This is a genomic window from Erythrobacter mangrovi (assembly GCF_013260645.1).
Lineage (GTDB): Bacteria > Pseudomonadota > Alphaproteobacteria > Sphingomonadales > Sphingomonadaceae > Qipengyuania > Qipengyuania mangrovi.
On record NZ_CP053921.1, the window covers coordinates 1,010,350 to 1,064,236 of the forward strand.

The window sequence follows — 53,887 nt, forward strand, 5'->3', positions numbered from 1 at the left end:
TCATCTTCGTATTCCTCTACTACCTCCTCGCCACCACCGGCGAACTGTGCCTTTCGCCCGTTGGGCTCTCGGCCATGAACCGGCTGGCACCGCCCTTCCTCGCGTCGCTGATCATGGGCGCGTGGTTCTACATGACTGCGGTCGGCAATTTCGTGGCAGGCAAGATCGGTGAAGCCACCGGTGGCCACGGCGGCGAGCTGAGCAAGGCCAAGCTGCTCGAGATCTACGAGATGTTCGGTTGGGTGGCGATTGGCGCGGCGGTAGCCGTCCTGCTGGTCAGCCCAATCGTCAAGCGGTGGATGCATCTCGACACTCTCGAGGACCGCACCGACGGCCTGCTCGGTGCGAAAGAAGGTCCGGGCGAAGCACAGGGCGCGGGAACTCATCCCGAAACGCGCCCGGCGGGCTGACCGCCGACCGTTCTGCGAAAGGCGGGATCGACCCGACAAGCGCATTTGACCGTACCGGCCGGGGCAGCAATGCTCTGGCCGGACTGCATCTGGGGGAACCATGAAAATACGTGCCTTGCTTGCCTGTGCCACCGCACTGGCCCTGGTAGGATGTTCAGCCGCAGGCGAGGCAGGGCGGCCAAAGTCCGCTTCCTCGGAAGACTGGACCGCGCCTGTCGGTGAAGACGGAAAAGCGCCCTTCCCGTCGACCTATAAGCCTTACCCGGGCCGACCCACCGCGCTGGTCGGCGCCACCGTCTATGACGGCAAAGGCGGGCGGATCGACAATGGCACGGTGCTGTTCCGCAATGGCAAGGTGGTGGAGATCGGCGACGCATCGCTTTCAATCGAAGGGTATGACCGGATCGATGGAACCGGCAAGTTCGTCACCCCGGGCGTGATCGACATTCATTCGCACCTCGGCGACTACCCGACGCCGGCAGTCGATGCGCACTCGGACGGCAATGAGGCCACCAGCCCGACCACCCCCGAAGTCTGGGCCGAGCACTCGGTCTGGCCGCAGGACCCGGGTTTCACCCGCGCTCTGGCCAATGGCGGGGTCACCTCGCTGCAGATCCTGCCTGGGTCCGCCAATCTGATGGGCGGGCGAGCCGTCACGCTCAAGAATGTGCCCAGTCGCACTGTGCAGGGGATGAAGTTTCCCGGCGCGCCCTACAGCCTCAAGATGGCCTGCGGCGAGAACCCCAAGCGCGTCTATGGCGGGAAGGGCCGCATGCCTTCGACCCGGATGGGCAATTTCGCGGTCAATCGGCAGACCTGGCTCGATGCCAAGGCCTATGACGGCAAGAAACGCGATCTTGCCAAGGAGACGCTGAAGGGCGTGCTCGACGGCGCGATCCTGATCCAGAACCACTGCTACCGCGCGGATGAAATGGCGCTGGTGATCGATATGGCCAATGAGATGGGCTATAAGGTCGCCGCCTTCCACCACGCGGTCGAAGCCTACAAGATCGGCGACCTGCTCAAGGAAAACGACATCTGCTCGGCGATCTGGGCCGACTGGTATGGCTTCAAGATGGAAAGCTATGACGGCATCCTCGAGAACGCCTCGCTCCTGTTCAAGGAGGGGGCGTGCGTGGTGATCCATTCGGACGATGCTAATGGCATCCAGCGCCTCAACCAGGAGGCGGCCAAGGCGCAGGCAGCCGGACATAGGATCGGGATCGATATCCCCGATGCCGAGGTGGTCCGCTGGTTCACCTATAACGCCGCCAAGGCGATGGGCATCGACGAGCGGACGGGCAGCCTGGAGCCGGGCAAGATGGCCGATGTCGTGCTGTGGAACGGCGACCCCCTGTCGGTCTACTCCCGCCCGGAAAAGGTCTGGGTCGACGGCGCACTTCTGTTTGACGCACTCGATCGCAAGCGTCGCCCGGTGACCGATTTCGAGCTCGGCCAACCCGGTGAAGGAGACGTGAAATGATCCGCGCAACCCTTCTCGCGGCGAGCGCTCTGGCGCTCGCCACCCCCGCCGCTGCAGAGGATTTCGTGATCGTCAATGCCACCCTCGCCAAGGGGGATGGCGGCGATCCGATCCAGCAAGGCGTGGTCATCGTCGATGACAACCGCGTAGTCTATGCCGGACCGCAATCGGGCGCCGGGTCATTCGAGACCGCAACGGTCTATGACGTAGCAGGGCGTTGGGTAACACCTGGCCTCGTCGCCACGCTGACGCAGCTCGGTCTGTCCGACGTCGCGGGAGTAAGCGAATCGAACGATACACGGGCTGGGGGCTCGCGCTTCGGGGCCGCGCTCGATGTTTCGCCGGCGATCAATCCCTCATCCGAGCACATCACGGTCCACCGCGCAGCCGGTATCACCCGCGCGGCAACCGACACCCTGCCGAGCGCGGGCATCTTCGGCGGACAGGGCGCGATCATCGACCTTGGCGTCGATGGCAGCCCCATAACCACGCCGCGCGCGTTCCAGCTTGTCGCCCTGGGCGAAACGGGTGCGCGGATTTCGGGTGGCAGCCGGGTGGCCAGCTTCGTCGACCTCGCCAATGCGCTGCATGAGGCCGATGCCTATGCCAAGGGCAAGTGGGACGGGGCAGACGCGGTCTTGCCACGCGCCGACGCCGAGGCCCTGGGGCCGGTGCTGAACGGTTCGCAGAAACTCTACGTGGGTGTCGAGCGCGCATCCGATATCCGCGCCGTTCTCGGCCTCAAGGCAAGCTATCCCAAGCTCGACCTAGTGCTACTCGGCGCTAGCGAGGGTTGGATCGTCGCCTCCGAGATCGCCACCTCAGGCGTTCCGGTCATCGCCGATGGGCTAGACGATCTGCCGGCGGCTTTCGAGGAACTGGCCGCTACGCAGAGCAATATCGGTCGCATGGTCAAGGCGGGTGTACGCGTCGCGATCAACGCGGCTGCCATGGAGAACCCGCGCAATCTCAATCAATATGCCGGCAACCTCGTCGCGCTTGCAAAGGTGCCCGGAGCCAGTGGGTTGAGTTGGGGCCAGGCGCTGGCGACGATCACTTCGGTCCCCGCGGAGATCAGTGGGCTGAAGGGCCTGGCGGGCGTACTTGCGCCTGGAGCGCTGGCAGACGTGGTGGTGTGGGACAATGACCCGCTGGAACTGGGATCGGTCCCGACCATGGTCTTCATCGAGGGCGTGAAGCAACCACTCGACAGCCACCAGACGCGACTGCGCGATCGCTACAAGGACCTCGACGAGACCGCCCTGCCCGAGGCCTATGACTGGTAAGGATACGCGCGACATGCGAATGACTTTGCTCGCCTTGGGCGCGGCTGCCGCGGCAATCGGCTTCCATGCTGTTGCGGCAGAGGAGTCTCCGCCGGACCGATCGCAGGACCTGGCCTGGATGAGTGCGCAGCAGGCCTATCTTGGCGGACTGAAACCGGTCGATGGCTGGCGCTACATCGATGGCGGGCTGCGCTGGCGGTACGTCGAGTACAAGGGCAGCCAGGACAAGCCCCGCGTCGCTGACACGGTGACGGTGCACTACGCTGGGACCTTCATCGACGGGCAGACCTTCGACAGTAGTTTCGATCGCGGCGAACCCGCGACCTTTCCCTTGGGGCGGCTGATCAAGGGTTGGCAGCTGGCCATCCCGCAGATGGGCGTGGGGGATACCATCGAAATCGCGATCCCGGCCGAGCTGGCCTATGGGACGAGTGGCAAGGGGCCAATTCCCGGAGGAGCGACTCTGCTGTTCAAGGTCCAATTGCTGGGGTTCGAGCGCGCCGAATAAGGCACGAATTCGGGGCCTTGCGTCCGTCACCGCACCTGTTATCATGTTTACGGCGTGAACATGGGGGCGATTCATGGACCAGGCACTAGTTTCTCTGATTGCAGCTTCGATTGCATTCGTCGGTACGCATTTCGCTTTGTCGCATCCGTTGCGTGCCGGTTTGGTGGCTCGGCTCGGGGACAAGGGCTTCATGGGCCTGTATTCGCTCGTCGCGCTGGGCACATTTGCATGGGCGGTGATGGCGTTCCGCACGGTCGGTCCGGGCGGTGCGCAGCTGTGGGATGGCATGGGCGATGTGCCCTGGGTGATCGCGACGGTTGTCATGCTGGTGGCATCGGTGCTGTTCGCCGGTTCCTTCGCCGGTAATCCCGCGTTGCCCGATCCGCGCGCCGCGCGCCTCGCCGCAGCGGGACCGCACGGCGTCTTTCATGTGACCCGCCACCCGATGATGTGGTCCTTCGCGCTGTGGGCCGCGGTGCACATCGTGCTGAGCCCGACCGCGCGCCAGATCGTTCTGGCCGGCGCGCTCGGTTTCCTGGCACTGGTCGGCGCACGCATGCAGGACCGCAAGAAGGAATTGCTGATGGGCACGGCCTGGGCGGACTGGGAAAGCCAGACCAGCTATTGGCCGCGCCTCGGCAAGCTAGGCAAGGCGGGTGCTATGCCATGGATCGCAGGTGCTATCGGCTGGCTGCTGTTCACCTACGCCCATATTCACGCAAACGGCATTCCTGCCGGAATCTGGAAGTGGTTCGGCTGAGCGTCCGAGTCTAGCGCGCCAAGGCAGCGAGTCGGCTAGCTGCCCTTGAATACCGCCGCGCGTTTTTCCAGCAGGGCGTCGATCCCTTCCATATGGTCGTCGGTCAGGTGCATCAGTGCCTGCGTATTCGCCGCCATTTCCAGCGCCGTGTCGTAGGAGGTCGAGCGGCCCTGCCGCATCAGGTTCTTGGCATGGCGCAGCGCATGCGGCGGCATGGCCGCCACCTTGTCAGCCAGCGCATTGGCTTCGTCGAGCAAGGCGTCCCCAGTGACAACACGGCTGACCAGGCCCCAGTCGAGCGCAGTCTGCGCATCGATCACGTCGCCGGTGTAGAACAGCTCTGCCGCCCGGGCTTCGCCAATGATGCGCGGGAGGATCCATGTACCGCCGTCACCCGGGATGATGCCGAGCTTGAGGAAGGTGACGCCGAACTTGGCCCGGTCGCTCGCAAGACGCATGTCCGCGAGACAGGCGAGGTCGCAGCCCAGCCCGATCGCCGGGCCGTTGACCGCTGCGATCAGCGGCACCCGCAAGCCATAGAGCGCACGCAGCACCTTATGGATGTTGTCACGATAGCCATCCGAGATACCCGGCGGCGTACCCCCGAAGGTGCCCGTCCGCTCTTTCATCGCCTTGATGTCGCCGCCGGCGCTGAATGCCCGGCCCGCACCCGTCAGGACCACGCAGCGCACGCCTAGGTCGAGGTTGATTGCATCGCAGGCGGCGGCAAAGGCATCGCCATCGCCTTTTGCTCCCAAGGGGTTCATCGTTTCGGGGCGGTTGATCGTCAGCGTGGTGACGTGGTCGCGGCGAGTGATCTCAAGCAGGCTCATGCGCCGATGCTAGGATGGCCAGCCCGACCCGTCGAGTAGCCATTTGCTGCCCCAGTCGCGAATTTCGGCCATCATTGGATGGAGCGCGCGCCCGGCTTCGGTGAGGCGATACTCGGCCCGATGCCCTTCCGGCGGGACCCGTTCCATGATCCCGAACTCGACCAGCGCAGCGAGGCGGGACGTTAGGGCTGCGCGGTTGATCCCGGTGTTGGGCAGGAACTCCTCGAACCTTGTGGCGCCAAGGAAGGCCTCGCGCAGGATCAGCATGACCCAACGGTCACCCAGGATCCGCGAGGCGCGGCCAACCGGGCATGGCGAGCGCGAGGATTCGAACTGCTTCATGGTCTGGAATTTAGACTTGACCGAGGCGAAGGCAAGTCCGATGGGATAGTCTGCAATCCAGACTTTGGGGAGTTCCACATGGCGCGGGCCGGTTTCGACAATGAAGAACAACTCATCGACTACATGCGCAAGGTCGCCATCGGCCGGTCGGGCTTCAACAGCTTCCTGCAGCTCGACCCCGTGCGTTGCTGGGACGGTGAGGCCGAGATCGTGATGGAGATTCGCCCCGAGATGACCCAGCACCACGGCTTCGCTCACGGAGCGCTGGTGGGGATGATGGCGGACAATGCCTGCGCCTGGGCTGCCGGCTCGGCCGTCGGCGACGTGGTGACCGGGAGCTACACGATCAACCTTCTGGCTCCCGCCAAGGGAGCGCGGCTGCGGTCGAAGGGCACTGTGATCAAGGCCGGCAAGCGCCAGGTCGTTGTTCGCGCCGATGTTTGGGCGGAAGACGACGGGGTCGATCCCGTCCTGGTCGCCGTCGCCCAGGCAACGATCGTGCCCACCGGGATTGCTACCTCGAAGGAAACCGCCGCCAGCGCGGCCTAGGCGCGCGCCTCCGCCACGCCAGCGCTATTGTGCCGAAGCGCCGTGAGCACGGTATCGACGATATGCGGGGCGTTGAGGCCCGCTTCGTCATACTGCTTCGCCGGATCGTCGTGATCCTGGAAGACATCGGGCAAGCGCATCGTGCGAACCTTCAGGCCGTTGTCGGTCAGCCCACTGTCGCTGGCAAAGGTCAACACATGCGCGCCCAGGCCGCCAATGGCAGCTTCCTCGACGGTGACCACGACTTCGTGGCTGCGCATCAGCTGCTCGATCAGTGCAGTGTCGAGCGGCTTGGCAAAGCGCATGTCGGCGACCGTGGTTGAAAGGCCCTTGGCCTCGAGCTGGTCGGCCGCCTTGAGCGCTTCGGCCAGGCGTGCGCCAAGCGACAGGATCGCTACCTTCGAACCCTCGCGCACGATGCGCCCCTTGCCGATCTCGAGCTTCTGCGGAGTCTGAGGAAGCTCGACGCCGACGCCATTGCCACGCGGATAGCGGAACGCGATCGGGCCCGCATCATGCTCGGCAGCGGTATAGGTCATATGGACCAGCTCCGCTTCGTCCGCTGCAGCCATCACCACCATGTTGGGCAGCGTCGCAAGATAGGTGACGTCGAAGCTGCCGGCATGGGTGCAGCCGTCGGCGCCGACCAGGCCCGCGCGATCGATGGCAAAGCGCACCGGCAGGTTCTGGATCGCCACGTCATGCACCACCTGGTCGTAGGCGCGCTGGAGGAAGGTCGAATAAATCGCACAGAACGGACGCATGCCCTCGGCGGCAAGGCCGGCGGCGAAGGTCACGGCGTGCTGTTCGGCGATGCCAACGTCAAATGCTCTGGCAGGATGGGCCTTGGCGAAGCGATCGACGCCGGTCCCGCTGGGCATCGCCGCGGTAATGGCGCAGATACGCGGATCGCCATCGGCCAGCTTCGCGAGCGTATCGCCGAAGACATTCTGGTACGCCGGGGGGCCGCCGCTCGCCTTCTTCTGCTCGCCGGTAACGACGTCGAACTTAGCCACGCCATGATACTTGTCGGCGCTGTTCTCGGCCGGGGCATAGCCCTTGCCCTTCTGCGTCACGACATGGATCAGCACTGGCCCCTGCTCGCTGTCGCGGACATTCTCAAGCACCGGGATGAGATGGTCGAGATTGTGCCCGTCGATCGGGCCAACGTAGTAGAAGCCGAGTTCCTCGAACAAGGTCCCGCCGGTCGCCATCCCACGGGCATATTCCTCCGCCTTCTCGAGCCCGCCCCAAACCCGGCGGCCAAGCTTCTTGGCGATCTTGGAGGCCATCGAACGCAGGCCGAGATACTCGCTGCTCGACACCATGCGGGCGAGATAGGCCGAGAGTCCGCCCACCGGCGGCGCGATCGACATGTCATTGTCGTTGAGGATAACGATCAGGCGATTGCCCGCCTGTTCGGCGTTGTTCATCGCCTCATAGGCCATGCCTGCGCTCATCGCGCCATCGCCGATCACCGCAATGCCGCGACCAGGGCGATCCTGCAGCTTGTTGGCCACCGCAAAGCCCAGTGCGGCCGAAATCGAGGTCGAGGAATGCGCCGCGCCGAACGGATCGTATTCGCTCTCGGTCCGCTTGGTGAAGCCCGACAGACCGCCACCCTGGCGCAGCGTGCGGATGCGGTCGCGCCGGCCGGTGATGATTTTGTGCGGATAGCACTGGTGGCCCACGTCCCACACCAGCTTGTCGGTGGGGGTGTCGAAGACATAGTGGATCGCCACTGTAAGTTCGACCACGCCGAGCCCTGAACCCAGGTGTCCGCCGGTCGTGCCCACAGCATCGATCATCTCGGCGCGCAATTCGTCAGACAGCTGGCGCAACTCGCTCTTGTCGAGTTTGCGCAGGTCGCCAGGCGTGTCGACTGTATCGAGGAGCGGCGTGTGGGGTCGCGTCGTCATGGGGTGCCGCTCTACACGTTGAATTCATGCCTGTCGATGAACGGCTCATCGACGAAAGGGAACGACTCGGCGTTGGCCCTCACGCGGCGCAATCGTCGCACAAACCGCGCAGTTCGACCACCGGGCGAACATCGGTGAAGCCGGCGTCCTTGCCCGCGGCGCGCAATGCTCCCGTCACCCGTTCATCGTCGAGGTGAGAGGCCTTGCCGCAGTCATCGCAAATCAGGAAGATGCAATCGTGGCGGCAACCGGGGTGGGTGTTGACGAGATAGGCGTTGGCGCTCTCGATCCGGTTGGCCAGATTCGTCCGCACGAACAGGTCGAGAATGCGATAGACGCTGTTGGGCGCGACCCGCTTGCCGCGTGATGCGGAGAGATTGTCGGCGATGTCATAGGCTGAAACAGGCCTGTCATGCGCCGCCAGTTCCTCGAACACCGACTGGCGCATGCCCGTCCATTGTTCGCCATGATCGGTCAGCGTGAGACGCGCCGCTTCAACCAGCGCCTCACCCTTGTGTTCCTTGTGCGTATGCCCTGCCATGCGCGAGAGTTAAGCCCCCCGCGCGACGGGTTCAAGCTAGGGCGTGCACCCGCAGCCCTAATTGCGTTGGAAACTGGCCGTATAGACGCCGGGATAGAGCTGCTTCAGCGCCGCAACCTTGGGCGCGTCCCACCGCACGATGTAGCCATGGCGCGGATTGTTCAGCATGAAGTCCTGATGGTAGCCTTCGGCCGGATAAAACGCCTGCGCGCGTTCGATCTTGGTCACTATCGGCCGGTCCCACAGCTTCGCCGCAGTCAGCTGGGCCAGATAGGCCTTTGCCACCGCAAGCTGTTCGGCCGAGGTCGGGATCAAGGCATTGCGATATTGCGGGCCGGTATCCGGGCCCTGACGGTTGAGCTGGGTTGGATCCGTCACCACCGAGAAGAAGATGCGCAACAACTGGTCGTAACGGATCACGGAGGGGTCGTAGGTGACCTTCACCGCTTCGGCATGGTCGGTGATGCCGCTGGATACGATATCATACCTGGCCGAACGCTCTGTCCCGCCATGATAGCCCGAAACCGCGCTGGTTACACCCTTCACATGGCTGAAGACGCCTTCGACGCCCCAGAAGCAGCCACCTGCGAAGATAGCCGTTTTGAGCCCTTCGCCTTCCTTGGCGATGCGCTTTGCCTGCGGCGCCGTGACGACGCTTTCTGCGGCGAGGGCGGGTTGCTGGCATGCGGCAGCGCCCAGTGCGAGCGTTGCAGCGAAGATGAAAGCGGAACGGCGCATTACAGGATCGAAGCCACTAGCTGGGGCACGACGGCGAAGAGACCATCGGCGTTGGAGAGGAGGACGAGCACGGCACCAACACCGAAGCCGATACCGAAACTGCGATAGAGGTCTGGGGAGAGGAGTGTCATTACGGGGGGTCTTTCGTGGGCTGTCTCCACGTGGTTACAAACGCCGCGATTGCAACGCGCTTAATGCGATTGTTGTGAACGGTTCAGCCGATGGTTGCCGGGTCAATGTCGGAAATGGCGCATCCCGGTGAAGACCATCGCGAGGCCGGCCTCGTCCGCAGCGGCGATGACTTCGTCGTCCCGGATCGAACCGCCGGGCTGGATGATGGCGGTCGCCCCGGCCTCGGCCGCGGCGAGTAGCCCGTCGGCGAAGGGAAAGAAGGCATCCGAGGCCACCGCGCTGCCCACGGTCCGGCTCTGCGCCCAACCATAGGTTTCCGCGGCCTCTGCCGCCTTCATCGCAGCGATACGCGAAGAATCGCGGCGGTTCATCTGCCCGGCCCCGATCCCAGCGGTAGCGCCATCCTTGGCATAGACGATGGCGTTCGACTTGACGTGACGCGCCACAGTCCAGGCGAACAGGCAATCCTTGAGCTCCTGTTCGGTCGGCTGGCGCTTGGTAACGACCTTGAGATCCGCCTCGGTGATCGCGCCATTATCGCGAGACTGGACCAGTAGCCCACCGGTGATCGGCTTGATCGCAAGCCCGTCGCGGCGCGGATCGGGCAGCTCACCGGTGACCAGTAGGCGCAGGTTCTTCTTCTTTGCAAAGGCCGCCTTGGCTTCTTCGCTCACCGAAGGTGCAATCACTACCTCGGTAAAGATCTGGCAGATCGCTTCGGCGGTCGGTCCATCGAGCTCGGTGTTCACCGCGACGATCCCGCCAAAGGCCGAAACGCTGTCGCAATGAAGCGCTTCATCCCATGCAGCGAGCAGGGTGGAAGCCTGTGCGACGCCGCAGGGATTGGCGTGCTTGACGATCACGACCGCTGGATCCTGCCCGCGGAATTCCGCGCACAGTTCGAGCGCGGCATCGGCGTCGTTGTAATTGTTGTAGCTGAGTTCCTTGCCCTGCAGCTGTTCGGCGTGCGCAATCCCGCGCCCATGCGGGCCGACCGGGGTGTAAAGCGCCGCCTTCTGGTGCGGGTTCTCGCCATAGCGCAGCTCGGTCACGCGGTTGCCGTTGACCGCTAGCATGTCGGGAAACAGCTGTTGCTGGTCGGCGAAGGCGAACCACTGGCTGATCATCGAATCATAGGCGGCGGTGGCGCTGAAAGCCTTGGCAGCGCATTTGCGCCGGAAATCGAGCGTGGTCGCGCCGGTCGCATCTAGCTCTGCAACCAGCGTGGGATAATCGGCCGGGTCGGTGACGATGGTCACAAACTGGTGGTTCTTGGCGGCGCTGCGCACCATGCTGGGTCCGCCGATATCGATATTCTCAATGATCTCGTCACGCGAGGCGCCGCGCATCACGGTCTGGGCGAAGGGATAGAGATTGACCACCACAAGGTCGATCGCGCCGATCGCATGCGCTTCCATTGCCGCGACGTGTTCAGGGTTGTCACGGACGGCGAGCAGGCCGCCATGAACCATCGGATGGAGCGTCTTGACCCGCCCATCCATCATCTCGGGAAAGCCGGTAAGGTCGGATACGTCACGCACCTCGAGCCCGGCCTCACGCAGCGCCTTGGCGGTGCCACCGGTCGACACCAGCTCCACGCCTTTCGCCGCCAGCGCCTGGCCCACTTCTACCAAGCCGGTCTTGTCGGACACCGAGAGCAGTGCCCGCTTGATCGCCACATCCGACATGAATTCTATCCCATTCGTCTGAGCAGCCAGGGGAAGCGTCCCCCGCTGCGTACGGTCAGTCCTTCGACCACGAGTTGCCGCGTCGCGCGCGGGCGCCCGTGACCATCGACCCAGAGGCTGTCCTCGAGTCCGATCGTGGCCTCGCCGCTATCGCCTCCAAGCCGGAATTGCCAGTAGCTTCCGTCAGGCAATGCCAGGCCAGCCCCGCGCCTGTCCTCGGACAGCCCTGCCTCGATCCCGTGACCGAGATGGAAACGGATCGCGAAACCTATCTTGCCGCGCTGACCCTTGCGCCCCGAAGGCTCGAGCACGTCTTCGCCGCGGAGTTCCTCACCGTCGGCCGACAGCAGCAAGATGCGGCGGTGCAGCAACCCGTGACGCGCGGCGTATCCGTTGTGCACGGCCTCCAGACGCGTCGCGTCGCGGCCGCGCTGCTTGACGGTGGATCGGGCAATGTCGACTTCCTCGACACCCTTGCCGATCTGCCCCTTGATCAGGACCGCAGTGGAATTGGCATCGTCGAGCACCAGCGTCGAATGCGCCGCCGTGCCGCGCAACCCCTGTTCGATCCGCACGGGCGTCTGCCCGCCGGCGAGTTCCGACCCGCCGCAATTGACGATGATTCGCTGCTCGCCGTTCGACAGCTCGAAGGCCAGCGTCGAGGCGCAACCAAACCGCGCGTGGCGGGCGCGCGGCGGCGGGGCGGAGTCCATAACGAGGATGCTCTTGCCCGCATCGATTCGCTGGTAGCCCCAGTGGCGCATGTCCTTGCCCGGCCGCGCGCGAACGCCGCTGGCGGCAATCACGGCATCGAGCTGCGCCGCCGAGGTGGCGCCCGAACCCTGCCAGCTTCCAAGCCCCCGATCGCCCATCCGCAGGGATAGCAGCGGCGGCACCAGCAAGGTAATCATCGTTTCGAGCGCCGCAGGCGGATCGCGATCGACGGCGGCATAGCAGGCCTTGAGATCGACCAGCAGGCCGATTGCCTCGATCTGCGCCAGGGGGCTGCGCGAGAGCACCCCGCCATCATCGCTGACCAATTCGCCCAGAGCACGAATGAGGCCGGCCTCTCCATAGAGGCGGCGCGGACGCCCATCAGGCAGGAGCAACCCGGCGGCAACCACGGCAGCCCAGCCCGCAACCTGCCCCAGCCGATCTTCCGCCCGTGCCACCTGGCGATCGAGCCAGCGCGCGGTCGCTTCCATCGCCTCCAGCGCGCGGCTGCGCAACTTGGCCTCGCCGGACAGGATAAGCGGCGCATGAACCAGCCAGGCGAGCAGGCGCAGGCCAGCATGCTCGACCGTCCAGGCCGCCCCCTTGGCCGGCGTCGGATTGGCGATGAGCCATTTCGCCAGGAGCGCTTCACCCACGCCGGTGCACTCCTCACGCGGGGCGCAGGCGGCAAGATCACGCAGCCAGGTGAACCCATGAACCGTGCGAAGGAAGGGCGGCGTCAGCGGCGCCCCACTGGCAAAATCGACCTTCTCGATCGGGGCCTTGAGTCCATAGACGAGGAACTGCCCCGCCCTCAGCGCCATGCCCGCCGCACGTTCGCCCTGCAGGGGGCGCGACACCGTGCCGAGCAGGCGCGGTGCACTGGGCTTGCGCAGTGGCGCGGAGAGGACCGAGCCGGGAACGCCCATCCGGTAAGCCCAGCGCAGGACCGAATCGACCGGGCCGGCACGCGGCGGCTGGAAATCCGACAGAACCAGCGCGTGCCCGGGTTCCAGCGGGATCGCTTCGGGCTGACTGGCTGGCGCATTGGCGACGACCAAGGGCTCATCGCCAGCGGTGAGCGGCAGCGCGCTGACTTCTTCCGCAGCCCTGTCGTCCCCGAAAGGCCGCAGCAGGGTCCGCGCTGCGTCGGTCATTGCCCGCCCTTCAACGCGGCAATGTTGGCAGCATATTGCGCTGGCCCGCCCTTAAAGGTCGCCGAGCCGGCAACCAGCACATCGGCCCCTGCCTCAACACATTGACGGGCGGTCTCGACATTGACCCCGCCGTCGACTTCAAGGTGGATCGGGCGCCCGGTCTTTTCGATCATCTTGCGGATCGCTTCGATCTTCTTGAGCTGGCTGTAGATGAAGCTTTGCCCCCCGAAGCCGGGATTGACGCTCATGACCAGCACCAGGTCGACGTCATCGATGAGATAGTCGAGCATCTTCGCCGGGGTCGCGGGGTTGAGCACCACCCCGGCCTTCTTGCCCAGACCTTTGATCGCCTGCACGGTGCGGTGGATGTGCGGCCCGGCTTCGGGATGCACAGTAATGATGTCGGCCCCCGCATCGGCGAATGCCTCAAGGTAGGGATCGATCGGAGCGATCATCAGGTGCACATCGAACGGTTTGTCCGTGTGCGGGCGCAAGGCCTTCACCACCGCTGGGCCGATGGTGATATTCGGGACGAAATGCCCATCCATCACATCGACATGGATCCAATCGGCGCCAGCCGCATCGATGGCGCGCACCTCTTCACCCAGCCGGGCGAAATCGGCTGACAGGATCGAGGGGGAAATCAGGGGTGTCGCCATTTGTGCGCAGTGGCCTTGTAGCTTCTAGCCTGGCCCAGCCCTACGCGCGCGAAAGGACGGTTAACAAGCTTGCGCGAACGCCTTTTCCACATGGACCGGCTCGATTAGGAATGCCCCATGAGCGCGGTTCGCAAATTGGCGGGAAACTTCGTGGAAACCGACGTCGATGACGAGGTGCTGATCGTCGACCTTGAAGGAGGCGAGCTGTTCTCATTGCGTGGGACGGCACGCGATACCTGGCGGCTTATCGATGGCCAGCGAAGCCTGGACGAGATCGTTGCGTCGCTTGCCGGGGAATATGACGCGCCCGAAGATCGGATCGCGGGCGATACCGCAGCGCTGATCAACGAACTGGTCGATGCGGCGCTGGTTTCGCTCGCCTAGATTTTTCCGGCCACTGCGCTATCTACCGAAGCCGATTTGAGGATGAGACCGATGAGCGACAAGGCAACCCGTACTGCTCCGCAGAAGCGCGAATGGACGGCGCCGGTCCTGGTTCGGCTGGGAACCATCCGCGACATTGCGGGCAACATCGGTGCAGGTCGGCAGTCGCCGGTCCAGCTTCGGTCCTGACCGACTGTCGCTGACACCCCTTGCTTGCTGCATGGAGCAACCGGGGCGGAGCGGTCCGTCGTCAACCGATCCTTGCGGCGCTCTCTGCCTATTCCGGCGACCGACCAGCGCTGGTCGCGGATAGCTTCGGCTCCATTGCCACCTGTCGGCCCGGTCAGCGATCGCCCCCGGTCGATGCCCCTACGCCCTACGCAGATGGTATCCTTGCCTTCACCGGCTGGCTGGACCGCGCCCCGGACAGGCACCAAACCGATACACAATGCTACGCGCAAGCCCTCGAGCGATACGGCTCCGACGCCGATGATCGCCTGAGCGGCGCCTATGCCGCAGCGACGCTCTATCCCGACGGTCGCCTGCGCCTGTCGCGCTCGCCCTGGCAGGCGCCCCCGCTTCACTATGCGGCCCATCTGGGCGAAGTCATCGCCAGTTCGGTCCTGCGCGCGCTCTTTGCCTTCGGTATTCCTCGCACGCTCGACCGGACGCGCGTTCTCAATGCGCTTTATCTCGATGGCGCCGGAGACCCGACTGCGGGCTGGTATTGCGGTGTCAGGAGCGTCCCTTTGGGCACTTCGCTGATCGTGAGTCCGGATGGATCCGTCGAGATCCAGCGCCAATACGATCCCTTCCGCGCATACGTGGATGTAGGGAAAGACCCTGCACAGTGGGTCGCCGAGGCACGGTCCCTGATCGACGATCATGCGCGACTGGCAGCGAGCCGCTCGCAACATCCGGCGATTTCGCTGTCCGGCGGGCTCGATTCACCGATCGCAGCCGCAGCCCTGCTCAGGACGAAACCGGCGACTGCCCCCTTGAGCGTCATCTCCGTCCGACCATCCCGGTCATGGGACATGGTGACCGAACCGGGCAAGTTCGGCGATGAGGGATCCCGGGCCGAAGAATTCTGCGCCATGCACGGACTGACGGCCGTGTTCACTCACGAAGGCGGCTTCGATCTCGACCTGCAGGACTTGCATCGTGCAAGCGCCATCACTTCCCCTTTCATTGGTAATGGGGGGATGATCATGGCAGCCTATCGCGCGGCCGCTGCCGCGGGCGCGGACTGGTTCTTCGATGCCGTCTCGGGAAACGACACAATCAGTGCCGAAGGCCATTGGGCCTATCCCGCCATGCTCGCTTCAGGCCGGTGGCGGCAGTTGCTGGCCGCACTCCGGCAGCGATCGAACGACCCGCGAGGCCTGGCCCGCAAATTCGTCTCGCTGGCGCTGATGCCGCACCTTCCGGTCGGAGCCCGCAACACCCTAAAGGTCCGTTTCTCGCGCGGCGCCGGGTCGGTTGCCGACAGGTCTTCCTTGCTCAAGCGGGCGGTCATTGCTGATTTCGGGCTGGCGACAGCCGCAAGCCAGCGCCAGACCGCGACCGGGCGCCGCCGGATGATTGAGCTGGCGTGGGCAGCAAGCGATTCGGGCATGGCTGATCTCGAACTTGGGCGCGAACAGCTCACCGGCCTGCGCCGCCGGGACCTGCTCGCCTATCGACCGTTGATCGAATTCTGCCTGTCGTTGCCCGATGAGGCATTCTTACGGGATGGGACTGATCGCTGGCTCGCGCGCGAGCTCGCACGCGGAATCATGCCGGAAAGCCAGCGGCGCGAAACCCGTTACGGCGGGCATAATGTCGACTGGCACAGCTATCTCGTCGCGAGGCGCGAGGAGCTGCTCGAAACCTTCGATGGCCTATCGACCCACCCCTGGCTGGGGGAGTGGATCGATGTCGAACGGGCACGCGGTTTGCTTGACGCCTTGCCGAACCGCACACCGCTGGACCCTGCGACTGCGTGGCCCCTGCAGTTCGGGATAGTCGGGACCGCGGCAATCGCCCGCTTCGTGGCGCAGGTGGAAGGTCGCAACGCCCTTTGACAGCGGCGCCTCGCGGCGGGCAAGCGTGGTACACCCATGACCCAAGCGTTCAGATCCTTCCTTGACCTGGCCGGTGCGCACCGGCTGGCCGCGCTGGTTCTCCTGTCGGCAATCGGCGCAATTACCGAAGGGTTCGGGCTGGTCCTGCTGGTACCGATGGTGGGGACGCTCACCGGCGGCCTGGCGCTGGTCGATCTTCCGTTTCCGCTACCACATTGGTCGCTGGCCACGCTGCTCGCGTTATTCATGGCGCTGGTCGTCTTGCGCTCGTTGGTCGACATGGCCCGCGCCCTGTCTGCCCAACGGCTCGAAGTCGCGGTGGTGGACGAGTTGCGCCGACGGGCTGTGGCGGCCCTGCTCGGTGCCGAGTGGCGTACGCTCTCTACCATGCAGCAAAGCGCCAACCGTGCACTGTTGGTAACCTCGGTCGACCGGGTCGGAGAGGCCGTGCAGCATGTCTCGACCCTGACCCGCGCGCTTGTTTCGCTCCTCGCGCTGGGCTTGGCGGCGCTCGCGCTTTCTCCGGCGCTGGCGATGGGATGCATGCTCGCAGGCCTGTTCGCGCTGGCCGCGCTGGGCGGACTGCGGCGCAAGGCACGGATGCTCGGCGATGCGCTCTCCCGCCGCTACGAAGCGATTTATGCCCGGCTCGAAGCAACTCTGTCGGCGCTGCGGCTGGTGAAGAGCTTTAGTCGCGAAAGGGCCGAAGCCCAGAGCCTCGCCGACGAATTCAACAGCATGCGCAAGGCCGAGCGCCGCTACCTGGTTGGCACTTCGCTGGCGCGCGCCGCGCTGCAATCCGGGGCGGCACTGGCCCTGGCATTGGCGGTATGGATGTCGGTCGTGCTGTGGCAGGTACCTGCGCCGGTCCTGCTCGCCATGACCGCCATCGCGGTCCGCGCGGTCCCGCTTGTCGAGGCCCTGCAATCGGCAGGGCAAGGCTGGGCCCATGCGGCTCCCGCATTCGATGATGCCCAGAGGTTGATTGCCCGGGCCGAGGCGGTGGCGGAGGTTCCGCCGGCAGGGGTCCAGCCCCGCCTTCGCAGGGCCTTGGTTCTTGATCGGGTCACCTATCGCCACACGGTCGAGAGGGCCGGTGTGAGCGATGTCTCGTTCGAACTTGAAGCCGGAACGATTGCGGCGCTGGTCGGCCCCTCAGGGTCGGGCAAGAGCACCCTGGCCGACTTGCTCGGCGGCCTGCTTTCGCCGGATGAGGGCCAGATCATTGTCGATGGCTTGTCGCTTGCCGGGGGGCACCGAAACGCGTGGCGGCAGCGCGTCGCCTACGTCCAGCAGGAGGCCATGCTGTTCGGCGGTTCCGTCCGCCAGAACCTGCTTTGGGCTCAACCGGATGCAAGTGAAGCGCAACTCCACCACGCCCTGACAAGCGCCGCAGCACAATTCGTGGAGGAACTGCCCGGCGGGCTCGACTGCCAATTGAACGAGGGCGGACGCAGCTTGTCAGGAGGCGAGCGGCAACGCATCGCACTGGCGCGCGCCCTGTTGCGCGACCCCGACCTGCTGATCCTCGACGAGGCGACCAGCGCGGTCGATCCGGAGAGCGAACTGGCGATCACCTCGGCGGTCCGTAGGCTCGCGGGCAGTTGCACCATCCTTGTCATTGGGCACCGTGGCGCACTGGTCGACAGCGCAGACCGGCGGATCAGCCTTGATAGCGGGCGGCTGGTCCAAGCATGAACCGCCGTTGCCGCGCAAATTCAGCCAGAATTCAGTGCAAATTGCTAGATCGCTCCCCATATCGCGCCCGGTTGGGCAGGCCGGCCCTGCACTGCAGGGCCATGTGATCGACTAGAACAGGGAATTAGATGACGCGCAGTTTCACCACCCTCGCCGGGATGACCGGCCTCGCCCTTGCCGCCGCAACACTCAGCATTCCAGCACAGGCGCAGTACCGCCAGACCATTACCGAGAACCCCGCGAAATGCGCGCCTGGCGCAGGCCCCGCCGTGCGCGTGACGATCATGGGCATCAAGGAATCGCGCGGCACGATCCGCGTGCAAAGCTATCGCGCGACCAAGGAAGACTGGCTCGAGAAGGGGCGCTGGATCAATCGCATGGAGGCACCGGCCAAGGCCGGCACCATGTCCTTCTGCATGCCGCTACCGGCGGCGGGGACCTATGGGATAGCTGTGCGCCATGACCTGAACGGCAATGGCAAGACCGACATCTTTTCCGACGGCGGGGCAATGTCGAACAACCCCAGCATCAACATCTTCAATCTCGGGAAGCCCAGCTACAAGAAGGTCGGCTTCACCGTGGAGAGCGGGGTCGAGGCAATCACGATCAATATGCGCTATCGTTGAGCGCGACGCTTGCGCCACAATTCCAGCGCTGCGCCCGGGGCCGCCAGCAACGGGTGCTTGGCCCGGAACGGCGTAACCGCAAGCGTGATCCCGGTATGCCGATGGAGCTTCCACGCAGCATAGTCGGCAGCACCCTCGAAGGTCGTGGTCGCCTTTGCGAGGCGAAGCAGGTTCAGCGCCTTGCCCAGTCGGGCGCGCTTGTTCCACCAATCTAGGAGTTGCTTGCGCGAAGCGGCGGCCATGGCTGGCACGAGCAAGTCGCCTTCGCGCATGAAGGCAAGCCCTTCTGCCTCCCACGCTAGCGGCAGCAGTCCTTCGAAATGCGACCTGTTGACCTCGAGTATCGAGTCTTCACGGCCTGCTTTCTCGATCCGGAACTCGGCCCGGTAGGTCGCCCGGAACAGCGCCCGCCAATAATCTTCGGCCTTGCCCTTGTCCGGCCCCAGGGTCGCCGCCAGCCGGGCCGCCGTTCTCGCAGCGCCTTCCACCGCCTCGGTGATCGTAGAGTGCGAGACCTCATCGTGGGCCCAGACCAGGGCACAAGGTTGGACGAAACGCGCCCAGATTGTCGTATCACGTGAGTTCCCTGAAGCCGCGCGGGCGAACTGGTCGAGCGACATGGTCGCAATCTTTGCGCGCAGAATCTCGCTACCAAAAGTCCACTCGCGATAACTCACGCGCGGCCAGATGCGTTCGCGCTGTGGGCCGGGTAGCAGCACATAGAAATCCAGTACGCCCTCAAGCAAGCCGGTGCGCAGGTTAGAACCATAGAACAGCACGCCGAGAGCGCCCGCTTCCTTGCCCAGCATGCCGGCATAGGCAGCGACTTCGGGCCGCACCTCGCGGTCCAGGTTTTCGCGGATACGAGCGGTGAGAGTTGCCGTCACGGCGTGACGAAGGTCAGCTCGGGGCCCTGACCGATTGCATAACGCCCTGCGGGGAAGGCTTCACCGTCCAGAATGACCGGCTCGGCCACGTCGAGCGTAAACGAAGTGGCATCGAGTTGGTGGAGGCCTGCCGCGGCAAGCCACTTGGGTTGCCAGCCGAGCAGGATCGCGGGAAGCGCCAACAGGACGCGCCGACGCGGCTTGTCGAGCACCGCCAGCTTCAGCCCCTCGCGTTCGGCACCGAACAACTTGATCCCCATCGGCAGCTTCTTGAGCGTGCTCACCAGGATGATGTTGCGGCGAGCGAGATCGCCATGGCCGGAATGGGGTAGCGGCGTGCCGGAAGGCTGGCACACTAGCTGCATCTGGGTTCCGCGGCGCCAGACATTGGCATCGCTGCCGAACAGCGCCTGCATCACACCCCACACGCTGGTGGCGCCTACCGCCAGGCTGTTGAAGAAACCCAGCTGGTGCGCATCCTGCCCGGCCTCGATCCCCAGGGTGAAGGCGCCGGCACCGAAAATGAATCCGAGCATCGCCGGCTCTTCCGCGCCCTCGCGCGCTACGACCAGCGGGCGACGGACTATCCTGTGACCGTCCGCGTAGGCGGCGATCGCCTCGGGCAGGTTCCAGCCGCTTGGAGCGCCGAGATCGACATTGAGCGCGTTGGTCTTGCCCTTCGGCAGGATCGCGAGCGCCGGCCAGTTGTCACCGAACACGCCCTGCCCCATGGTCAGGACGTCGCGCACGGTCCCGTCACCGCCATTGATGATCAAGTAATCGATTCCTCGCGCGGCAAAATCGGCCAGCGCGCCAGCAATGTCCTCGCGCGTGCGAGGTTGGGCAACGGTAATGCTCGCACGCGCCGTGCAGGCAAGATCCTGGCCTTTGTTGCGGTGGCTGCGCGGATTGTAGATCACACCGATCCGGGGATTCGGCGCGCGAAAATCGCGCGTGGTGCGCGGCTGCGACGGCTGGGCTGCCGCATGCGCCTGGACCGCTAGGGTCTCGAAATTATAGACTACCCGATCCATTGCGCAGATGCCTTAGCCGAAATTGAGCGGCGCTATGTAGCGATTTCGTGCCATAATGAAACGGCGCGGGGGCAAAAAGCCAATCGCGGAAACGCCTTGGCGCACCCGACAGGATTCGAACCTGTGACCTCTGCCTTCGGAGGGCAGCGCTCTATCCAGCTGAGCTACGGGTGCCCATGGCCCTTGCGGGCCGTGCAGCGAGGGCGGCGCTTAGCAAAGCGGGTCGCCACTCGCCAGTGCAAATCGCACCCCCGATCTAGCGTCCGGCGTTAGAGATTTGGCAAGATGCGCGGCTTAATCCTGACCGGCATGAGCGCAATCTCCCACGAATTCGACCTGAGCCAGGCCACCATGCTTCCGCCCGCGGAGACGGGCCCGCGCGAAACGCCCGATGTGGCGACACTGGCGAACCAGTGGGAAGCCGTCCACGAAGCTGCGGCGGCAGTCGGGCATCTGGCCCAGCTTGGCCGCGAAGTCGTGGGCGACGAGGTCGTAGGCCTGCCCCTGCGGGCGGCAGAAAAGGGCGGCTGGCACTATGAAATGGTTGCTCGCGGGGTCGACGATCTTGCCGCAATCATGCAGCCGGGCTTGCGCGCGCTGCTTTCGCTCACCGCGCAGGGCCAGGACACCACCGCCGCGGCGCTGACTCTTTGGCACGAATTCCATACTTCACGCAGCGCTATCCTCTCGCTCATCTGATCCTCCCGGCGCATCAAGTCGGTTGACGGCGTTCGCCATCTGTTCCAATCCGTCTTCATGACGGAATCGGTACAAGGCCTGCCCGAGACGGCAGCGATGGTGGCGCGCGGAATCGCGCGACTGTTCGCGCGCAACGATATCTGGTGCATTCCGGAAATGCCGCTGCGCAATGGGCGCCGCGCGGACCTGATGGGGGTCGACCCAAAGGGTCGCCTGATCATCGTCGAAATCAAGGTCCAGCGTGGCGACCTGCTGGGCGATGGCAAATGGCCCGACTACCTCGAATTCTGCGATCGCTTCTTCTGGGGGGTCCCGCCAGGCCTCGACCGGTCAGCGCTCGAGGGACCCGATTACCGCCCCGACATCTGCGGAATCATCGTCGCCGACGGCTACGATGGCGAGATCGTCAGGCCGGCGCCATTGCAGCCGCTGGCGGCTGCGCGGCGCAAGGTCGAGATCGAGCGGCTAGCGCGCGCTTCGCTTCGCCGGATGACGGTGGCGGGAGACCCGCACTGCGCGCCGTGGGGTACGGGTCGCTAGCCACAGTTCTTGTGGCTCCCCCGGCGAATACGGCATAGGAGCCGTCAAGCATGTGGACCGGCATCCTCCTTTCCGCCCTGGCCATGACCGCAATCATCGCCGGGCGCTATCTCGCCAGCAGCGGCCTGTTTGCACTCGTCACCAATCGCGTCAGGCCAGGCTATCATGCCAAGCTGAGCGGGCAGATCCGTCGCGAGATAGCCTGGTCGCTTGCTTCTGCAGCCATCTACGGCATCCCGGCGGGCGTGGTGGCGTGGGGCTGGCAGCAACGTGGCTGGACGCTGATCTATACGGGATGGAACGACTACCCCTTATGGTACCTGCCGCTTGCGCCATTCATCTACCTGCTGGCACACGACAGCTGGTTCTACTGGACCCATCGCTGGATGCACCGGCCGAGGCCGTTCCGGATCGCCCACGCGGTGCATCACGCCAGCCGGCCACCCACTGCCTGGGCGGCGATGAGCTTCCACCCGTGGGAAGCGCTCACGGGCGCGGTGGTGATCCCGGCTCTCGTGCTCATGGTGCCGATCCATGTCGCGATGCTAGGCCTGGTGCTGCTGGTGATGACCGTCATGGGCGTCACCAACCACATGGGCTGGGAGATGTTCCCGCGGAAACTGGTTCACTCGGCGTTAGGGGGCTGGCTGATAACCGCCAGCCACCATCAGCGTCACCATGAAGAGTATCGATGCAACTACGGCCTCTATTTCCGTTTCTGGGATCGCTTGTGCGGAACCGACCGGGGGCTGAGCGAAACCCTGTGAGAGGCCTCTCCGCCCTTGCGCTGTTGCCCTTCGCGCTCCTGCTTGGCGCAGCCGCCCCCGGCGACGGGGCGACGATCACCGTGTCCGTCACCGACCTGCGCAATGCCAAGGGTATCGTGCGCGCCTGCATGACGACCGATGCCGACAAGTTCCCGCGCTGCCGTGGGGTGCCCGGGGCCTATGCCGCAACCGCCGATGCGCAAGAAGGCACAGTGACCTTCACCTTCACCGGGGTGAAGCCGGGGCGATATGCGATTGCGCTCCTGCATGACGAGAACAGCAATGGTAAGGCGGACCGGGTCCTCGGGATGATGCCCAAGGAGGGCTTCGGCTTCTCACGCGATGCCAAGGTCCAGATGGGTCCGCCCAGCTTTGCCGACGCAGCGATCGATATCGGCGAGGAAGACCGCGATCTTACCATCCGCATGCGCTACCTGCTCTGACCCCGCCTTCGGCCAGCAGTGGCAAGGTTGGTTAATATGTTTAACCATATGTTTACCACGCAGGGCTCATACCAATGTCGAATGAGCAGATCTCTTCCAGGGGCTTAAGGATTCATGGACAGGCTTGGCGGCTATTTCGGCACGCATGAAGCGGATGAACCGCTCGACGATTTCGTCGGCGAGGCTGACGCCCTGCCCGAACCGCCGCCCTCACCGGTCGGTCAGGACGAGAGGCGCATGCAGGTACGCGCCTACAACCACTGGGCAAGCCTGCTGGGCGACCGGATATACCCCGCAATCGATGATCTCGAGCCACACACCCTCGACGATTTCGGCCCCTATTCGGTACTCCTCGATTTCTCCAACGGCATCGAGGATCCGACGGTTCGCTTCGTCGGCGCCGAATTGGCTGCCGAATGCGGCGAAGACGCAGTCCTGAACAAGCTCTCAGACGTACCCAGCCGTTCGGTACTCAGCCGCATAACCGATCACTACATGCAGATCCTGGCCAACCAGGCGCCGATCGGATTCGAGGCCGAGTTCGTCAACGATCGCGGGTTGGCCGTGCTCTATCGCGGGATCCTGCTTCCCTATTCGTCCGACAACCACACGATCGACTTCATCTATGGGGTGATCAACTGGAAGGAAATGGCCGATCAGGGGACCGCCGACGAGCTGTTGCTCGAAATCGGACAATCGCTTGGCGAGTATGACGACGGTGAGGATGCCGACGGTACGGGCGAGGCGATCGAGACTGCGGAAAGTCTGACTGCACAGGGCGAAACTGCGATGGATGAAGAAGGCGACGACGTGTTCGAACTGGGGAATACCCACATTTTCGAGCACGAATCCGACCCTGACCTTCCCCAGCCCGCCTTCGGGCAGGAATCCTTCGCCGCAACCCCGGTGAGCAAGGCGCATCGCGGTTTCGATGCGCTTGGCAATCCAATCGGGGGGCACGGCCACAGCGACGAAGACGGATTCGACGAAGAGGATGGATACGGCGACTTCGACAGCGGCATAAAGACTGCCGCTGACTATGGCCTGCCCGATTGGGACGAAGACGAAGAGGAAGACGACGTCGACGACCTCGTCGATCCACTTGCCGACGATGAATCGTCGAGCAGCCTCATGTCGCTGGTTAGCCGCGGTAACCGGAACAAGAAGTCCGTCGACCTGACGGGCAATGAAACGCCGCCGCCGGTACCGCAGGCTTACTCGCCCGATCCGACGGTTCCGGCCTTCGTGCCCGAACCTCCGACCATCACCTTCTCGATGCCCGAGCCGTTCCAGGCTTACCGGCCCGAAGACGAGGCGGAGGAGGAGTACGCGGAGGAAATCGCCACCGAGCCCGTGTCGGTCGACTTTGGCGACGCGATGCTCGAGGACGAGGAAGACGACGAAGACTTCGCTCCGGAGTTCGAAGCGGAATCCCTCACTGGAGTGGAATTGGCCACGCAAGATTTCGCAGACCCGGACGAGGACGAGTTCGAGGAACAGGCCTCACAGATCGAGCCTGCTATTGCAGATGCCGATACACCGCTCGAGATCGAGCAGGAAACACCGGAAGGCCTCTACGATTGCCTCGCTGCCGCGCGCGAATTGGCCCAGGCGGCGCAGAATACCGAGGATCGCAGCCGCAAGGCGCTCTACCAGGCAGTCAGCCTCGCCTACGACTTCAGTCTCGAGACCGAATCGGACCCCGACGGCTTCGCGGAGCTGCTCGAAGACAACGGTCTCACGGTGCAGGATCGCGCGCCGATGACCCCGGTGGTCAAGCTCGTGTTCGGCGCCGACTACGACAAAACCCGCTTGACCGAATACGCTGCAGTGCTGATGCATGCGCACCGCATCGGCGTGCAGCGCGGCACGCTGGCGCGCTACCTCGACGAGGCCGAGGGCGGCCTCAAGGCCGTGGTCAATGCCGAACGCCGTGCGCGCAAGGAAGAGCAGGGCAAGCCGGTCGACGACACTGACGGTGTCCGCAAGGCTCTTGCGAAGCAGCTGCGCCGGCTCGATTCGCTCGAACTGGCTGATCTCGAATCCGAAGGGCCGGAGTTCGCGCTGGTCATGGTGCGCCGCACGCTCGACGGGAAGATCGTCATCCTGGGCGAGGTTCCGGAAGACATCCCGCTGGTAGAGCGCGCAGCCCGCAAGCTGCTTGGCTGAGCGGCTCGCTTCGCGCAAATAGGGCTTGTCGCCCGGGTGCTGCCTTGGCTAGCGCCCGGGCGATGTCCTTTTCCCCGCCCATCCGCTCGACAAGGTGAAACGCATGCTCCCGGTCTTCGGCATGTACATCGCCCTGCTTGTCCTGGTCGCAGCCACCTTGTGGGTAGCGATCCTCGTCAACGGTCCCGCGGTACTCGATGCCATCGATCGTCTTGCGAGCGGCGATCGTGGTGTACGACTGGTGGCGCACGCCAGCTACGGCGAACAGCCCGCGCAGAAGCTGCGATACTATGTACCAGCAGCCCCTGGCCACGATCTGCCGGCCCTCATCTTCTTCCATGGCGGCGGCTGGCAGTCGGGAGATCCCGACGATTACGGCTTCGTCGCAAGGGCGCTGGCGCCCGAAGGCTTCGTCGTCGTGCTGGCTGGCTATCGACTTGGCCAAGAGGGGCGCTACCCCGCCATGCTCCAGGATGCTGCCCGGGCCATTGCGCAGGCTCGTGCCGATGTCCGCAAATTCGGCGGCGACCCCGATCGGATCGTGCTTTCCGGCCACTCGGCAGGGGCCTACAACGCCGTGCAAGTGGTGCTCGAACAGCGCTGGCTGGCTGAAGCAGGGGTCCCGCAATCCGCCATCAAGGGCGTTGCAGGGCTGTCTGGCCCCTACGATTTCCACCCTTTTACCAATGACTCGGCGAAGCTGACTTTCGAAACCGTTGGCGCCGGACCTGAAAGCCAGCCGGTCAACCATGCGCGTGGCGACGCACCAGCGATGCTGCTGGTCCATGGCGAAGAGGATACGCTGGTCAAGCCGCGCAATACGCGGGCCCTCGCCGCGGCTCTCGGTACCAAAACGGCGCAGGTCGAGACGGCATTCTACCCTGCCATGGATCACAATGCACCGCTGATCTCGCTGGCTGCCCCATGGCGTCATCGCCGCGATGTCGCCGCACGCATTGCGACATTCGCGCGTCGGGTAACGGACGTTTCAGTTCCGGTTCAGGCCGAAAGGCCTTAGCAGGCAGTAATGCGCTTTCCCGGTCGCCTGCTTGTCGCCCTTGCTGCCACCATGCTGGCAACCCAGCCTGTCGCCGCGCAAAGTGTGCTGCGCGATGCCGAGACCGAAGCATTCCTCGATGATATCTCCGCCCCGCTGATCGCCGCGGCCGGGCTGGAACCCGGCAATGTCGAGATCGTGCTGATAAACGATCCCTCGATCAACGCCTTCGTTGCCGGCGGCCAGGCGGTCTACATCCACTCCGGCCTGATCGAAGCTGCTGATACGGCGGAGGAAGTCCAGGGTGTGATCGCCCACGAACTGGGACATATCACGGGCGGCCACGTGCTGCGCTATAGCGACGGCGCGGCGGCGGCCACCAAGATCTCGATCCTCAGCCTGATCGCCGGGGTCGGCGCCGCATTGGCCGGATCCGGTGATGCCGCCATCGGGCTGCTCGGACTTGGCCAGCAGGCGGCCCTCGGCAACTTCCTCTCGTTCAGTCGTACCCAGGAGTCTTCGGCCGACTTCGCCGGTGCCGATTTCCTGTCCAAGGCAGGCATTTCGGGGCGCGGGTCGCTGGCATTCTTCGGCAAGTTGCTCAACCAGGAGTTCCGCTATGGCTACAGCCAGTCGGACGAGGCCGGCTTCTATCGCACGCACCCGCTGTCCGGAGATCGCATCGCGCGGCTGAAGGAGGTCTTTGAAAGGGACCCTGCCTGGAACGCGTCGGCCAACGCCCGGCAGCAGGCAGGTTTCGAAAGGGTCAAGGCGAAACTGACCGGCTATATCGCCAAGCCCGCCGCAACCTTGCGCGATTATCCCGAAAGTAGCCAGACAGTCCCGGCGCTCTATGCCCGCGCCTATGCCTATCACAAGTCGGCCCATGTCGACCGCGCATTGGCGACCACCGACGCGTTGCTCGCGCGCAATCCCGACGATCCTTATTTCCTCGAACTCAAGGGTCAGGTGCTGCTCGAATCTGGTCGCCCGACCGAAGCGCTTGAACCGTTGCGCCGGGCGACTCAGCTCACCAATGCGGAACCGCTGATTGCCGGCTTGTTCGGCCATGCCCTGATTGCGACCGAAGATGCCGCAAACTTCGAGGAAGCGGAACGGGTGCTTCGCGCTGCGGTTGGACGCGATCGCTATAACCCTTTCGCCTGGTACCAGCTTGGCGTGGTCTATGCCGCCCGGGGCGACATCCCCCGCGCGCGCTTGGCGAGCGCCGAACAGCAGGTGCTGAGCGGTGCCTATGCGCTCGCCATCAGGAGCGCACAGGCGGCGGAAGCGGGGCTGGAAACCGGCACGCCAGATTGGCTACGGGCGCAGGACATCGGGTTCGAAGCACGTGCCTTGTTGGAACGGCAGTGCGAATTGGAACGGGGCCGCAGTTGCGAGCGGCGCTGATCGGCGCCAAAGGGCAGATATGAAGAACCACATCCTTACCGCGCTGATCGCGCTCGTCTTCGGCTTCTCAGGCGCTGGCCTGTGGTCGGTCAGTGGACTAGGCGACAGCCAGGTCCGCGAATACATGCTGTCGCACCCCGAGATTCTGCCGGAGATGGCGGAGGCCTACCAGCGCGACCAAGCCCAGCAACGGTTGGCAGGCATCGCGGGCGAAGTTGGCGTCCCCTTCCCCGGCGCCGTGCTCGGCAATCCGCAGGGCAGCAAGGTGCTGGTCAAGTTCACCGACTATGGTTGCACATATTGCCGGCAGAGCATCGCTGAGATCGACAAGCTGATTGCCACCGATTCCGAGGTGAAAGTGGTTGTCCGCGAATGGCCTATTTTCGAAGGCAGCGAAGCCGCTGCTCGAATGGGCCTCGCAGCAGCAAAGCAGGGCAAGTTTGCGGCCTTCTACCACGCCATGTTCAAGCTCGGTCCACCGAGCGAGGCGAGTATTGCCCAGGCTGCGCAGGCCGCCGGCCTCGACATGGCGGCAGCGGAAGCCTTTGCCCAATCGGATGAGGCCACGGAGGAGATCGCGCGCACCATGTCGTTCGCACGCACGCTTGGCTTTACCGGTACGCCGAGCTGGGTTGCGGGCAGCGAAGTGATCGAAGGGCTGGTACCTTACGAAAGGCTGGCGGAAGCGCTCGACGCCGAAGGCTGAGACCTTACTCTTCGGCGACTGCCTTTGCATACATCGAGGCTAGCGGACGCTCCATCACGCGGCGAACCATGGGTTCGAAGAACTCGAGCGGCTCGCTGTCGTAGTCAGGATCGAATGCCGCCTGGTCGTACTTCTCGCAGAATTCGCGGCATGCCTCGAAATACGGATTATCGCGGAACTGGTCGCGCGCATTCTGGTCCATGCCGAGGAAGTGGAAGTAATAATAGCCCTGGAAAGCGCCGTGATTCTGGCAGATCCAGTGCACTTCCTCGCTGACGAAAGGCTTGATGATCGAAGCCGCAACTTCGGGATGGTTGTAGCTACCCAGCGTATCACCGATGTCGTGGAGCAGGGCCATCACCACATATTGCTCGTCGCGGCCGTCGCGGTGGGCCCGGGTCGCGGTCTGTAATGAATGCTCCAGCCGATCGACGGGGAAACCTCCAAAATCGCCATCGAGCAGCTTGAGGTGGTCGAGCACACGGTCGGGCAAGCCCTTGGCGAAGGCACGATACTCGCCTCCGATGATCGCCCAGTCTTCCGCCGTTCCTTCCTTCATTTCGCGGAACTTGGCCCGTTCACGGCTTTCGTGGTCGATTGTTTCGTGCACGCCCATCGCGTCTCTCCCTCACTTCGTCAGCGGGAATGAGTGTAGCGACTGGCGCAATTCGTCGCAATTGGGCTAGAGGAGGCGCGCATGGCCGTGTTGCCCATTCGCCCGACGCCGTTCTTCGCCAACAAGAACCAGGCGTTCTGGAACCTCCAGCTCGCCGGCTGGGGCGGGACCGCGATGCTGCGCGCCATGTCGGCAGTCGCCAATGGCCAACCGATCGACGCCTTGGTCATCATCGTTATAGCGACGATCACCGGATTCTCGCTCAGCCTGATCCTTGCAGTGATCTATGGCGCGCTGATGAACCGCCGCCCACTGGTGATGTGGGGGGGAACAGCCGTGGTGCTAGCGCTGGCTGTCGGCGTCTTCGCCTTCATCGACAGTTGGGTGCTGCAATTGACCAGGCCATCGAATGATGGCGGCTTCGTGCGCCTTTTCCTCGGCCTCTATTCGTATGACCTAACCTTGTTGGGCGCCTGGTCGGCGCTCTATTACGCCATCAATTACTTCCTCCAGGTCGAGGCGCAGACCGATCGGCTCGAACGGCTCGAAGCGCAGGCGACAAGCGCGCAACTCGCCATGCTTCGCTACCAGCTCAACCCGCACTTCCTGTTCAACACCCTCAATTCGATCAGCACGCTGGTGCTGCTGAAGCAGACCGAAACCGCCAATGCCATGCTCACCCGGTTGTCGAGCTTCCTGCGACATACACTGGTCACCCAGCCTGGTGGCAAGGTCACGGTCGCGCAGGAAGTCGAAACGCTGAAACTCTACCTCGATATCGAACGCATGCGCTTCGAGGAGCGGCTGCGCACCGAATTCCGCATCGATCCCGAAGCGGCCAAGGCACAACTTCCGTCCATGCTCCTCCAGCCACTGGTCGAGAATGCGATCAAGTACGGTGTCAGCCCGATGGAGGATGGCGCGGAGATCAGCGTGAGCGCGCAGGTCGTTGGGCCGCGCCTCCGGGTGATCGTCTCCGATACCGGTCCGGGCATGGCCTCCAACACCATTATCGAAGGACTGCCTGCCGTTCGCCCCACCCACGCACGGCGCGATTCGACCGGGGTTGGCCTGGCCAATATCCGCGACCGCCTTGCGCAGGCCTATGGCGAAGAACATCGGTTCGAAATCCGGTCACCCGAAACCGGCGGCTTCAGCGTTCTCATCGAACTGCCCTATGAGGCCGACGAAGCGAAGGTCCCGTTCACCGCAGCGCCAGCCAAGGCGCGGCAAACCGCAGCGATCCAGAAACCTACGGGCGCCTCGTCCGTTCATACGCTGCAACCTCCCCGGAAAGCACAGCCAACGTCATGACCATTCGCACCATCCTCGTCGACGACGAGAAACTCGCCATCCAGGGCCTCCAGCTTCGGCTGGAGCCGTTCGACGATGTCGAGATCATTGAAACCTGCCAGAACGGGCGCGAAGCGATCCGCGCGATCAAGACGCTCAAGCCCGACCTCGTCTTCCTCGACATCCAGATGCCGGGCTTCGACGGTTTCAGCGTCGTCCAGGGCGTGATGGAGATCGAGCCACCGCTGTTCGTGTTTGTCACTGCATTTCAGGAGCACGCGATCCGCGCATTCGAGGCCAATGCGGTCAACTACCTCATGAAGCCGGTCGATGAGGACAAGCTAGCCGATACCATCGAACGGGTGCGGGTACGCTTGGCCGAGAAGAAATCGAGCGAGGAGGCGGAGAAACTCAAGAGCGTGCTCTCCGAAGTCGCGCCCGAAGCAGCCGAGGAGCTGGCGAGCGACGATGCCGAAGCGGCGAGCCGATTCGAGAGACTCATAAACGTCAAGGACCGCGGCCAGATCTTTCGTGTCGAGGTCGATACGATCGAGCATATCGAGGCCGCCGGCGACTATATGTGCATCTATACCGGCGACAATTCGCTGATCCTGCGCGAGACGATGAAGGATCTCGAACGCCGGCTCGACCCGCGCAAGTTCCAGCGCGTGCACCGCTCGACTATCGTCAATCTCGACCAGGTCAGGCAGGTCAAGCCGCACACCAATGGAGAATGTTTCCTGGTGCTCGACAGCGGGGCGGAGGTAAAGGTCTCGCGCTCCTATCGCGACGTCGTGGCCCGCTTCGTGCATTGATCCCGCGCGATTGCCGTAGCCGGCAATTGCGCGAGGTTCGCGAACCTCGGCAGCCTATTCTGCGGGCTCGCGGTAGCGCGCTTCCTCAAGGCCGATCAGCAGGTCGGCAAGGAACCAGTAGGCCTCGCCCCAGGCGGCGAGAACTTCCGGTGTCGCGGCGTCACCCAGTACGTCGGCGATAGCCGGGAGCAGCGCGTCCGCAACCAGCGGGTAGTGCTCGCGCCTGACCCCGGTTTCGACGTGGCGGGCAACCATCCGTTCGACCGGCTTCGCAAGGGCCTCGAGCTTGTCGACATTCTCGGCATAGGCAAGGATTGCCGCGGCAAGCCGCCTCGGCTGCTCGCCCGATTCCTGCGCAGCCTGGTCGAACAGTGCCTTCACGTCCGGATCGACGAACAGGCGCTCGTACATGCGCTGGGTGATCGCGAATCCGTGGTCACGCAACGCCGGGGCCGTCGCTTTGACAGTGGCAATGACCGAAGGACTCAAGGGATTGGCCAAAGTCGTTTCCTTTATGATGCTTTGAATATGCATCTATTCATCGCCAGATAAATGATGCATGTCAACTGTATCTTTCCGGAGAAAGGCAATGCGCCTCACAACCCACTCGGACTATGCGCTACGCATCCTGCTACAGGCGGCGATAGAACCGGATCGCCTGCTGTCGATTGCGCAAGTCGCTCAGGAGCAAGAAATTTCGCGCAATCACGCGATGAAGGTCGTCAACCAGCTGGCAAATGCGGGCCTGCTGGAAACCACTCGGGGACGTAACGGCGGATTCCGGTTGGGCCAACCGGCGAATGAGATCAGCATTGGTGAGGTCGTCCGCCTGACCGAACCGAGCCTGAGCTCGGCCGATTGCGCGAACTGTATCCTTGCCCCTTCTTGTGGGCTGACCCCGACGCTTGGCGAAGCCGTGGACGCGTTTCTGCAAGTGCTCGACAATCGCTCGCTGGCCGACGTTGCGCGCTCGACCCGCCTGCCTTTCCACCGCACCCGGGCCTGAGGCGAGGCAAAGGCCCCTCGACAAAGCCAACCCGAATCGCGAGACAGGCCTGCATGAACTTCTCGCTCCCCGGTTTCGATCTCGACCGTTTCGTCCACGACACACTAGCAGAAGACCTCGGCGAAGGCTTAGCTGGTGGCGGACGGGACGTAACCAGCGAGAGCGTGATCCCCATCGACGCGCGTTTTGCCGGCGTCATGGACACACGCGATGCCATTTGTGTCGCAGGATTACCGATCGCGTTGGCGTTCTTCCGCGCACTCGATCCCCTAATGGCAATTGAGATCCTGGTCGAGGAAGGGGCATATGTCCCGGCAGGTACCGATCTGATGCGGCTGGAGGGAAATGCGCGAGCAATGCTCACCGCAGAACGCAGTGCCCTCAACACAGTCCAGCACCTCTCGGGTATTGCCACGCTGACCCGGCAGTATGTCCAGGCAATGGACAACCCCGCCTGCACGCTGCTTGATACCCGCAAGACCATTCCCGGCCTGCGGGTGCTCGAGAAATACGCCACGCGCATGGGTGGCGCGGCGAACCACCGCATGGGCCTGTGGGACGCTGCGATGATCAAGGACAACCACGTGCTCGTCGCCGGCTCGGTTGGGGAAGCCGTCCGCCGCGCCGTGGATGCGGGGGTGAAGGAAATCATCTGCGAAGTGGACCGGATCGACCAGATCGAACCCGCACTGATCGCCGGTGCAACGCGGCTGCTGCTCGACAACATGGAACCTGAAGTGCTGCGCGAGGCCGTGGCACTGATCGCCGGCCGGGTGCCGACAGAAGCGAGCGGGGGCATCAATCTCGACACCATCGGAGCTAAGGCTACAACCGGAGTCGATTTCGTATCCGTCGGCCGCCTGACCCAAAGCGCGCCTGCGGCCGATATCGGTCTGGACTTTACGCCACTGTAATTTTGCGGCATCTCCAACAATGTTATTGGGGAGCATGCAATGAAACCTTCGTCTATTAAGAATTTCGATAGACTTTACATCGGTTCGATTGTTGTCGGCCTGATTGGATTCTTCTTCAGTTACGGTGCAGCCGTTGAACAAGTGAGCGCAGAACTGCCTGAGGCCGGCGCGGGTGGTTTGGTATCTGGTGGCCTAATCATTGGCCTGGTAGTTGGCACTGCCATCAGCCTTGCGCTATGGTTCCTCATCTCGGTTCTGCGGATCGAACTGATGAAATGGATATTGGCCATCATTGCTGCCTTCGGTATCCTTGGACTGTTTGTCGGGCTGGGCAGCGAATTGGCTACCGGAACAACGCAGGCCTTCAACACTCTGAGCACGTTGCTGAGCATTGCTGCGATATTCTTCCTGTTCCAGCCTGACGCGAAGGCCTGGTTTGCTGAAAAGCGGGGCGGCTAACTGGCTTAAGGGCTGCGCCCTCGCCGCGCTGCTGGCGTCTCCGGCGGGTTCAGCTGGCGCGCAGTCCTATCAGTGTCGCCTGCCCGCAAGTGTCGAGCTGCCGCAGCTATCGCCCGATGGTCCGGTTCGCCGCCTTCCAGTCACCGGCTATACGTTGGCGCTCAGCTGGAGCCCGGAGTTTTGCCGCGGGCGCGAAAACGAGGTGCGCCACAAGCGGCAGTGCTCAGGTCGCGCGGGGCGCTTCGGGATGGTCGTGCATGGGCTTTGGCCCGAAAGTGGGCGCAGTTGGCCGCAGTGGTGCCCCATTCAATCGCCCCTGTCGGTAGAAGCAGTTCGCCCCAATCTGTGCCTTTCGCCGTCGACCTCATTGGTGGTGAACCAGTGGGCCAAACACGGCAGCTGCATGACCCGGCGCCCCGAAACATACTTCCGCGTGACCCGCATCCTGTGGAGCGGCCTACGCATGCCCGATTTCGACCGAATCTCGCGCGAAGAAGGCCTGACTGCCGGAACAATCCGTACTCGCTTCACCGATGCCAATCCGGGATGGCGTTCCGAAGCTGTGGGTGTGCATCTCAATCGACGCGGCTGGCTCGAGGAGATCCAGCTCTGTTACGACAGGCGCTTCATGCCGACCGCCTGTGACCGCGGCCGCCGTGGCGAAAGTGATGATGCTCCCGCCAAGATCTGGCGCGGGTTTTAGCGACGGCCGCGGAAGAACTCGCGCAAGAGATCACCCGCCTTCGCCTCGCCCATGCCAGAATAAACCTCCGGATGGTGCAGGCATTGCGGCTGGTCGAAAACCCGCGCGCCATGCTCCACCGCACCACCCTTGGGGTCGCTGGCGGCGTAGTAGAGCTTGCCGATCCGTGCATGGACGATAGCCCCTGCGCACATCGCGCAGGGCTCGAGCGTGACCCAGAGCTCGCAATCGACCAGCCGGTCGCTACCCAGGACCTCCGCCGCCCGGCGAATCGCGAGGATCTCTGCGTGAGCGGTGGGATCGAGGTTTGCTCGCGGGGCATTATGGGCCTCGGCAATAATCGCCCCGGCATGTACAACCACGGCGCCAACTGGCACTTCACCGGCTGCCGCCGATTCTTCCGCAAGCGCGAGGGCGCGCTGCATGGGGTGTGGGAGGGTCCAGCCGGTCATGGTGCAAGCGCGCTAGACTGCTGTGCCGGAGGGCGCAACGTGCTTGACGATTCGGGAGGCCGCCGCTATGCGCGCCGCTTTCCGGGACAAATCGAGGCCCCCCGCCGAAAGCGGATAAGGGAACTCGCCCAGCCATTTGAACGAGAGACGATCATGTCGCGCATTTGCGAACTCACCGGCAAGGGCCGCCAGGTTGGCCACAATGTGAGCCACGCCAACAACAAGACCAAGAAGGTCTTCCTGCCGAACCTGCAGAACGTCACGCTGATGAGCGAGAAGCTCGATCGCAGCTACAAGTTCCGCGTGTCGACCCAGGGCCTGCGCTCGGTCGAACACAACGGCGGTCTCGACAACTGGCTGCTCAAGACCAGCGACACGAAGCTGTCGGCGCGCGCCCTCAAGGTGAAGCGCGAGCTGAAGAAGGCTGCTGCAGCCGCCTAAGGCCGCAGCACTTCGGTGCTGTCTTAATAGCTAACGCAAGAGCGCGCGGGGTCACTCGCGCGCTTTTTGCCGTTGGTCCCAGCTCAGCTTGAGCAGCAAGGTACGCTGATAGTGCACGAAGTTGTCATCGGAGATCAGCCAGACATGCCTGCCATCGGGATCGTCGGTAACCGCCATGCCCTCGTAATTGTCTTGCGGGATTGGGGCAGTGAAGCGCGCCAGCACACGCGACGTTAGTATCCCATCGTCCGAAGTCCGATCGATATCCACCACGCCAATCGCGGTTCCAAAGCCAGGTGGAAACCCAATCTCCAGCTTGCGGAAGAGAATGAGGGCCCGGCCGTTGTCGAGCGGCGCAAGGTCGACCGGTCGATATCCGTCAGGTGCAACAAAGGATAGCTCGAGCGGCTTTTCGTCCTCGACCGGGTCCCTCGAGAAGACAAACGCCTGATGCTTGTCCGAAAACCAGCTTCCGGTTCCCTCTTCGATGACCAGGAATCGACCGTCGGCCAGCCTTGCAAAGGCTTCGGGACCACTATTGGCGCCCCAATCACGCATCGCGGCAGGGCGGACACGGCCTGAAACCTTGAGGTCGGGACCGAAGCGCACGATGCGGTTCTTGCCTTCGTACCCGGCCCAAACCGTTCCGGTTGCAGGATCGCGGGTTAGCGATTCGAGATCGAGATTCGCCTTCTCTACCTTGCGCCTTGGGCCGAGGTGGCTGAGCAGCGCCAGGCCGCTTCCACGGTCGGGCCGCCGGAAGACCAGCTTTCGCCCGCTGTCACTGCCGGCGACAAACCGATCATCAGCAAGTGTGATCAGCGCGGAGAATCCTCCGAACCCCGAATCGGCCCCGGCAATTTGCCAGGCGCCGACAAGCTCGAGGGGGCCGAAGCGCTGCGCCTGGAAAGGGATCGGCTTGATCGCCGCATGAGGGGCAACGACCGGATTGGGTGGCGAGGTATGTATCCAGGTGACGGGCGCAGCGGCGGCTAAGACGGCGAGACTGAGGGCAAGGCGCGTGCGACACATGGCGGATAGTAGAAGCCTAGCGTGGACGCGGCTAGCGCATCGGCCCAGTGAACAGCAGCGGGTCGAGCCGCGCCTCGTGCCATTTGAGGCTCCAATGCAGGTGCGGGCCAGTTGCCCGTCCGGATGAGCCGATATCGCCGACATGCTGGCCCTGCTTCACCGCATCGCCCTCCTTCACGTAAAGCCGAGAAGAATGGAGGAACGCGCTATTGAGCCCGTTGCCGTGATCGATGATCAACAGGTTCCCTTCAAGGCTGTAGCCCTGCACCGCCAGAACCACCACGCCATCGGCGGGCGCGACATAGGGTGTGCCGCTGGTGCCGGTGGTGATGTCGATCCCCGAATGATAGCTGCCCGGTTCGCCGCGGTAGATGCGCTGCGAGCCGAAGCGGCCCGAGATCCGCCCCGCAACCGGCCAGATGAAAGGCTGGCGCCACCCTTGCGCGTCAGTCAGCTTCTGGCGGGCGCTCCAGATCGCATCCAGTTCAGGTTGGCGGGCCTTCATAAAGGCTTCGGACGCCCCGCCGGGACGACGCGCGATGTTGACTCTCTCGATTTGCCAGGCACGCGGTGACACGTCGAGCGGATTGCTGATCACGCGACCGTCATCGAGCGTCGCCGACAGGGTAGCCGAGCTCGTCGCATCGCGATCGAACGCAGCAAAGAATCGCCCCGCTTCATCGAACGCCAATGGCTGGCCGTCCAGCGTCAATGAAACAGTGCCCGCCGGTGCTGTGCCGCGAATCCAGCCTCCTTGTGTCACTTCGCCCTCGATCGCAAAGGCAGCAGGCCGACTCTCGGAAGGCGACGCGGTTCCCGGCTGGACCACGGTTGCCACCACGCGTTCCGCCGCCGACTCGACCTGATCGGGCGAAGGTGCGCAGCCCAGCGTAGCGATCATGGTGAGGAGCGGCGCGACCCGGCCCCAGTTCACGGTTTCAGTCGCTCGGTCGCAAGTACCGGCGTGGCATAGGGCTCCTGGTACTCGACCGACCAGTAGCGCAATTCTTCGAGGGCAATCGGCACCCCGCTCATCGCGCAGACAACGTATTGGCCCGCGCGCAGCACGCGGAAGCCGCCGGGTCCATAGTGCAACCGTGCCTCACCACCCGAGGGTGTCGAATTCTTGTTCATCAGCATGGGGCTATCCTAGCACCTACGGCTCAGCCGAACAAATCGTCCTGGCGCGGCGGTGTTCCGGTCGAGCGGGGCCTGCGCGGGGCGGCAGGCGGCGGAGTACTACCGGTTGAAACCGCAAGATCGCCGTCGCGGAACTTGAGCGTAAGCGCCGGCTCCTTCGCCGCATCGGCCTTGTCCGTCAGCGTTCGCCCATCGGGCGCAACCACCCGAACATATCCGCGCTCAAGCGGCCGGTCGGGATGGAGTGTATCTGCCAGCCGCGCCAATGCGGCGAGCCGCTCGCGACGTTCCGCCAGCGGCCGCTCCACAAGGGCTGGAATGAGCCTTTGCCCCGCCAATGCCCGCGTCGCATCACGCAGACCGCGCTCGAGTACGGAGGGCGAGAGGCGTAGCTGGCCGAGCCGCTCGCGTCCCTGCGCCGCGCGGTCCATCAACCCGCGCCTGAGTCGTTCGGCAGCCTCGTCGAGCGCCTGGGCGGGCGGCTGGAGCAGCGCCTCGGGCGCGGGCAGGCGTTGCACGCGCGCCTCCAGCCGCTCGCGCCCGAGCTGCACCGGGCGCAGGATCGCCCGCTCCTTGCGCGCCCCGAAATCCTTGAGCGTGGCGACGAGCTCGGCGCGCACGGGCACCGCCATCTCCGCCGCAGCGGTCGGCGTCGGGGCGCGACGGTCGGCGGCGAAATCGGCCAGGGTTGTGTCGGTCTCGTGCCCCACCGCGCTGATCGTGGGGATCGAGCACTCGGCGATCGCACGCACGACGACTTCCTCGTTGAAGCTCCACAAATCCTCGATCGAACCGCCGCCCCGTGCGACTATGACGAGGTCGGGCCGGTCGGGGTGCCCCGCAGGCAGCGCGGAAAAGCCCCGCACCGCGCCCGCCACTTGCTCTGCCGCGCCTTGTCCCTGCACCAGCACCGGCCAGACGATCACCCGGCTGGGAAAGCGGTCGGCAAGGCGATGGAGGATATCGCGAATCACCGCACCGGTGGGTGATGTGACCACGCCGATGGTGCGCGGCAGGTAAGGCGGCGGGCGCTTGCGTTCGGGGGAGAACAGCCCCTCCGCCGCCAGTCGCGCCTTGGTCTTCTCGAGCAGCGCCAGCAGCGCGCCTTCGCCTGCCAGCTCCATCCGATCGATAACGATCTGGTACTTCGAGCGCCCCGGATAGGTCGTCAGCTTGCCTGTCGCGACCACCTCAAGCCCGTCTTCTGGCCGGAAAGGCAGGCGCTCGGCATTGCCGCGCCACATGACGCCGTCGAGCACTGCGCCCTCATCCTTCAATGCACAGTAGAAATGGCCCGAAGCTGCGCGTTTGACACCCGAGAGCTCGCCACGCAGTCGGACGAAGCCGAAACGCTCCTCGACCGTACGCTTGAGCATTTGGGAGATTTCGCTGATCGTTAGCGGCGCGGCGTTGTCCCCGGCGCGGCCCTTCGCTACCAGCCCCTCACCGTCATCAATATCGTCATCGTAAGGGGTGGGAACGTCGGCCATGAATATCCTTCTGCTCGGCAGCGGCGGGCGCGAACATGCGCTGGCATGGAAACTGGCGCAATCACCACTGTGCGACAAGCTGTGGGCGGCCCCTGGCAATCCCGGCATCGCGCAGGAAGCGGAGTGCATCGGGCTCGATGCAACCGACCACGCGGCGGTCATCGAATTCTGCCGCGCCCAATCGATCGACCTCGTGGTTATCGGCCCTGAGGCACCGCTGGTCGACGGATTGGCCGATTCGCTTCGCGCTGCGGGACTGGATACCTTCGGGCCGTCGAAGCAGGCTGCGCAGCTCGAAGGCAGCAAGGGCTTCACCAAGGAGCTGTGCAAGCGCGCGAATATCCCGACGGCGCGCTACGAACGCTGCACCTCGCTCGAGCAGGCCTGGGGCAAGCTCAAGCGCTTCGACCCGCCTTTCGTGCTCAAGGCCGACGGCCTGGCAGCGGGCAAGGGCGTAGTGATCGCCGAAACCCGCGAGGAGGCGCAGGAGGCCCTGAACGACATGTTCGGGGGCCAGTTCGGCAGCGCCGGCAGCGAGGTGGTAATCGAACAATTCCTGGTCGGCGAGGAAGCGAGCTTCTTCGCGCTGACCGACGGCAGCTCGATCGTCCCCATCGGCACCGCGCAGGACCACAAGCGCGTGGGAGAAGGCGATACCGGTCCCAACACCGGGGGCATGGGTGCCTATTCCCCCGCACCGGTGCTCAGCGAGGCGCTCCAGGCGCGAGTCATGCGCGAAATCGTGGAGCCGACCGTGCGCACGATGCGCGAGGAGGGCATGCCCTATTCGGGTGTCCTCTACGCCGGGTTGATGCTGACCAAGGACGGCCCGCAACTGATCGAGTACAACGCGCGCTTCGGCGATCCCGAATGCCAGGTGCTGATGATGCGGCTCGAAAGCGACCTCGTCGAGTTGATGCTCGCCTGTGCGCAGGGGCGGTTGGACGAGATTGCTCCGCCCAAGCTCGCCGATGAGTTCGCGCTGACCGTGGTCATGGCGGCAGAAGGATATCCCGGCACGCCGAAAAAGGGTGGCGCGATCGATCTTGGCGATGCCGAGGCTGCGGGCGCCAAGGTTTTCCACGCAGGCACCGCCCTGGGCGACGGGAAGCTGGTCGCCAGCGGCGGGCGCGTCCTCAACGTCACAGCCAAGGGCGCCAGCGCGACCGAGGCGCAGCGCAAGGCCTATACCGCGGTCGACGCGATTACCTTCCCCGAAGGCTTCTGCCGCCGCGATATCGGCCAGCGCGAAGTTCGGCGGGAGCGGGGGTAGCAACAAATCGTAAGATGCTCGACTTTAAATTAAGGTAGTTTAGAGTTATATCTGTGACACAGAGCGCTCTATGCTTGGCTCTACCAAATCCTTCCTGGCAGCAATTTTCGTCATCCTACTTCAGTTATTCCCCCTGACGGGGGTATTCCTGATGATTTTTCTGGCCATGACTTGGTCGATAATACTCGTGAATCTAGGCTTCATTCTCCTGATCAAGGAAGTCTGGGAAGGGCGAGCACCGCGATGGGCCTCCGCCTTCCCCATGCTTTGGTTCGGCGGATACATGATCGCCGCCATCTATAGCCACTACGAGGCGAGCCGGCTTGTCGAGCAGGTCGACACCGAGAATGCTTCGCAACGCTTTGCCTTCGATGCTGAACGTATGGACGCGGTGTTCCTGCGCGGGGAGGACTATCAGGTTCGCGAACTGGTCCGTGACTACGACTTACCACGGGCATTCATTTCCTACGAGCGGCCCCACGGTGTCTTGGAAACCCACGCAAACTGGATGGAGGATCATAGCTGCCCTCCGACCGGACGTTGGGACTCTAGACGCCCCGATCCATGGAGCAACACCTCCCAATCATTCACGAGTGTATACGCCCACTCAACAGATCCGAGCTCGCCTCGCAGAACGATCCCGGGCCTGTGCCTCTACTCCGGGAAGCGTGAGCCGACCCGGAGGATCATGCAGATCGAGGTAGCCAGACAGGTCGAAACCAAGGGCATCGTCAACACAGAGACCCAAACCTTGTCGATTACGTCCCCTGACGGATCGCGAGGTGAGTTGCATTCTCTGAGGGTCAAACCACTTCGTTGGTTGCCGATGCCGATCGCCGGTTGCGGGTTGGTTAGCAGCGTCTCGAAATGGGAATGTGTGTTCGACTTTCTGCGCAAAAAAACCATCGATAGCGAAGACTACAACAGGCCACCGATGCTGGTTATAGCTCGGGCCCTAGGGCTAAATGAACGACAGTTCTAGGAGCCTGCGCGTAAGTATCCTTCTCGCCACCTCGACCCCTGAGCCGGGATTCCGTCCGCTTGAAACCCGGCACAACACCGCAAGGAGAAGCTGCGCCCCGGATCGAATCCGGGACGTGTAAGGATCAACCCAACTTCTCCACGACCAGCGCCTTCAAGTCGACCTCGCTGCGCGCACCGTAGTGGCTGATGATCTCCGCCGCGCAGATCGCACCCATACGCAAGCAGCGCTCGAGGGTTTCGCCACGCGCATGGCCGGTGAGGAAGCCGGCAGCGAAGAGGTCGCCCGCGCCAGTCGTATCGACCACCTTCTCGACCGGTTCGGCTTCCACTTCGGCCCGTTCGCCACAGGCGATCGCGATGGCGCCCTTGGCGCTGCGCGTCGCGACGAGAACCGGGACCTTGCCCGCGACTGCCGCAACGCCCGCCTCGAAGTCGCTCTCGCCAGTCAGCGAGGCGAGTTCGTGTTCATTGACGAAGAGGATATCAATCTGCCCTTCTTCGATCAGCGCGCGGAAATCGTCGCCATGGCGATCGATCACGAAGCTTTCGCTGGAAGTGAAGGCAACCTTGCGTCCGGCAGCCCGCGCCACTTCGATCGCCCGGCGCATGGCGCTGCGTGGCTCCTCGGGATCCCACAGATAGCCTTCGAGGTAGAGGATGCTGGCGCTCGCGATCAGTTCATCATCCAGTGCGGCCGGCGGCAGGAACTGACTGGCGCCGAGAAATGTGTTCATCGTGCGTTCGCCGTCGGGGGTGACGAAGATCAGGCAGCGCGCCGTGGAAGGCTGGCCTTCGCGGGCGGGCGTGTCGAAGTCGATCCCGACAGCGCGGATATCGTGGCTGAACACATCGCCCAACTGGTCCTTGGCCACCTGGCCCACAAAGGCGCATTGCGCACCAAGGGCCGACATGCCGGCGAGTGTGTTGGCCGCCGAACCGCCCGAAATTTCCCGAGCCGGACCCATCGCTTCATAGAGTCTGCGGGCGCCGTCCTCGTCGACAAGCGTCATCCCGCCCTTGGCGAGGCCGAGTTCCTCGATCAAATCGTCTGTACAGGGGGACATCACGTCGACGATTGCGTTGCCGATGGCGATGACGTCGTAGCGGGGTTCGGTCATGGGTACTCCAGGGAGGGGGGATTCTCGGTGTGTCGGGCGCCGTTACCCGTTCAACGAGTGTTGGCCAAGGGCGGCGTTGACTTGGCCCATCGGCCCGCGCAAGGCCCGCCGCCTATGATGACGCTTTTCCGCGCCCTCGGCCTTGCCATCGGCCAGCTTGGCGATCCGGCGATCCTGCGGGTGCTCGGGAAGAGCATGGCAGTGACCGCGGCGATCTTCGTCATTGCAGGAGCTATCCTATGGTGGGGCCTCAATGCCGCCATCGGCGCTTGGCTGACCACGGCATTGCCGGATGACTACGGTACCGCCGCTGCAGGGATCGTTGCCCTTGCGATAGCGCTGGTGGGCGGTTGGCTGCTGTTCCGTTTCGTCGCGCTGGCGGTGCTGCAATTCTTCGCCGACGAGGTAGTCCGCGCGGTCGAACAGCGCCACTATCCGCTGCACGCTGCCAATGCTCGTGAACTGCCCTTCGCCGAGGAGTTCTCGAACAGCTTCCGGGCGACCGGGCGCGCCTTGCTCGTCAACCTCCTCGTGCTGCCGGTGGCGCTGGCGCTGCTCATCACCGGGGTCGGGACAGCCCTGGTGTTCTGGGCGGCCAACGCCTTCCTGCTTGGGCGCGAGTTGCAGGACATGGTGTGGTTGCGCCATCGCCAGGGCGCCGGTGAGATCGCGCCGATCGGCGGTCCGACCCGTTTTGCGCTTGGGGGGATCGTTGCCGCGCTGCTGGCGGTACCGTTGGTCAATCTCCTGGCGCCCATTATCGGGGCAGCCAGCGCAACACACCTTGTGCATCGCGCCAAGAGGGAGCCGATCGATGCGTAGCGCAATCGTGCTGGTGCTGCCGCTACTGGCTGCCTGCGTAACCTCACCCATTCCCGCGCCCACTCGCCCGCCGCCGCAAGGTTCCGTGGGGCGGCCAGCAACCCCGCCGCCACAGGTGGTCCGCCCGGCCCCATCGAGCGGAGCCTTCCGCGCCCCGCGGGTCATGGCAATGCCCGGGCTCGAAGGAGTGATCGGAAAGAATGAGACCGCACTCGCCAATATCTTCGGGCCCCCGCGGTTGTCGGTGAAAGAGGGCGATGCACGCAAGCTTCAGTTCGCGGGCGAGGCCTGCGTGCTCGACGTCTTCCTCTACCCCCTGGCACCCAAGGCTGAACCCAGCGCGACCTATGTCGATGCCCGACGGGCCAGCGATGGGCTCGATGTTGATCGGGCGGCCTGCGTTGCCGCGCTGCGACGGCGTTAGGGCGCTCTTAAGCTTGCTGTTCTACGCCTTTCCGACCTACAATTCGGGACTTGGCGACAATGAGCGTGCATTTCAGCGAGCTGGCGAAGAAAGTCGGCGCAGACGGCGTAATAACGAGCGACGAAGTACTTGCATTGCGGCGTGAGGCGTGGCCGGACGGGCACATTTCGCAGAGCGAAGCTGAAGCGATCTTCGCGCTCAACGATACCATTCTGTCGAAGACGACCGAATGGGTCGATTTCTTCGTCGAGGCCCTGGTCGAATATGTTGTCAACCAGCGTGCGCCGAAAGGGTTCGTCGATGCCGAGAATGCGAACTGGCTGATGGGCCAGATCGACTCCGATGGCCTGCTTTGTTCGATGGCCGAACTTGAACTGCTGGTCCGCGTATTCGAACGCGCCCAGAACGTGCCGGTCGCGCTCAAGGATTATGCACTGCACCAGGTCGAACGTGCTGTGCTCGAAGGCGTCGGACCCACGCGCGATGGCGGTGCGCTCGAGGCTGGCAATGTGAACGCCACCGAGGCTAGGCTACTGCGTCGCGCCATCTTTGCGCCAGCGAGCGAGCGGCCGGCCGCAGTCGGGCGCAACGAGGCCGAAATGCTGTTTCGCCTGAAGGATGCAACTCTAGGCGCCGACAATGCTCCCGAATGGAAGCAGCTGTTCGTGCAGGGCATTGCCAATTACCTGCAGGGTTACAGCGATCCCGATGCGCAGATCAGCCGCGAGCGCGCGCAGGAATTGCAGACCTTCATGAACGACACGTCGGTCAGCTTCGGCCGCTTCCTTGGCCGGATGGCTAAGGGTTCACCTAATACGTTTGGCGTGGTGTTCGGGCGCAAAGACTCGGGTACCACACGCGAAGCTGAGGTCGCGGCAGCGCATGAGGTTACGCATTCGGAACGCGAATGGCTCGACGCGCAGATTGAGGCAGATGGCCAGGTTGACGAGTTCGAACTGGCGCTACTGGATTTCCTTGCCGAGGAATAAGTCAGAGCAGCGACGCGCTCAGACCATAAAGGATTCGCCGCAACCGCATGCGCCCTTGGCGTTGGGGTTGTCGAATACGAAGCCGGCGGTGAAATCGTCTTCGACCCAGTCCATCGTGCTGCCGACAAGATAGAGCACGCTGGCACCGTCGATGTAGAAGGTGCCTCCCGGTGTCTCGATCTTCTCGTCGAACTTGGCTTCCTCGCTGACGTAATCGACCGAATAGGCGAGGCCCGAACAGCCGCGACGCGGGGTCGACAGCTTCACACCGATCGCGTCTGCCGGGGATTTGGCCATCAGCTCGGCAACGCGAGCCTCGGCACGCTCCGTCAGGATGACGGCCGCCGGAATTGGACGCCTGGTCTTCGTTTCGGTCATGTCAGCTTCTTCTGCCAGAACAATGCATGGCCCTGTTCAGGGTCGAGCGCGTAGTCGTCAAACCCGCACGAGCGATAGAGGCCCTTGGCGGTTTCGTTGCCGCTGAGCACCTCCAATGTGATCTTGCAGGCGCCGCGCTTCAAGGTTTCGGTCTCGACCGCTTGCATCAAGGCGCGGCCGATGCCCGCCCCGCGATGGACGGGCAACACCACCATGTCATGGATATTCACCAGCGGCGCGGCCGCGAAGGTCGAGAATCCGGTGAAGCAGTTGGCCAGGCCGACCGGCTCCCCATCGAGCCGGGCGATGAGGGTGAAGGCACCGGGCGCCGCGGCCAGTCCGGTGACCAATCCGGCGCGTGTATGCTCGGGCAGCGGTTCTCCGCCTCCCATCGGGTCGCGGGCATAGGCATCGAGCAGCGCGACGATGGTCGCACCGTCCAAAGGGTCGGAGTAATCGGCCAGCGAAACCGTGAGCGAAGGCGCGAGAAGGTTCATAGCATTCCCAGTTCGAGGCGGGCCTCATCGGTCATCTTGTCCGGGCCCCATGGCGGGTCCCAGACCAGATTGACCTCTGCATCACGCACGCCGGGCACGCTCGCCGCGCGCAACTCGACTTCGCCCGGCATGCTCTCGGCGACCGGACAGTGCGGTGTGGTCAGTGTCATGGTGATCGACACGTCTGCGTCGGCGGTCACCTCGACCCCGTAGATCAGCCCGAGATCGTAAATGTTCACCGGGATTTCCGGATCGTAGATCTCCTTGAGCGCCGCGACCACGGCTTCATACAGTTCGCCCCCGGGAACGCCTGCAGGCAGGTTCTCCGGCTTCTTTTGCAGGAAACCCTCGAGGTAGTCGCGCTTGCGCTCCATCGTCTCGCGCGGCGTCTCTTTGGGGTCGACCGCATCTTCGACACGGGCGCGCGGCGGCTTGGCCGCCACTGCATCTTCCGCGGCGACGGTGGTGAAATCCTTGCTGTCCATATCCTCGCTCATCCGAAGATCCTCTGGGTACGTTCGATGCCGCGCAGCAGTGCGGCGATATCGCTTTCGTCCGAATAGAGCCCGAAACTGGCCCGGGCAGTGGCGGGGACGCCGAGATGGTCCATCAGCGGCTGCGCGCAATGGTGCCCTGCGCGGATCGCCACATTCTCTTCGTCCAATATGGTGCCGAGGTCGTGCGGATGCACGCCTTGCATGGCGAAACTCACGATTCCGGCGCTATCCTCGGGTCCAAACAGTGTCACCGAATTGAGATTGCGCAGTTCGTCACGCAGTGTCTTCGCCAAGGCCACCTCATGCGCGAACAGCGCCTCGGGGTCCAGCGCATCGACATAGTCGATCGCTGCATGGAGCGCGATCACCTCGGTGATCATCGGGGTTCCCGCCTCGAAGCGCTGCGGCGGCGGGGCATAGGTAGTTTTCTCGAAAGTCACACGTTCGATCATCGAACCGCCGCCCTGCCACGGGGGCATGGCATCGAGAATCTCCTCGCGCGCCCACAACACACCAACCCCGGTCGGCCCGTAGAGCTTGTGGCCCGAGAAGGCGTAGAAATCGCAATCGAGCGCCGCCATGTCGAGCGTCATCCGCGGCGCGGCCTGGCAGCCGTCGAGCAGCAGTTTCGCACCGACCGAATGGGCAAGGTCTGCCGCCGCGCGCGCATCGAGCACGCTGCCGAGCACGTTCGAGACGTGCGCCAGCGCGACCAGCCTGGTGCGCGGCGTCAGCAGCGCCTCGAGCGCACCGAGGTCGATACGGTGATCCTCGGTCAGCGGGCAGATATCGATCTGCGCCCCGGTGCGTTCTGCCAGCATCTGCCAGGGAACGATGTTCGAGTGGTGCTCCAGCGTCGAGAGGAGGATACGATCGCCCGGGCCGATTTGCGTCACGCCCCAGGTCTGCGCGACGAGATTGATCGCCTCGGTCGCGCCGCGCACGAAGACCACCTCGTTCTCGCTCTTCGCGCCGATGAAATCGGCAACGCGCTTGCGCGCCGCTTCATAGGCGAGCGTCATCTGCGCCGAACGCGAATAGACCCCGCGGTGCACGGTGGCATAATCGCGACCCAGGGCGTGGGTCATCGCGTCGATCACCGCCTGCGGCTTCTGCGCCGTCGCCGCCGTATCCAGATAATGCCACGGGGCACCATCCGGCATCAGCAGGCCGGGGAAATCCGCCTTGCGGGTCAGGGTGGCAGTACCGCTCACAGCGCCTTGTCCACCTTGTCGAGCGCGACCTGCATCATCGCATCGCGCCGTTCCTCATCGTCGAGCGCAACCAGCGCATCGCCGAGGAAAGCCTGGACCAGCAGTCGCCGGGCGAGATCGGGCGCGAGCCCCCGCGCAGCCATGTAGAAACGCGCCGTTTCATCGAGCTGGCCGATACTGGCGCCATGCGCACACTTCACGTCGTCAGCGAAGATCTCGAGCTGCGGTACGGCGTTCACGCTCGCACCCTTCTCAAGCAACAGGCCCTTGAAGTCCTGCGCCGCATCGGTCTTCTGCGCGTCGCGCACGACATCGATATTGCCCAGGAAATTGCCCGTGCCGTGGCCCCAGTGGACCGCGCGGACGGTCTGGTTGCTCGTGGCATGGGGTTCCGCATGAACCACACGGGTGACGAATTCGCGCACCGTCTCGCGTCCGCCTACGGTGATCCCGCCCAGCTCGAAATGGGCCCCCTTGGCCAAGGTGACCTCGATCTCGAGCCGCGCATATTCGGCGGAAGAAAGCACGGCGAACAGTTCGCAACGTGCACCCTCGCCCACGCTGACCCGCCAGCGATGAAGTTCGGTCGGCCTGGTTTCCGGCCCATCGGCAATGACCAGGCAGTCACGGAAGGTCTCGCCCGCGCTGATCTCGATCGCGCGCCAATCGTCGAGCGCCACGCCGCGCAGCCGGTCGACCGCGGAGTAGCGCCACGCCTCCTCACGCCGCGTGGGAAGTTCGGCCGCCTCAGGCATCGGCCATCACCGCGTCGTAGCCTTCGCTCTCCAGCCGGAGCGCGAGTTCGGGGCCGCCGGTCTGGACGATGCGCCCGCCGGCGAGCACGCTAACCCGGTCGGGCTTCACCACGTCGAGCAGTCGCTGGTAGTGGGTGATCAGCAACACGCCCTTTGCAGGATCGCGCATGATCGCGTTGATCCCTTCGCCGACGATGCGCAGTGCATCGATGTCGAGGCCGGAGTCGGTTTCGTCGAGGACCGCGAGTTTCGGATCGAGGATGCCCATCTGGACCATCTCGGCACGCTTCTTCTCGCCGCCGGAAAAGCCGACGTTGACGTGGCGCTTGAGCATCTCGGGGTCGAGTTTAAGCAGCGCGGCCTTCTCACGCGCGAGCTTGAGGAATTCGCCGCCGGTCAGCGGCTCTTCCCCACGTTGCTTGCGCTGCGAATTGAGCGCCTCGCGCAAAAACTGCAAGTTGGACACGCCGGGAATCTCTACCGGGTACTGGAAGCCGAGGAACAGGCCCGCAGCGGCGCGCTCGTGCGGGTCCATCTCGAACAGGTCCACGCCGTTGAATGTCACGCTGCCATGGGTCACTTCGTAGCCGGGGCGACCGCCTAGCACATAGGCCAGCGTCGACTTGCCCGCCCCATTGGGGCCCATGATCGCATGCACTTCGCCCGCGGCAACGGTGAGCGAGAGGCCCTTGAGGATCGGCTTGTCGGCAACGGTGGCGTGGAGATCGGTAATTTCGAGCATCAGTCTTTCCTGCGCGGTCCGGCACCGCGGTTGGGCCGCGAATAGTGCTGGTTGGGATTGGCCGCGGCGTGAGCGCGGGCCTTCTCTTTGCGTTCAGCGATGCACTCGCGCATCGCGATGGTGAGGCGCTTGAGTACGTCGTCCATGCTCTCGAGGATGTCCGATGCGGGGATGCGCATCACACGGATCCCGACTGCTTCAAGGCTCTTGTCGCGGCGCTTGGCCAGGGTTTCGTCCTGGCCGTCCTCGTCGATCATGATCGCCATACCGAGCGCGTGACTGTTGAAGTCGACGATTGCGCTACCGACCACCGCATGGCGCGTGAACTTGTAGCGGCCCATGTCGGCATCGGCGAACTTCTTCGCCAGCGCCTTATGCGCCGGGGTCGAATGCCGCCGCATGTCGCGCGCCCGCTCATGCAGCGCGTCGAGCCGCTTCTCCGAGATCTCCCACCCGCGACCCTTCTTCTTGAGCGCGGGCGTGTCTTCGGCAGTCTCCGAGGGAGCCTTGAGCTTAAGAGTCTTCTTTCCGCTCACCCGACTGATCCTTCCAGGCTGATCGCCAGCAGCTTCTGCGCTTCAACAGCAAACTCCATCGGCAATTCCTTCAGCACGTCCTTGGCGAAGCCGTTGACGATCAGCGCCACCGCCTCCTCTTCGGGCAATCCGCGCTGCATGGCGTAGAACAGCTGGTCGTCGCTGATCTTGCTGGTGGTGGCCTCGTGCTCGATCTGCGCGCTGGGGTTCTTCACTTCGATATAGGGCACGGTGTGCGCGCCGCATTTGTCGCCCAGCAGCAGGCTGTCGCACTGGGTGAAATTGCGCACGCCATCGGCATTGGCGGCGACACGCACCAGCCCGCGATAGGTGTTGTTGCTCTTGCCTGCCGAAATGCCCTTGGAGATGATCGTCGAGCGGCTGCCCTTGCCGTTGTGGATCATCTTGGTGCCGGTATCGGCCTGCTGGAAATTGTTGGTCACCGCGACCGAGTAGAATTCGCCTACGCTGTCTTCGCCGTTGAGCACGCAGCTGGGGTATTTCCAGGTCACCGCGCTGCCGGTTTCGACCTGGGTCCAGCTGATCTTGCTGCGCGCGCCCTGGCAGAGGCCACGCTTGGTGACGAAATTGTAGATCCCGCCGACACCCTCGGCATTGCCGGGGTACCAGTTCTGCACCGTTGAATACTTGATCTCGGCATCCTCAAGCGCGACCAGCTCGACCACCGCGGCGTGGAGCTGGTTCTCGTCGCGCATCGGCGCGGTGCAGCCTTCGAGATACGAAACGTAACTGCCCTTCTCGGCAATGATCAGCGTGCGCTCGAACTGGCCGGTATTCTCGGCATTGATGCGGAAGTAGGTACTCAGCTCCATCGGGCAGCGCACGCCCTCGGGCACGTAGACGAAGGTACCGTCGGAAAAGACCGCACTGTTGAGCGTCGCAAAGAAGTTGTCGTGCGGCGGCACCACCTTGCCGAGCCACTTCTTCACCAGCTCGGGATATTCCTTCACCGCCTCGCTGATCGACAGGAAGATCACGCCTGCGCGCTTGAGCTCCTCACGGAAGGTGGTGGCGACGCTGACGCTGTCGAACACCGCATCCACCGCAACCTTGCGCGCGCCTTCCACCCCGGCGAGCACTTCCTGCTCCGCCACGGGAATGCCGAGCTTGTCGTAGACCGCCTTGATGTCGGGATCGAGCTCGTCGAGGCTCGCCAGCGTCGGCTTCCTCTTGGGCGCGGCGTAGTAATAGGCACCCTGGTAATCAATCGGCGGGTAGCCGAGCTTGGCCCAATCGGGCTCTTCCATGTCCAGCCACAGGCGGAAGGCCTTGAGTCGCCATTCGAGCATCCACTCGGGCTCGTCCTTCTTGGCGCTGATGAAGCGGACGGTGTCTTCGGAAAGACCCTTCTCGGCGAACTCGGTTTCGATATCCGCCGACCAGCCATGCTCGTACTCGGCCGCCTTGGCAGCGGCTTCACGGGCGTCCGCGTCCATGTCCGGTTTAGCCTGGATGTCGATTTCTTCGCTCATGCCACTTCTTGCTCTAGCGTTTCGGGGCGCGCGAGCTGAGTCAGCGGGATCGCCGCCAATGCGCCGCGCAGCGCTGCATTCACCAACGGCCAATGCGGCCGCACCGAACAATCGTGCTCGACCGAGCACTCCGCACCTTCGACGCAGGCGGTCAGCGCGATCGGTCCTTCGACCGCCTCGACGATATCCGCGACGGTGATGGCCGCAGCCGGTCGCGCCAGCTGCAACCCACCGCCGGTCCCGCGGGTCGAGCGCAGCAGGCCCGCTGCGGAAAGCTTGCTCACCAGTTTCTGGACCGTCGGGACGGGCAGGCCGGTTTCCGCCGCCAGCTCGGCCGCACTGGTCCGCCCCCCGCCGCAATGGCGGGCCGCAGCGCTCATCGTGACGACGGCGTAATCGGCGAGGTTGGATAGGCGCATGCTCTAATCAGACCAATTCATTCCGATTAGTCAGCTAGGCGTGCGAAACTGCCATTTCAACGGGATTCGCCTTATTGCGAGTCGTTAGCAGGTCAGTCCGGTAGCGGATCCCTGCCGAGCTGTTGGGCTTCGCCGCCTCCGAACAGGTCGACCGAGCCGTAACCCTCGGGGCCAAGCATGTCGGTGATCGGTGAGTGGGCCGCGGGCAGCAGGCGGCGCGGCGTTCGTCCGGTGAAGAAACGGATTTCCTTGATCAGATGCGCCTGATCATAGAACGCCTCGCGGATGTCGGCTTCGATTTCCTCGGGCAGTTCCGGCAGCGACAAAAGCGTCGCCGCACGCACAGCGCGATATCGGCGGACCAGCCTGACCGGCGACTGGCCGAAGAACTGCGCCACCAGCCGCTGCACTTGCCGCCGCGAATAGGGCAACGTTTCGTACAGTTCCTCGAGATCGGGCCTGAACGAACCCGACAGCCAATCGAGCGTGCGGTCGATCACCTGCGCATGCGCCGGCGGCAATTGCGAGAGGCCACGCCGCACGATGTTGGCCATCGCGTCAAGCAGCTGCGAGTCGTCGAGTTCGCCCGCGCGCCAGCGGGGCGCCAGGCCACGAAACTCCTCTGCCAGAGCATCGCCCAGAACCATCTCGGGAGCCAGGAAGCGATCGTGGTGTTCGTTGACCGGCAATCCGCTGAGGGCTGCCCAGCCGCGGAAGTTCAGCGATACCCCGAACATTTGCGCCGGGCCGCTGACCTTGAACTCCCTCGCTTCGCACAGCGGGGCGAGGAAAAAGGCATCACAAGTCTCGCCAACCTCGCCATCGTCGAAGGTCATCCGCCCGGATCCCTGGACGAAGGCCGTCATCTGGCCCGAATAGGCGGGCAGGTAGTCGTCCAGCTCCGCAGGCTCGCTCCGCCAGACGTAAAGCGAGTTGAGGTAGGGCTCGAGATCGCTCGGCGCCGCAATAAACCTGAAGGAATGAGGATCGTCGCCCTCTGGCAATCCAGACAAATCACCACCCCTATTGTGTTCTGGCATGCGGATTGTACAAATACGCCATCGCCGCGATACAACCAGCAAAAAGTGACGGCAAGCAAATGGGGAGCGGAATAAAAAAAGGGCGGCCCATAGAGAGCCGCCCTTTGAAGTCGAGAACTCGTCGCAAGACTGCTCCGAGCCCTTCGGGTCGCAAAACCGTGATAGTCCGAGTCTGTTACAGTTGATTGTATGCAAGCGACACTTTCGGAAATTCCGCTAGTGTTGCAGTGCAACAACACTCCCAGATTGGGACAGTAGCGCCCTGCCTCGACAGTTTGGAGGCGCTCCGCCATAGGCCGCAACATGCTGTTCGACCTTGCCCGTCCGGCCCTTTTCGCACTCGATCCAGAGCGCGCCCACCGCCTGACCGTACGCACCTTGGCGCTGTCCCCGCTGCGCGGCCCCGCTACCGCTGGCGCCCTGGCAACTGAGGTCGCAGGAATTGCTTTTCCTAACCCCCTCGGCATGGCCGCTGGCTTCGACAAGGACGCAGAAGTCCCCGACCAGCTGCTTGGGCTCGGCTTCGGCTTCGCCGAGGTCGGGTCGATCACTCCGCTGCCGCAGGCAGGCAATCCCAAGCCGCGGCTGTTCCGCCTGATCGAGGATCGCGGCGTCATCAACCGCATGGGCTTCAACAATGGTGGGGCCGATGTTGCGCGGCGGCGGCTCGCAGCTCGCGCCGGGCGCCCTGGCGTGGTCGGTATCAATATCGGGGCCAACAAGGACAGCGCAGATCGAATCGCCGATTATGCCACCATGACCCGGATCATGGCTCCGCTCGCCTCCTATCTCGCGGTCAACATTTCCAGCCCCAACACCCCCGGCCTGCGCGCATTGCAGGACGAAGCGGCACTCACCGGCCTGCTCGATGCCGTACTCGAGGCCCGCGGAGTGCAAGGCCCGCCCGTGTTCCTCAAGGTTGCCCCCGATCTCGAACCTGCCGACATCGATGCGATCGCCCGCATCGCGCTCGACAAGCAACTCGGGGCGCTCATCGTATCGAACACCACCATCTCGCGCCCGGACCTGCGTTCGGACAAGCGTGACGAGGCGGGCGGGTTGTCGGGCGCGCCCTTGCGCGAGCTCGCCCAGCAACGCATCCGCGATTTCCACCAGGCAACCGGTGGGGGAATTCCCCTGGTTGGCGTGGGCGGCATCGGTTCGGCCGACGATGCCTGGGCGCGCATCCGTGCCGGAGCCAGCCTCGTGCAACTTTACAGCGCGATGGTCTTCGAAGGCCCCGCCCTGCCCAGCCGCATCCTGCGTGGGCTGGAACGGTTGATGCGCCGCGACGGCTACACCTCGATAGCCGAGGCGGTTGGAACCGAGGCCTAGGGCTTCCCGACCAGTACCACGCCCTCGCGACGCGGATCGTAGCCACCGTCTACTCTGCCATCGCGGATCAGTACGCCGTGGACCCCTGAATCCTCGCCCTGTCCCGGGGCAAGGGTCACGCCTCGCGCCCGGAGCCCTCCGAGAACGGCGGTCGGGAACTTGCTGACCTCACCCATCGGCCGGTCGCCGCGGGCGACAAGATTGGGCTGCGCCAGCGCATCCTGCATGGGGAGGCCCCAATCAACCGCCGCAACCAGCGACTTAGCCACATAGGCCAGGATCGAATTGCCCCCCGCCGATCCGATCGCCCCGGCGAAATTCCCCTGGCCGTCGATCAAGACCAGCGGGGTCATCGATGATCGCGGGCGCTTGCCCGGTGCCACAGCATTGGGCGCCGCAGACCCGTTGGGCTGCAGCGGGTTGAAGGCAAAATCGGTCAGCTGGTTGTTGAGGAAGAAACCGTCGACCATCCGGCCGGTCCCGAAGATCGATTCGACCGTGGTGGTGATCGACAGCACATTGCCCTTCACATCGCGGACGATGAAGTGCGATGTGCCTGCGGGCTCCTGCGTCAGGTCGGCCATCGCCAGCGGTGCACCAGCCGGCTTGCCAGGCGCAACCGTTGCGGCCGCAGTGTCGCCGATCAGCGCCGCGCGGCGGTCGAGATAGTCGCCATCGAGCAGGCCCGCCACGGGGACATCGACGAAATCGCCATCACCGAAATAGGCATCACGATCAGCATACATCAGGCGGCTGGCCTCGGTGAACAGGAACCAGGCCTGCGGATCGCCGGGGCCGCGCGCCGCGATATCGGTGCGCTCCAGCAGTGCCAGCAGTTCGAGCAGCGCCGCCCCGCTCGACGGTG

62 protein-coding genes and 1 tRNA gene (2 of these 63 running past the window's edge) are annotated in these 53,887 nt (G+C 64.0%); 32 read left to right on the top strand and 31 right to left on the bottom strand.

Annotated features, from left to right (window positions below; genetic code table 11):
• From HQR01_RS05210 to HQR01_RS05230, 5 genes are all read left to right on the top strand, one after another.
• Positions 1-410: the 3' end of a peptide MFS transporter gene (locus HQR01_RS05210; protein WP_173213184.1), read on the top strand. It extends 1,222 nt beyond the left edge of the window; the window shows 410 of its 1,632 coding nt (coding positions 1,223-1,632); the start codon falls outside the window, past its left edge; the stop codon is at positions 408-410.
• A 100-nt stretch (positions 411-510) separates the two neighbouring features.
• Positions 511-1,893: an amidohydrolase gene (locus HQR01_RS05215; protein WP_173213186.1), complete on the top strand. Its 1,383-nt coding sequence runs from the start codon at positions 511-513 to the stop codon at positions 1,891-1,893.
• A complete protein-coding gene (locus tag HQR01_RS05220) occupies positions 1,890-3,179 on the top strand; it encodes an amidohydrolase family protein (RefSeq protein ID WP_173213188.1) in 1,290 nt (429 codons plus the stop codon). The genes HQR01_RS05215 and HQR01_RS05220 overlap by 4 nt, the downstream gene beginning before the upstream one ends.
• Positions 3,180-3,192: 13 nt before the next feature.
• Positions 3,193-3,687: an FKBP-type peptidyl-prolyl cis-trans isomerase gene (locus tag HQR01_RS05225; protein ID WP_325064535.1), complete on the top strand. Its 495-nt coding sequence runs from the start codon at positions 3,193-3,195 to the stop codon at positions 3,685-3,687.
• 73 nt (positions 3,688-3,760) lie between these two features.
• Positions 3,761-4,447, top strand: a complete 687-nt coding sequence (locus HQR01_RS05230; protein WP_173213189.1) for an NnrU family protein — start codon at positions 3,761-3,763, stop codon at positions 4,445-4,447.
• 35 nt (positions 4,448-4,482) lie between these two features.
• Here HQR01_RS05230 and HQR01_RS05235 read toward each other — a convergent pair whose 3' ends face one another.
• Positions 4,483-5,280, bottom strand: coding sequence for a crotonase/enoyl-CoA hydratase family protein (locus HQR01_RS05235; protein ID WP_173213191.1), 798 nt, complete (start codon positions 5,278-5,280; stop codon positions 4,483-4,485).
• 9 nt (positions 5,281-5,289) lie between these two features.
• A complete protein-coding gene (locus HQR01_RS05240; protein WP_234030259.1) occupies positions 5,290-5,700 on the bottom strand; it encodes a winged helix-turn-helix transcriptional regulator in 411 nt (136 codons plus the stop codon).
• Here HQR01_RS05240 and HQR01_RS05245 point away from each other — a divergent pair, their 5' ends adjacent.
• A complete protein-coding gene (locus HQR01_RS05245; RefSeq protein WP_173213193.1) occupies positions 5,701-6,171 on the top strand; it encodes a PaaI family thioesterase in 471 nt (156 codons plus the stop codon).
• On the opposite strand, the gene dxs is transcribed toward HQR01_RS05245, so the two are convergent.
• The 7 genes from dxs to rpe form a co-directional block, all read right to left on the bottom strand.
• Positions 6,168-8,090 (bottom strand): 1-deoxy-D-xylulose-5-phosphate synthase, encoded by a 1,923-nt coding sequence (gene dxs, locus HQR01_RS05250; RefSeq protein ID WP_173213194.1) that lies wholly within the window; start codon positions 8,088-8,090, stop codon positions 6,168-6,170. The two genes, HQR01_RS05245 and dxs, sit on opposite strands and share 4 nt — an antisense overlap.
• A gap of 79 nt (positions 8,091-8,169) precedes the next feature.
• Complete coding sequence (locus HQR01_RS05255) at positions 8,170-8,631, bottom strand: Fur family transcriptional regulator (RefSeq protein WP_173213196.1); 462 nt, start codon at positions 8,629-8,631, stop codon at positions 8,170-8,172.
• A gap of 57 nt (positions 8,632-8,688) precedes the next feature.
• Complete coding sequence (msrA, locus tag HQR01_RS05260) at positions 8,689-9,369, bottom strand: peptide-methionine (S)-S-oxide reductase MsrA (protein WP_173213198.1); 681 nt, start codon at positions 9,367-9,369, stop codon at positions 8,689-8,691.
• Positions 9,369-9,500, bottom strand: a complete 132-nt coding sequence (locus tag HQR01_RS15325) for a hypothetical protein (protein ID WP_267905502.1) — start codon at positions 9,498-9,500, stop codon at positions 9,369-9,371. Before HQR01_RS15325 ends, msrA begins: the two co-directional genes overlap by 1 nt.
• Positions 9,501-9,602: 102 nt before the next feature.
• Positions 9,603-11,189 carry a bifunctional phosphoribosylaminoimidazolecarboxamide formyltransferase/IMP cyclohydrolase gene (gene purH, locus HQR01_RS05265; RefSeq protein WP_173213200.1) on the bottom strand — a complete coding sequence of 529 codons (1,587 nt, stop codon included), beginning with the start codon at positions 11,187-11,189 and terminating at the stop codon, positions 9,603-9,605.
• A gap of 5 nt (positions 11,190-11,194) precedes the next feature.
• Positions 11,195-13,060 carry a heparinase II/III family protein gene (locus HQR01_RS05270; protein ID WP_173213202.1) on the bottom strand — a complete coding sequence of 622 codons (1,866 nt, stop codon included), beginning with the start codon at positions 13,058-13,060 and terminating at the stop codon, positions 11,195-11,197.
• Complete coding sequence (gene rpe / locus HQR01_RS05275) at positions 13,057-13,719, bottom strand: ribulose-phosphate 3-epimerase (RefSeq protein WP_173213204.1); 663 nt, start codon at positions 13,717-13,719, stop codon at positions 13,057-13,059. The genes HQR01_RS05270 and rpe overlap by 4 nt, the downstream gene beginning before the upstream one ends.
• Positions 13,720-13,836: 117 nt before the next feature.
• On the opposite strand from rpe, the gene HQR01_RS05280 reads away from it, so the two are divergent.
• The 5 genes from HQR01_RS05280 to HQR01_RS05300 all read left to right on the top strand — a co-directional run bounded on the left by HQR01_RS05280 (position 13,837) and on the right by HQR01_RS05300 (position 18,493).
• Positions 13,837-14,103 carry a PqqD family protein gene (locus HQR01_RS05280; protein WP_173213206.1) on the top strand — a complete coding sequence of 89 codons (267 nt, stop codon included), beginning with the start codon at positions 13,837-13,839 and terminating at the stop codon, positions 14,101-14,103.
• Positions 14,104-14,154: 51 nt separating this feature from the next.
• On the top strand, positions 14,155-14,292 hold the full coding sequence (locus HQR01_RS05285; protein WP_173213208.1) for a hypothetical protein: 138 nt from the start codon (positions 14,155-14,157) through the stop codon (positions 14,290-14,292).
• 20 nt (positions 14,293-14,312) lie between these two features.
• The gene (locus tag HQR01_RS05290) at positions 14,313-16,169 is read left to right on the top strand and encodes an asparagine synthase-related protein (protein WP_173213210.1); all 1,857 of its coding nucleotides are present in this window, start codon (positions 14,313-14,315) and stop codon (positions 16,167-16,169) included.
• Between the two features lie 36 nt (positions 16,170-16,205).
• Entirely contained in the window at positions 16,206-17,867 is a 1,662-nt protein-coding gene (locus HQR01_RS05295) for an ABC transporter ATP-binding protein (protein ID WP_173213212.1), read from the top strand.
• 128 nt (positions 17,868-17,995) lie between these two features.
• On the top strand, positions 17,996-18,493 hold the full coding sequence (locus HQR01_RS05300; RefSeq protein WP_173213214.1) for a DUF2141 domain-containing protein: 498 nt from the start codon (positions 17,996-17,998) through the stop codon (positions 18,491-18,493).
• On the opposite strand, the gene HQR01_RS05305 is transcribed toward HQR01_RS05300, so the two are convergent.
• The 3 genes from HQR01_RS05305 to HQR01_RS05315 all read right to left on the bottom strand — a co-directional run bounded on the left by HQR01_RS05305 (position 18,484) and on the right by HQR01_RS05315 (position 20,588).
• A complete protein-coding gene (locus tag HQR01_RS05305) occupies positions 18,484-19,380 on the bottom strand; it encodes a hypothetical protein (protein ID WP_173213216.1) in 897 nt (298 codons plus the stop codon). The two genes, HQR01_RS05300 and HQR01_RS05305, sit on opposite strands and share 10 nt — an antisense overlap.
• The gene (locus HQR01_RS05310; RefSeq protein WP_173213218.1) at positions 19,377-20,414 is read right to left on the bottom strand and encodes a diacylglycerol/lipid kinase family protein; all 1,038 of its coding nucleotides are present in this window, start codon (positions 20,412-20,414) and stop codon (positions 19,377-19,379) included. The genes HQR01_RS05305 and HQR01_RS05310 overlap by 4 nt, the downstream gene beginning before the upstream one ends.
• Positions 20,415-20,511: 97 nt before the next feature.
• Positions 20,512-20,588: transfer RNA gene (locus HQR01_RS05315), tRNA-Arg, on the bottom strand.
• A 135-nt stretch (positions 20,589-20,723) separates the two neighbouring features.
• Between HQR01_RS05315 and HQR01_RS05320 the strand changes: the two genes are divergently transcribed.
• From HQR01_RS05320 to HQR01_RS05355, 8 genes are all read left to right on the top strand, one after another.
• Positions 20,724-21,113 carry a hypothetical protein gene (locus HQR01_RS05320; RefSeq protein ID WP_173213220.1) on the top strand — a complete coding sequence of 130 codons (390 nt, stop codon included), beginning with the start codon at positions 20,724-20,726 and terminating at the stop codon, positions 21,111-21,113.
• A 57-nt stretch (positions 21,114-21,170) separates the two neighbouring features.
• Complete coding sequence (locus tag HQR01_RS05325) at positions 21,171-21,653, top strand: MmcB family DNA repair protein (RefSeq protein WP_173213222.1); 483 nt, start codon at positions 21,171-21,173, stop codon at positions 21,651-21,653.
• Between the two features lie 50 nt (positions 21,654-21,703).
• Positions 21,704-22,420, top strand: a complete 717-nt coding sequence (locus tag HQR01_RS05330; protein WP_173213224.1) for a sterol desaturase family protein — start codon at positions 21,704-21,706, stop codon at positions 22,418-22,420.
• Positions 22,417-22,863: a DUF2141 domain-containing protein gene (locus tag HQR01_RS05335; RefSeq protein ID WP_234030260.1), complete on the top strand. Its 447-nt coding sequence runs from the start codon at positions 22,417-22,419 to the stop codon at positions 22,861-22,863. Before HQR01_RS05330 ends, HQR01_RS05335 begins: the two co-directional genes overlap by 4 nt.
• 114 nt (positions 22,864-22,977) lie before the next feature.
• Positions 22,978-25,032, top strand: coding sequence for a PAS domain-containing protein (locus HQR01_RS15400; protein ID WP_188115109.1), 2,055 nt, complete (start codon positions 22,978-22,980; stop codon positions 25,030-25,032).
• 103 nt (positions 25,033-25,135) lie between these two features.
• Positions 25,136-26,050 (top strand): alpha/beta hydrolase, encoded by a 915-nt coding sequence (locus tag HQR01_RS05345; protein WP_173213228.1) that lies wholly within the window; start codon positions 25,136-25,138, stop codon positions 26,048-26,050.
• 9 nt (positions 26,051-26,059) lie between these two features.
• The gene (locus HQR01_RS05350) at positions 26,060-27,439 is read left to right on the top strand and encodes a M48 family metalloprotease (protein ID WP_173213230.1); all 1,380 of its coding nucleotides are present in this window, start codon (positions 26,060-26,062) and stop codon (positions 27,437-27,439) included.
• 19 nt (positions 27,440-27,458) lie between these two features.
• Positions 27,459-28,145, top strand: a complete 687-nt coding sequence (locus HQR01_RS05355) for a DsbA family protein (protein WP_173213232.1) — start codon at positions 27,459-27,461, stop codon at positions 28,143-28,145.
• Between the two features lie 4 nt (positions 28,146-28,149).
• Here HQR01_RS05355 and HQR01_RS05360 read toward each other — a convergent pair whose 3' ends face one another.
• The gene (locus tag HQR01_RS05360; RefSeq protein ID WP_173213234.1) at positions 28,150-28,761 is read right to left on the bottom strand and encodes an HD domain-containing protein; all 612 of its coding nucleotides are present in this window, start codon (positions 28,759-28,761) and stop codon (positions 28,150-28,152) included.
• Positions 28,762-28,842: 81 nt separating this feature from the next.
• On the opposite strand from HQR01_RS05360, the gene HQR01_RS05365 reads away from it, so the two are divergent.
• Together HQR01_RS05365 and HQR01_RS05370 are read left to right on the top strand one after the other, a co-directional pair.
• A complete protein-coding gene (locus tag HQR01_RS05365) occupies positions 28,843-30,075 on the top strand; it encodes a sensor histidine kinase (protein WP_173213235.1) in 1,233 nt (410 codons plus the stop codon).
• Entirely contained in the window at positions 30,072-30,869 is a 798-nt protein-coding gene (locus tag HQR01_RS05370; protein ID WP_173213237.1) for a LytR/AlgR family response regulator transcription factor, read from the top strand. The genes HQR01_RS05365 and HQR01_RS05370 overlap by 4 nt, the downstream gene beginning before the upstream one ends.
• Before the next feature lie 54 nt (positions 30,870-30,923).
• Here the strand turns inward: HQR01_RS05370 and HQR01_RS05375 are convergent, their stop codons facing one another.
• The gene (locus HQR01_RS05375) at positions 30,924-31,370 is read right to left on the bottom strand and encodes a globin domain-containing protein (protein ID WP_173213239.1); all 447 of its coding nucleotides are present in this window, start codon (positions 31,368-31,370) and stop codon (positions 30,924-30,926) included.
• A gap of 88 nt (positions 31,371-31,458) precedes the next feature.
• On the opposite strand from HQR01_RS05375, the gene HQR01_RS05380 reads away from it, so the two are divergent.
• Genes HQR01_RS05380 through HQR01_RS05395 form a run of 4 tightly spaced genes read left to right on the top strand, consistent with a single transcriptional unit; the run spans position 31,459 to position 33,951 of the window.
• On the top strand, positions 31,459-31,875 hold the full coding sequence (locus HQR01_RS05380) for an Rrf2 family transcriptional regulator (protein WP_173213241.1): 417 nt from the start codon (positions 31,459-31,461) through the stop codon (positions 31,873-31,875).
• A gap of 53 nt (positions 31,876-31,928) precedes the next feature.
• Positions 31,929-32,789 (top strand): carboxylating nicotinate-nucleotide diphosphorylase, encoded by an 861-nt coding sequence (gene nadC, locus HQR01_RS05385; RefSeq protein ID WP_173213243.1) that lies wholly within the window; start codon positions 31,929-31,931, stop codon positions 32,787-32,789.
• A 39-nt stretch (positions 32,790-32,828) separates the two neighbouring features.
• Entirely contained in the window at positions 32,829-33,248 is a 420-nt protein-coding gene (locus tag HQR01_RS05390; protein WP_173213245.1) for a hypothetical protein, read from the top strand.
• A complete protein-coding gene (locus tag HQR01_RS05395; RefSeq protein WP_325064536.1) occupies positions 33,226-33,951 on the top strand; it encodes a ribonuclease T2 family protein in 726 nt (241 codons plus the stop codon). The genes HQR01_RS05390 and HQR01_RS05395 overlap by 23 nt, the downstream gene beginning before the upstream one ends.
• Here HQR01_RS05395 and HQR01_RS05400 read toward each other — a convergent pair.
• Positions 33,948-34,403, bottom strand: a complete 456-nt coding sequence (locus HQR01_RS05400; protein ID WP_173213247.1) for a nucleoside deaminase — start codon at positions 34,401-34,403, stop codon at positions 33,948-33,950. The two genes, HQR01_RS05395 and HQR01_RS05400, sit on opposite strands and share 4 nt — an antisense overlap.
• A 153-nt stretch (positions 34,404-34,556) precedes the next feature.
• Here HQR01_RS05400 and rpmB point away from each other — a divergent pair, with 153 nt between their 5' ends.
• Positions 34,557-34,844: a 50S ribosomal protein L28 gene (gene rpmB, locus HQR01_RS05405; protein WP_173213249.1), complete on the top strand. Its 288-nt coding sequence runs from the start codon at positions 34,557-34,559 to the stop codon at positions 34,842-34,844.
• A gap of 51 nt (positions 34,845-34,895) precedes the next feature.
• Here rpmB and HQR01_RS05410 read toward each other — a convergent pair whose 3' ends face one another.
• From HQR01_RS05410 to xseA, 4 genes are read right to left on the bottom strand one after another with little or no spacing between them, the layout of a single operon-like run.
• On the bottom strand, positions 34,896-35,876 hold the full coding sequence (locus tag HQR01_RS05410) for an esterase-like activity of phytase family protein (RefSeq protein WP_173213251.1): 981 nt from the start codon (positions 35,874-35,876) through the stop codon (positions 34,896-34,898).
• A 31-nt stretch (positions 35,877-35,907) separates the two neighbouring features.
• The gene (locus tag HQR01_RS05415) at positions 35,908-36,777 is read right to left on the bottom strand and encodes a M23 family metallopeptidase (protein ID WP_173216160.1); all 870 of its coding nucleotides are present in this window, start codon (positions 36,775-36,777) and stop codon (positions 35,908-35,910) included.
• Positions 36,778-36,806: 29 nt separating this feature from the next.
• The gene (locus HQR01_RS05420; RefSeq protein WP_173213253.1) at positions 36,807-37,016 is read right to left on the bottom strand and encodes a DUF2093 domain-containing protein; all 210 of its coding nucleotides are present in this window, start codon (positions 37,014-37,016) and stop codon (positions 36,807-36,809) included.
• 23 nt (positions 37,017-37,039) lie between these two features.
• Positions 37,040-38,506, bottom strand: a complete 1,467-nt coding sequence (gene xseA / locus HQR01_RS05425) for an exodeoxyribonuclease VII large subunit (RefSeq protein WP_173213255.1) — start codon at positions 38,504-38,506, stop codon at positions 37,040-37,042.
• Here xseA and purD point away from each other — a divergent pair.
• Together purD and HQR01_RS05435 are read left to right on the top strand one after the other, a co-directional pair.
• Positions 38,505-39,779 carry a phosphoribosylamine--glycine ligase gene (gene purD / locus HQR01_RS05430; protein WP_173213257.1) on the top strand — a complete coding sequence of 425 codons (1,275 nt, stop codon included), beginning with the start codon at positions 38,505-38,507 and terminating at the stop codon, positions 39,777-39,779. The genes xseA and purD overlap by 2 nt on opposite strands.
• Positions 39,780-39,849: 70 nt before the next feature.
• Entirely contained in the window at positions 39,850-40,761 is a 912-nt protein-coding gene (locus HQR01_RS05435) for a hypothetical protein (protein WP_173213259.1), read from the top strand.
• A 124-nt stretch (positions 40,762-40,885) separates the two neighbouring features.
• On the opposite strand, the gene HQR01_RS05440 is transcribed toward HQR01_RS05435, so the two are convergent.
• On the bottom strand, positions 40,886-41,881 hold the full coding sequence (locus tag HQR01_RS05440) for an adenosine kinase (RefSeq protein WP_173213260.1): 996 nt from the start codon (positions 41,879-41,881) through the stop codon (positions 40,886-40,888).
• Between the two features lie 114 nt (positions 41,882-41,995).
• Between HQR01_RS05440 and HQR01_RS05445 the strand changes: the two genes are divergently transcribed.
• From HQR01_RS05445 to HQR01_RS05455, 3 genes are read left to right on the top strand one after another with little or no spacing between them, the layout of a single operon-like run.
• Positions 41,996-42,703 carry an EI24 domain-containing protein gene (locus HQR01_RS05445; protein ID WP_173213262.1) on the top strand — a complete coding sequence of 236 codons (708 nt, stop codon included), beginning with the start codon at positions 41,996-41,998 and terminating at the stop codon, positions 42,701-42,703.
• Positions 42,696-43,127, top strand: coding sequence for a hypothetical protein (locus HQR01_RS05450; protein WP_173213264.1), 432 nt, complete (start codon positions 42,696-42,698; stop codon positions 43,125-43,127). The genes HQR01_RS05445 and HQR01_RS05450 overlap by 8 nt, the downstream gene beginning before the upstream one ends.
• A gap of 59 nt (positions 43,128-43,186) precedes the next feature.
• Positions 43,187-44,116 carry a hypothetical protein gene (locus tag HQR01_RS05455; protein WP_173213266.1) on the top strand — a complete coding sequence of 310 codons (930 nt, stop codon included), beginning with the start codon at positions 43,187-43,189 and terminating at the stop codon, positions 44,114-44,116.
• Between the two features lie 18 nt (positions 44,117-44,134).
• Here the strand turns inward: HQR01_RS05455 and HQR01_RS05460 are convergent, their stop codons facing one another.
• The 10 genes from HQR01_RS05460 to HQR01_RS05505 form a co-directional block, all read right to left on the bottom strand.
• Positions 44,135-44,494, bottom strand: coding sequence for a HesB/IscA family protein (locus tag HQR01_RS05460; RefSeq protein WP_173213268.1), 360 nt, complete (start codon positions 44,492-44,494; stop codon positions 44,135-44,137).
• Positions 44,491-44,991: a GNAT family N-acetyltransferase gene (locus HQR01_RS05465; protein WP_173213270.1), complete on the bottom strand. Its 501-nt coding sequence runs from the start codon at positions 44,989-44,991 to the stop codon at positions 44,491-44,493. The genes HQR01_RS05460 and HQR01_RS05465 overlap by 4 nt, the downstream gene beginning before the upstream one ends.
• Complete coding sequence (locus tag HQR01_RS05470) at positions 44,988-45,488, bottom strand: SUF system Fe-S cluster assembly protein (RefSeq protein ID WP_173213272.1); 501 nt, start codon at positions 45,486-45,488, stop codon at positions 44,988-44,990. The genes HQR01_RS05465 and HQR01_RS05470 overlap by 4 nt, the downstream gene beginning before the upstream one ends.
• On the bottom strand, positions 45,485-46,651 hold the full coding sequence (locus HQR01_RS05475; protein ID WP_407644603.1) for a cysteine desulfurase: 1,167 nt from the start codon (positions 46,649-46,651) through the stop codon (positions 45,485-45,487). Before HQR01_RS05475 ends, HQR01_RS05470 begins: the two co-directional genes overlap by 4 nt.
• A 47-nt stretch (positions 46,652-46,698) precedes the next feature.
• Positions 46,699-47,457, bottom strand: coding sequence for a SufD family Fe-S cluster assembly protein (locus HQR01_RS05480; RefSeq protein ID WP_173213276.1), 759 nt, complete (start codon positions 47,455-47,457; stop codon positions 46,699-46,701).
• Positions 47,450-48,199 carry a Fe-S cluster assembly ATPase SufC gene (gene sufC, locus HQR01_RS05485; protein ID WP_173213278.1) on the bottom strand — a complete coding sequence of 250 codons (750 nt, stop codon included), beginning with the start codon at positions 48,197-48,199 and terminating at the stop codon, positions 47,450-47,452. The genes HQR01_RS05480 and sufC overlap by 8 nt, the downstream gene beginning before the upstream one ends.
• A complete protein-coding gene (locus tag HQR01_RS05490) occupies positions 48,199-48,735 on the bottom strand; it encodes an endonuclease domain-containing protein (protein ID WP_173213280.1) in 537 nt (178 codons plus the stop codon). The genes sufC and HQR01_RS05490 overlap by 1 nt, the downstream gene beginning before the upstream one ends.
• Entirely contained in the window at positions 48,732-50,228 is a 1,497-nt protein-coding gene (sufB, locus tag HQR01_RS05495) for a Fe-S cluster assembly protein SufB (protein ID WP_199800359.1), read from the bottom strand. The genes HQR01_RS05490 and sufB overlap by 4 nt, the downstream gene beginning before the upstream one ends.
• Positions 50,225-50,647: an SUF system Fe-S cluster assembly regulator gene (locus HQR01_RS05500; protein WP_173213282.1), complete on the bottom strand. Its 423-nt coding sequence runs from the start codon at positions 50,645-50,647 to the stop codon at positions 50,225-50,227. The genes sufB and HQR01_RS05500 overlap by 4 nt, the downstream gene beginning before the upstream one ends.
• A gap of 92 nt (positions 50,648-50,739) precedes the next feature.
• Positions 50,740-51,687, bottom strand: coding sequence for a helix-turn-helix transcriptional regulator (locus HQR01_RS05505; protein ID WP_173213284.1), 948 nt, complete (start codon positions 51,685-51,687; stop codon positions 50,740-50,742).
• A gap of 303 nt (positions 51,688-51,990) precedes the next feature.
• Between HQR01_RS05505 and HQR01_RS05510 the strand changes: the two genes are divergently transcribed.
• Entirely contained in the window at positions 51,991-53,022 is a 1,032-nt protein-coding gene (locus tag HQR01_RS05510; protein ID WP_173213286.1) for a quinone-dependent dihydroorotate dehydrogenase, read from the top strand.
• Here the strand turns inward: HQR01_RS05510 and HQR01_RS05515 are convergent.
• Positions 53,019-53,887 carry the 3' portion of a gamma-glutamyltransferase family protein gene (locus tag HQR01_RS05515; protein ID WP_234030262.1) on the bottom strand. Its footprint extends 856 nt past the window's final position, so 869 of the gene's 1,725 nt are visible here — the last part of the coding sequence; its start codon lies off the right edge, out of view; its stop codon occupies positions 53,019-53,021. The genes HQR01_RS05510 and HQR01_RS05515 overlap by 4 nt on opposite strands.

Excerpts from the sequence above, each read along its gene's own strand:
- HQR01_RS05320 (WP_173213220.1), top strand. The coding sequence starts at position 20,724 with ATGAGCGCAATCTCCCACGAATTCGACCTGAGCCAGGCCACCATGCTT.
- sufC (WP_173213278.1), bottom strand. The coding sequence starts at position 48,199 with ATGCTCGAAATTACCGATCTCCACGCCACCGTTGCCGACAAGCCGATC.
- HQR01_RS05500 (WP_173213282.1), bottom strand. The coding sequence starts at position 50,647 with ATGCGCCTATCCAACCTCGCCGATTACGCCGTCGTCACGATGAGCGCT.
- HQR01_RS05330 (WP_173213224.1), top strand. The coding sequence starts at position 21,704 with ATGTGGACCGGCATCCTCCTTTCCGCCCTGGCCATGACCGCAATCATC.
- HQR01_RS05505 (WP_173213284.1), bottom strand. The coding sequence starts at position 51,687 with ATGCCAGAACACAATAGGGGTGGTGATTTGTCTGGATTGCCAGAGGGC.
- HQR01_RS05225 (WP_325064535.1), top strand. The coding sequence starts at position 3,193 with ATGCGAATGACTTTGCTCGCCTTGGGCGCGGCTGCCGCGGCAATCGGC.
- HQR01_RS05215 (WP_173213186.1), top strand. The coding sequence starts at position 511 with ATGAAAATACGTGCCTTGCTTGCCTGTGCCACCGCACTGGCCCTGGTA.
- nadC (WP_173213243.1), top strand. The coding sequence starts at position 31,929 with ATGAACTTCTCGCTCCCCGGTTTCGATCTCGACCGTTTCGTCCACGAC.
- sufB (WP_199800359.1), bottom strand. The coding sequence starts at position 50,228 with ATGAGCGAAGAAATCGACATCCAGGCTAAACCGGACATGGACGCGGAC.
- HQR01_RS05365 (WP_173213235.1), top strand. The coding sequence starts at position 28,843 with ATGGCCGTGTTGCCCATTCGCCCGACGCCGTTCTTCGCCAACAAGAAC.
- dxs (WP_173213194.1), bottom strand. The coding sequence starts at position 8,090 with ATGACGACGCGACCCCACACGCCGCTCCTCGATACAGTCGACACGCCT.
- HQR01_RS05300 (WP_173213214.1), top strand. The coding sequence starts at position 17,996 with ATGACGCGCAGTTTCACCACCCTCGCCGGGATGACCGGCCTCGCCCTT.
- HQR01_RS05360 (WP_173213234.1), bottom strand. The coding sequence starts at position 28,761 with ATGGGCGTGCACGAAACAATCGACCACGAAAGCCGTGAACGGGCCAAG.
- HQR01_RS05285 (WP_173213208.1), top strand. The coding sequence starts at position 14,155 with ATGAGCGACAAGGCAACCCGTACTGCTCCGCAGAAGCGCGAATGGACG.
- HQR01_RS05370 (WP_173213237.1), top strand. The coding sequence starts at position 30,072 with ATGACCATTCGCACCATCCTCGTCGACGACGAGAAACTCGCCATCCAG.
- HQR01_RS05220 (WP_173213188.1), top strand. The coding sequence starts at position 1,890 with ATGATCCGCGCAACCCTTCTCGCGGCGAGCGCTCTGGCGCTCGCCACC.
- HQR01_RS05455 (WP_173213266.1), top strand. The coding sequence starts at position 43,187 with ATGAGCGTGCATTTCAGCGAGCTGGCGAAGAAAGTCGGCGCAGACGGC.
- HQR01_RS05400 (WP_173213247.1), bottom strand. The coding sequence starts at position 34,403 with ATGACCGGCTGGACCCTCCCACACCCCATGCAGCGCGCCCTCGCGCTT.
- HQR01_RS15325 (WP_267905502.1), bottom strand. The coding sequence starts at position 9,500 with ATGACACTCCTCTCCCCAGACCTCTATCGCAGTTTCGGTATCGGCTTC.
- HQR01_RS05230 (WP_173213189.1), top strand. The coding sequence starts at position 3,761 with ATGGACCAGGCACTAGTTTCTCTGATTGCAGCTTCGATTGCATTCGTC.
- HQR01_RS05355 (WP_173213232.1), top strand. The coding sequence starts at position 27,459 with ATGAAGAACCACATCCTTACCGCGCTGATCGCGCTCGTCTTCGGCTTC.
- purH (WP_173213200.1), bottom strand. The coding sequence starts at position 11,189 with ATGTCGGATGTGGCGATCAAGCGGGCACTGCTCTCGGTGTCCGACAAG.
- HQR01_RS05325 (WP_173213222.1), top strand. The coding sequence starts at position 21,171 with ATGACGGAATCGGTACAAGGCCTGCCCGAGACGGCAGCGATGGTGGCG.
- HQR01_RS05415 (WP_173216160.1), bottom strand. The coding sequence starts at position 36,777 with ATGATCGCTACGCTGGGCTGCGCACCTTCGCCCGATCAGGTCGAGTCG.
- msrA (WP_173213198.1), bottom strand. The coding sequence starts at position 9,369 with ATGCGCCGTTCCGCTTTCATCTTCGCTGCAACGCTCGCACTGGGCGCT.
- HQR01_RS05380 (WP_173213241.1), top strand. The coding sequence starts at position 31,459 with ATGCGCCTCACAACCCACTCGGACTATGCGCTACGCATCCTGCTACAG.
- xseA (WP_173213255.1), bottom strand. The coding sequence starts at position 38,506 with ATGGCCGACGTTCCCACCCCTTACGATGACGATATTGATGACGGTGAG.
- HQR01_RS05410 (WP_173213251.1), bottom strand. The coding sequence starts at position 35,876 with ATGTGTCGCACGCGCCTTGCCCTCAGTCTCGCCGTCTTAGCCGCCGCT.
- HQR01_RS05280 (WP_173213206.1), top strand. The coding sequence starts at position 13,837 with ATGAGCGCGGTTCGCAAATTGGCGGGAAACTTCGTGGAAACCGACGTC.
- HQR01_RS05350 (WP_173213230.1), top strand. The coding sequence starts at position 26,060 with ATGCGCTTTCCCGGTCGCCTGCTTGTCGCCCTTGCTGCCACCATGCTG.
- HQR01_RS05465 (WP_173213270.1), bottom strand. The coding sequence starts at position 44,991 with ATGAACCTTCTCGCGCCTTCGCTCACGGTTTCGCTGGCCGATTACTCC.
- HQR01_RS05310 (WP_173213218.1), bottom strand. The coding sequence starts at position 20,414 with ATGGATCGGGTAGTCTATAATTTCGAGACCCTAGCGGTCCAGGCGCAT.
- HQR01_RS05390 (WP_173213245.1), top strand. The coding sequence starts at position 32,829 with ATGAAACCTTCGTCTATTAAGAATTTCGATAGACTTTACATCGGTTCG.
- HQR01_RS05435 (WP_173213259.1), top strand. The coding sequence starts at position 39,850 with ATGCTTGGCTCTACCAAATCCTTCCTGGCAGCAATTTTCGTCATCCTA.
- HQR01_RS05245 (WP_173213193.1), top strand. The coding sequence starts at position 5,701 with ATGGCGCGGGCCGGTTTCGACAATGAAGAACAACTCATCGACTACATG.
- rpe (WP_173213204.1), bottom strand. The coding sequence starts at position 13,719 with ATGGCGACACCCCTGATTTCCCCCTCGATCCTGTCAGCCGATTTCGCC.
- HQR01_RS05270 (WP_173213202.1), bottom strand. The coding sequence starts at position 13,060 with ATGACCGACGCAGCGCGGACCCTGCTGCGGCCTTTCGGGGACGACAGG.
- HQR01_RS05460 (WP_173213268.1), bottom strand. The coding sequence starts at position 44,494 with ATGACCGAAACGAAGACCAGGCGTCCAATTCCGGCGGCCGTCATCCTG.
- HQR01_RS05345 (WP_173213228.1), top strand. The coding sequence starts at position 25,136 with ATGCTCCCGGTCTTCGGCATGTACATCGCCCTGCTTGTCCTGGTCGCA.
- HQR01_RS15400 (WP_188115109.1), top strand. The coding sequence starts at position 22,978 with ATGGACAGGCTTGGCGGCTATTTCGGCACGCATGAAGCGGATGAACCG.
- HQR01_RS05470 (WP_173213272.1), bottom strand. The coding sequence starts at position 45,488 with ATGAGCGAGGATATGGACAGCAAGGATTTCACCACCGTCGCCGCGGAA.
- HQR01_RS05445 (WP_173213262.1), top strand. The coding sequence starts at position 41,996 with ATGATGACGCTTTTCCGCGCCCTCGGCCTTGCCATCGGCCAGCTTGGC.
- HQR01_RS05480 (WP_173213276.1), bottom strand. The coding sequence starts at position 47,457 with ATGCCTGAGGCGGCCGAACTTCCCACGCGGCGTGAGGAGGCGTGGCGC.
- HQR01_RS05295 (WP_173213212.1), top strand. The coding sequence starts at position 16,206 with ATGACCCAAGCGTTCAGATCCTTCCTTGACCTGGCCGGTGCGCACCGG.
- HQR01_RS05255 (WP_173213196.1), bottom strand. The coding sequence starts at position 8,631 with ATGGCAGGGCATACGCACAAGGAACACAAGGGTGAGGCGCTGGTTGAA.
- HQR01_RS05510 (WP_173213286.1), top strand. The coding sequence starts at position 51,991 with ATGCTGTTCGACCTTGCCCGTCCGGCCCTTTTCGCACTCGATCCAGAG.
- HQR01_RS05450 (WP_173213264.1), top strand. The coding sequence starts at position 42,696 with ATGCGTAGCGCAATCGTGCTGGTGCTGCCGCTACTGGCTGCCTGCGTA.
- purD (WP_173213257.1), top strand. The coding sequence starts at position 38,505 with ATGAATATCCTTCTGCTCGGCAGCGGCGGGCGCGAACATGCGCTGGCA.
- HQR01_RS05475 (WP_407644603.1), bottom strand. The coding sequence starts at position 46,651 with ATGCCGGATGGTGCCCCGTGGCATTATCTGGATACGGCGGCGACGGCG.
- HQR01_RS05420 (WP_173213253.1), bottom strand. The coding sequence starts at position 37,016 with ATGCTGATGAACAAGAATTCGACACCCTCGGGTGGTGAGGCACGGTTG.
- HQR01_RS05235 (WP_173213191.1), bottom strand. The coding sequence starts at position 5,280 with ATGAGCCTGCTTGAGATCACTCGCCGCGACCACGTCACCACGCTGACG.
- HQR01_RS05440 (WP_173213260.1), bottom strand. The coding sequence starts at position 41,881 with ATGACCGAACCCCGCTACGACGTCATCGCCATCGGCAACGCAATCGTC.
- rpmB (WP_173213249.1), top strand. The coding sequence starts at position 34,557 with ATGTCGCGCATTTGCGAACTCACCGGCAAGGGCCGCCAGGTTGGCCAC.